The organism is Paenibacillus sp. J22R67, from assembly GCF_059692175.1.
In genome coordinates this window covers 692,058-748,136 of the sequence record NZ_JCAUAX010000002.1, presented here as the reverse complement: position 1 = coordinate 748,136, position 56,079 = coordinate 692,058, and the positions used below count along the sequence as shown (strand labels likewise).

Annotated in this window: 65 protein-coding genes and 2 pseudogenes (1 of these 67 cut by a window edge); 58 read left to right on the top strand and 9 right to left on the bottom strand. The window is 44.0% G+C overall.

Translation table 11 applies throughout. The features are described 5' to 3' along the window. Window positions 1–92: 92 nt before the first annotated feature. The 3 genes from AC58VC_RS09575 (at window position 93) to AC58VC_RS09565 (ending at window position 1,555) form a co-directional block, all read left to right on the top strand. The gene (locus tag AC58VC_RS09575; RefSeq protein WP_497368566.1) at window positions 93–356 is read left to right on the top strand and encodes a hypothetical protein; all 264 of its coding nucleotides are present in this window, start codon (window positions 93–95) and stop codon (window positions 354–356) included. A gap of 134 nt (window positions 357–490) precedes the next feature. Beyond that, window positions 491–1,210 (top strand): metallophosphoesterase family protein, encoded by a 720-nt coding sequence (locus AC58VC_RS09570; protein WP_497368565.1) that lies wholly within the window; start codon window positions 491–493, stop codon window positions 1,208–1,210. 63 nt (window positions 1,211–1,273) lie between these two features. Further along, window positions 1,274–1,555: a hypothetical protein gene (locus tag AC58VC_RS09565; RefSeq protein WP_497368564.1), complete on the top strand. Its 282-nt coding sequence runs from the start codon at window positions 1,274–1,276 to the stop codon at window positions 1,553–1,555. A gap of 515 nt (window positions 1,556–2,070) precedes the next feature. Here the strand turns inward: AC58VC_RS09565 and AC58VC_RS09560 are convergent. From AC58VC_RS09560 to AC58VC_RS09545, 4 genes and pseudogenes are all read right to left on the bottom strand, one after another. After that, entirely contained in the window at window positions 2,071–2,235 is a 165-nt protein-coding gene (locus AC58VC_RS09560; RefSeq protein WP_497368563.1) for a hypothetical protein, read from the bottom strand. A gap of 118 nt (window positions 2,236–2,353) precedes the next feature. Then, a complete protein-coding gene (locus tag AC58VC_RS09555; RefSeq protein ID WP_127450781.1) occupies window positions 2,354–2,563 on the bottom strand; it encodes an alpha/beta-type small acid-soluble spore protein in 210 nt (69 codons plus the stop codon). Window positions 2,564–2,762: 199 nt separating this feature from the next. Next, window positions 2,763–3,113: a hypothetical protein gene (locus tag AC58VC_RS09550; RefSeq protein WP_497368562.1), complete on the bottom strand. Its 351-nt coding sequence runs from the start codon at window positions 3,111–3,113 to the stop codon at window positions 2,763–2,765. Window positions 3,114–3,253: 140 nt separating this feature from the next. Further along, window positions 3,254–3,448, bottom strand: a pseudogene (locus AC58VC_RS09545) (site-specific integrase); the annotation flags it as partial. A 1,372-nt stretch (window positions 3,449–4,820) separates the two neighbouring features. Between AC58VC_RS09545 and AC58VC_RS09540 the strand changes: the two are divergent. From AC58VC_RS09540 to AC58VC_RS09510, 7 genes are all read left to right on the top strand, one after another. Further along, window positions 4,821–5,300 (top strand): hypothetical protein, encoded by a 480-nt coding sequence (locus tag AC58VC_RS09540; RefSeq protein WP_497368561.1) that lies wholly within the window; start codon window positions 4,821–4,823, stop codon window positions 5,298–5,300. A 513-nt stretch (window positions 5,301–5,813) separates the two neighbouring features. Further along, window positions 5,814–5,924, top strand: a complete 111-nt coding sequence (locus tag AC58VC_RS09535; RefSeq protein WP_127455728.1) for a YjcZ family sporulation protein — start codon at window positions 5,814–5,816, stop codon at window positions 5,922–5,924. A 305-nt stretch (window positions 5,925–6,229) separates the two neighbouring features. Further along, window positions 6,230–6,439 carry a hypothetical protein gene (locus AC58VC_RS09530; RefSeq protein WP_497368560.1) on the top strand — a complete coding sequence of 70 codons (210 nt, stop codon included), beginning with the start codon at window positions 6,230–6,232 and terminating at the stop codon, window positions 6,437–6,439. Window positions 6,440–6,849: 410 nt separating this feature from the next. Beyond that, the gene (locus tag AC58VC_RS09525) at window positions 6,850–8,088 is read left to right on the top strand and encodes a Ger(x)C family spore germination protein (protein WP_497368559.1); all 1,239 of its coding nucleotides are present in this window, start codon (window positions 6,850–6,852) and stop codon (window positions 8,086–8,088) included. A gap of 722 nt (window positions 8,089–8,810) precedes the next feature. Beyond that, window positions 8,811–9,194, top strand: coding sequence for a hypothetical protein (locus AC58VC_RS09520; RefSeq protein WP_497368558.1), 384 nt, complete (start codon window positions 8,811–8,813; stop codon window positions 9,192–9,194). A 903-nt stretch (window positions 9,195–10,097) separates the two neighbouring features. Beyond that, window positions 10,098–10,241 (top strand): hypothetical protein, encoded by a 144-nt coding sequence (locus AC58VC_RS09515; protein WP_497368557.1) that lies wholly within the window; start codon window positions 10,098–10,100, stop codon window positions 10,239–10,241. Continuing rightward, complete coding sequence (locus tag AC58VC_RS09510; protein ID WP_497368556.1) at window positions 10,238–11,386, top strand: DNA methyltransferase; 1,149 nt, start codon at window positions 10,238–10,240, stop codon at window positions 11,384–11,386. Before AC58VC_RS09515 ends, AC58VC_RS09510 begins: the two co-directional genes overlap by 4 nt. A 173-nt stretch (window positions 11,387–11,559) precedes the next feature. Here AC58VC_RS09510 and AC58VC_RS09505 read toward each other — a convergent pair whose 3' ends face one another. After that, window positions 11,560–12,027 (bottom strand): hypothetical protein, encoded by a 468-nt coding sequence (locus AC58VC_RS09505; RefSeq protein WP_497368555.1) that lies wholly within the window; start codon window positions 12,025–12,027, stop codon window positions 11,560–11,562. A gap of 62 nt (window positions 12,028–12,089) precedes the next feature. After that, the gene (locus AC58VC_RS09500; protein WP_497368554.1) at window positions 12,090–12,734 is read right to left on the bottom strand and encodes a hypothetical protein; all 645 of its coding nucleotides are present in this window, start codon (window positions 12,732–12,734) and stop codon (window positions 12,090–12,092) included. A 666-nt stretch (window positions 12,735–13,400) separates the two neighbouring features. Between AC58VC_RS09500 and AC58VC_RS09495 the strand changes: the two genes are divergently transcribed. Continuing rightward, window positions 13,401–13,625 carry a hypothetical protein gene (locus AC58VC_RS09495; RefSeq protein ID WP_497368553.1) on the top strand — a complete coding sequence of 75 codons (225 nt, stop codon included), beginning with the start codon at window positions 13,401–13,403 and terminating at the stop codon, window positions 13,623–13,625. A gap of 241 nt (window positions 13,626–13,866) precedes the next feature. Here the strand turns inward: AC58VC_RS09495 and AC58VC_RS09490 are convergent, their stop codons facing one another. Then, window positions 13,867–14,934, bottom strand: a complete 1,068-nt coding sequence (locus tag AC58VC_RS09490; RefSeq protein ID WP_497368552.1) for an alpha-helical endospore appendage domain-containing protein — start codon at window positions 14,932–14,934, stop codon at window positions 13,867–13,869. Window positions 14,935–15,093: 159 nt separating this feature from the next. Here AC58VC_RS09490 and AC58VC_RS09485 point away from each other — a divergent pair, with 159 nt between their 5' ends. From AC58VC_RS09485 to coaD, 16 genes and pseudogenes are all read left to right on the top strand, one after another. Further along, window positions 15,094–15,393, top strand: coding sequence for a phage terminase small subunit-related protein (locus tag AC58VC_RS09485; protein WP_497368551.1), 300 nt, complete (start codon window positions 15,094–15,096; stop codon window positions 15,391–15,393). Beyond that, on the top strand, window positions 15,362–15,922 hold the full coding sequence (locus tag AC58VC_RS09480) for a hypothetical protein (protein WP_497368550.1): 561 nt from the start codon (window positions 15,362–15,364) through the stop codon (window positions 15,920–15,922). The genes AC58VC_RS09485 and AC58VC_RS09480 overlap by 32 nt, the downstream gene beginning before the upstream one ends. Next, window positions 15,915–16,736: a PBSX family phage terminase large subunit gene (locus AC58VC_RS09475; protein ID WP_497368549.1), complete on the top strand. Its 822-nt coding sequence runs from the start codon at window positions 15,915–15,917 to the stop codon at window positions 16,734–16,736. The genes AC58VC_RS09480 and AC58VC_RS09475 overlap by 8 nt, the downstream gene beginning before the upstream one ends. Window positions 16,737–16,747: 11 nt before the next feature. Next, on the top strand, window positions 16,748–17,278 hold the full coding sequence (locus AC58VC_RS09470; protein ID WP_497368548.1) for a phage portal protein: 531 nt from the start codon (window positions 16,748–16,750) through the stop codon (window positions 17,276–17,278). Window positions 17,279–17,310: 32 nt separating this feature from the next. Then, window positions 17,311–17,523 carry a hypothetical protein gene (locus AC58VC_RS09465; RefSeq protein WP_497368547.1) on the top strand — a complete coding sequence of 71 codons (213 nt, stop codon included), beginning with the start codon at window positions 17,311–17,313 and terminating at the stop codon, window positions 17,521–17,523. A 10-nt stretch (window positions 17,524–17,533) separates the two neighbouring features. Further along, window positions 17,534–18,043, top strand: coding sequence for a phage portal protein (locus tag AC58VC_RS09460; protein ID WP_497369007.1), 510 nt, complete (start codon window positions 17,534–17,536; stop codon window positions 18,041–18,043). A gap of 94 nt (window positions 18,044–18,137) precedes the next feature. Continuing rightward, window positions 18,138–18,884: a phage holin family protein gene (locus AC58VC_RS09455; RefSeq protein ID WP_497368546.1), complete on the top strand. Its 747-nt coding sequence runs from the start codon at window positions 18,138–18,140 to the stop codon at window positions 18,882–18,884. Further along, window positions 18,784–19,220 (top strand): annotated as a pseudogene (locus AC58VC_RS09450) (glycoside hydrolase family 73 protein); the annotation flags it as partial. The gene AC58VC_RS09455 and the pseudogene AC58VC_RS09450, both read left to right, overlap by 101 nt. A 138-nt stretch (window positions 19,221–19,358) precedes the next feature. Further along, a complete protein-coding gene (locus AC58VC_RS09445; RefSeq protein ID WP_497369031.1) occupies window positions 19,359–19,547 on the top strand; it encodes a hypothetical protein in 189 nt (62 codons plus the stop codon). A gap of 338 nt (window positions 19,548–19,885) precedes the next feature. Next, window positions 19,886–20,239: a spore germination protein gene (locus tag AC58VC_RS09440; RefSeq protein WP_497368545.1), complete on the top strand. Its 354-nt coding sequence runs from the start codon at window positions 19,886–19,888 to the stop codon at window positions 20,237–20,239. 123 nt (window positions 20,240–20,362) lie between these two features. After that, the gene (locus AC58VC_RS09435) at window positions 20,363–21,175 is read left to right on the top strand and encodes a Ger(x)C family spore germination protein (RefSeq protein ID WP_497368544.1); all 813 of its coding nucleotides are present in this window, start codon (window positions 20,363–20,365) and stop codon (window positions 21,173–21,175) included. After that, the gene (locus AC58VC_RS09430) at window positions 21,100–21,462 is read left to right on the top strand and encodes a Ger(x)C family spore germination C-terminal domain-containing protein (protein WP_497369006.1); all 363 of its coding nucleotides are present in this window, start codon (window positions 21,100–21,102) and stop codon (window positions 21,460–21,462) included. Before AC58VC_RS09435 ends, AC58VC_RS09430 begins: the two co-directional genes overlap by 76 nt. A 309-nt stretch (window positions 21,463–21,771) precedes the next feature. Then, complete coding sequence (locus AC58VC_RS09425) at window positions 21,772–22,776, top strand: DUF3231 family protein (RefSeq protein ID WP_497368543.1); 1,005 nt, start codon at window positions 21,772–21,774, stop codon at window positions 22,774–22,776. Window positions 22,777–23,374: 598 nt separating this feature from the next. After that, window positions 23,375–23,635, top strand: coding sequence for a hypothetical protein (locus AC58VC_RS09420; protein WP_497368542.1), 261 nt, complete (start codon window positions 23,375–23,377; stop codon window positions 23,633–23,635). A 427-nt stretch (window positions 23,636–24,062) separates the two neighbouring features. After that, the gene (gene rsmD, locus AC58VC_RS09415; protein WP_497368541.1) at window positions 24,063–24,626 is read left to right on the top strand and encodes a 16S rRNA (guanine(966)-N(2))-methyltransferase RsmD; all 564 of its coding nucleotides are present in this window, start codon (window positions 24,063–24,065) and stop codon (window positions 24,624–24,626) included. A 22-nt stretch (window positions 24,627–24,648) separates the two neighbouring features. Next, complete coding sequence (coaD, locus tag AC58VC_RS09410; protein ID WP_497368540.1) at window positions 24,649–25,152, top strand: pantetheine-phosphate adenylyltransferase; 504 nt, start codon at window positions 24,649–24,651, stop codon at window positions 25,150–25,152. A gap of 8 nt (window positions 25,153–25,160) precedes the next feature. Here coaD and AC58VC_RS09405 read toward each other — a convergent pair whose 3' ends face one another. Then, entirely contained in the window at window positions 25,161–26,432 is a 1,272-nt protein-coding gene (locus AC58VC_RS09405) for a nucleoside recognition domain-containing protein (protein WP_497368539.1), read from the bottom strand. Window positions 26,433–26,558: 126 nt separating this feature from the next. Between AC58VC_RS09405 and AC58VC_RS09400 the strand changes: the two genes are divergently transcribed. The 26 genes from AC58VC_RS09400 to AC58VC_RS09275 all read left to right on the top strand — a co-directional run bounded on the left by AC58VC_RS09400 (window position 26,559) and on the right by AC58VC_RS09275 (window position 49,273). Then, the gene (locus AC58VC_RS09400) at window positions 26,559–27,683 is read left to right on the top strand and encodes a SepM family pheromone-processing serine protease (protein ID WP_497368538.1); all 1,125 of its coding nucleotides are present in this window, start codon (window positions 26,559–26,561) and stop codon (window positions 27,681–27,683) included. 90 nt (window positions 27,684–27,773) lie between these two features. Beyond that, complete coding sequence (locus tag AC58VC_RS09395) at window positions 27,774–28,283, top strand: YceD family protein (RefSeq protein ID WP_497368537.1); 510 nt, start codon at window positions 27,774–27,776, stop codon at window positions 28,281–28,283. Window positions 28,284–28,321: 38 nt separating this feature from the next. After that, the gene (gene rpmF, locus AC58VC_RS09390) at window positions 28,322–28,495 is read left to right on the top strand and encodes a 50S ribosomal protein L32 (protein WP_145656583.1); all 174 of its coding nucleotides are present in this window, start codon (window positions 28,322–28,324) and stop codon (window positions 28,493–28,495) included. Window positions 28,496–28,614: 119 nt separating this feature from the next. Continuing rightward, complete coding sequence (gene fapR, locus AC58VC_RS09385; RefSeq protein ID WP_186456240.1) at window positions 28,615–29,229, top strand: transcription factor FapR; 615 nt, start codon at window positions 28,615–28,617, stop codon at window positions 29,227–29,229. Next, entirely contained in the window at window positions 29,213–30,217 is a 1,005-nt protein-coding gene (gene plsX / locus AC58VC_RS09380; RefSeq protein ID WP_497368536.1) for a phosphate acyltransferase PlsX, read from the top strand. The genes fapR and plsX overlap by 17 nt, the downstream gene beginning before the upstream one ends. Then, the gene (locus AC58VC_RS09375; protein WP_497368535.1) at window positions 30,214–31,200 is read left to right on the top strand and encodes a beta-ketoacyl-ACP synthase III; all 987 of its coding nucleotides are present in this window, start codon (window positions 30,214–30,216) and stop codon (window positions 31,198–31,200) included. The genes plsX and AC58VC_RS09375 overlap by 4 nt, the downstream gene beginning before the upstream one ends. A 72-nt stretch (window positions 31,201–31,272) precedes the next feature. Continuing rightward, a complete protein-coding gene (fabD, locus tag AC58VC_RS09370) occupies window positions 31,273–32,223 on the top strand; it encodes an ACP S-malonyltransferase (RefSeq protein WP_497368534.1) in 951 nt (316 codons plus the stop codon). Continuing rightward, window positions 32,210–32,950, top strand: coding sequence for a 3-oxoacyl-[acyl-carrier-protein] reductase (gene fabG, locus AC58VC_RS09365; RefSeq protein ID WP_145656571.1), 741 nt, complete (start codon window positions 32,210–32,212; stop codon window positions 32,948–32,950). Before fabD ends, fabG begins: the two co-directional genes overlap by 14 nt. Window positions 32,951–33,034: 84 nt before the next feature. Continuing rightward, window positions 33,035–33,268, top strand: coding sequence for an acyl carrier protein (gene acpP, locus AC58VC_RS09360; protein ID WP_028558238.1), 234 nt, complete (start codon window positions 33,035–33,037; stop codon window positions 33,266–33,268). A 95-nt stretch (window positions 33,269–33,363) separates the two neighbouring features. Next, complete coding sequence (gene fabF, locus AC58VC_RS09355) at window positions 33,364–34,599, top strand: beta-ketoacyl-ACP synthase II (RefSeq protein ID WP_497368533.1); 1,236 nt, start codon at window positions 33,364–33,366, stop codon at window positions 34,597–34,599. Between the two features lie 60 nt (window positions 34,600–34,659). Next, the gene (gene rnc, locus AC58VC_RS09350) at window positions 34,660–35,361 is read left to right on the top strand and encodes a ribonuclease III (RefSeq protein ID WP_315951136.1); all 702 of its coding nucleotides are present in this window, start codon (window positions 34,660–34,662) and stop codon (window positions 35,359–35,361) included. Between the two features lie 95 nt (window positions 35,362–35,456). Continuing rightward, on the top strand, window positions 35,457–39,032 hold the full coding sequence (gene smc / locus AC58VC_RS09345; protein ID WP_497368532.1) for a chromosome segregation protein SMC: 3,576 nt from the start codon (window positions 35,457–35,459) through the stop codon (window positions 39,030–39,032). Window positions 39,033–39,060: 28 nt separating this feature from the next. After that, complete coding sequence (gene ftsY / locus AC58VC_RS09340; protein WP_145656565.1) at window positions 39,061–40,047, top strand: signal recognition particle-docking protein FtsY; 987 nt, start codon at window positions 39,061–39,063, stop codon at window positions 40,045–40,047. Between the two features lie 153 nt (window positions 40,048–40,200). Then, window positions 40,201–40,551, top strand: a complete 351-nt coding sequence (locus tag AC58VC_RS09335; RefSeq protein ID WP_497368531.1) for a putative DNA-binding protein — start codon at window positions 40,201–40,203, stop codon at window positions 40,549–40,551. Window positions 40,552–40,577: 26 nt separating this feature from the next. Continuing rightward, window positions 40,578–41,936 carry a signal recognition particle protein gene (gene ffh / locus AC58VC_RS09330; RefSeq protein WP_497368530.1) on the top strand — a complete coding sequence of 453 codons (1,359 nt, stop codon included), beginning with the start codon at window positions 40,578–40,580 and terminating at the stop codon, window positions 41,934–41,936. Window positions 41,937–41,972: 36 nt separating this feature from the next. Continuing rightward, window positions 41,973–42,245: a 30S ribosomal protein S16 gene (rpsP, locus tag AC58VC_RS09325; RefSeq protein WP_029195333.1), complete on the top strand. Its 273-nt coding sequence runs from the start codon at window positions 41,973–41,975 to the stop codon at window positions 42,243–42,245. A gap of 26 nt (window positions 42,246–42,271) precedes the next feature. Further along, the gene (locus tag AC58VC_RS09320) at window positions 42,272–42,502 is read left to right on the top strand and encodes a KH domain-containing protein (RefSeq protein ID WP_145656559.1); all 231 of its coding nucleotides are present in this window, start codon (window positions 42,272–42,274) and stop codon (window positions 42,500–42,502) included. Window positions 42,503–42,585: 83 nt separating this feature from the next. After that, window positions 42,586–43,101, top strand: a complete 516-nt coding sequence (gene rimM, locus AC58VC_RS09315; protein WP_497368529.1) for a ribosome maturation factor RimM — start codon at window positions 42,586–42,588, stop codon at window positions 43,099–43,101. Beyond that, the gene (gene trmD / locus AC58VC_RS09310) at window positions 43,098–43,850 is read left to right on the top strand and encodes a tRNA (guanosine(37)-N1)-methyltransferase TrmD (RefSeq protein WP_497368528.1); all 753 of its coding nucleotides are present in this window, start codon (window positions 43,098–43,100) and stop codon (window positions 43,848–43,850) included. Before rimM ends, trmD begins: the two co-directional genes overlap by 4 nt. Window positions 43,851–44,018: 168 nt before the next feature. Beyond that, window positions 44,019–44,360, top strand: coding sequence for a 50S ribosomal protein L19 (gene rplS, locus AC58VC_RS09305; protein WP_127458434.1), 342 nt, complete (start codon window positions 44,019–44,021; stop codon window positions 44,358–44,360). Between the two features lie 92 nt (window positions 44,361–44,452). Beyond that, window positions 44,453–45,079, top strand: a complete 627-nt coding sequence (gene lepB, locus AC58VC_RS09300) for a signal peptidase I (protein ID WP_497368527.1) — start codon at window positions 44,453–44,455, stop codon at window positions 45,077–45,079. A gap of 11 nt (window positions 45,080–45,090) precedes the next feature. Beyond that, window positions 45,091–45,954, top strand: coding sequence for a ribosome biogenesis GTPase YlqF (gene ylqF / locus AC58VC_RS09295; protein ID WP_497368526.1), 864 nt, complete (start codon window positions 45,091–45,093; stop codon window positions 45,952–45,954). Window positions 45,955–46,096: 142 nt separating this feature from the next. Next, window positions 46,097–46,744 carry a ribonuclease HII gene (rnhB, locus tag AC58VC_RS09290; RefSeq protein ID WP_497368525.1) on the top strand — a complete coding sequence of 216 codons (648 nt, stop codon included), beginning with the start codon at window positions 46,097–46,099 and terminating at the stop codon, window positions 46,742–46,744. Between the two features lie 47 nt (window positions 46,745–46,791). Continuing rightward, window positions 46,792–48,585: a TP0910 N-terminal domain-containing protein gene (locus tag AC58VC_RS09285; protein ID WP_497368524.1), complete on the top strand. Its 1,794-nt coding sequence runs from the start codon at window positions 46,792–46,794 to the stop codon at window positions 48,583–48,585. Continuing rightward, entirely contained in the window at window positions 48,582–48,896 is a 315-nt protein-coding gene (locus AC58VC_RS09280) for an EscU/YscU/HrcU family type III secretion system export apparatus switch protein (protein WP_497368523.1), read from the top strand. Before AC58VC_RS09285 ends, AC58VC_RS09280 begins: the two co-directional genes overlap by 4 nt. After that, the gene (locus AC58VC_RS09275) at window positions 48,896–49,273 is read left to right on the top strand and encodes a YraN family protein (protein WP_497368522.1); all 378 of its coding nucleotides are present in this window, start codon (window positions 48,896–48,898) and stop codon (window positions 49,271–49,273) included. The genes AC58VC_RS09280 and AC58VC_RS09275 overlap by 1 nt, the downstream gene beginning before the upstream one ends. A 45-nt stretch (window positions 49,274–49,318) precedes the next feature. Here the strand turns inward: AC58VC_RS09275 and AC58VC_RS09270 are convergent, their stop codons facing one another. Then, window positions 49,319–50,890, bottom strand: coding sequence for a YifB family Mg chelatase-like AAA ATPase (locus tag AC58VC_RS09270; protein WP_497368521.1), 1,572 nt, complete (start codon window positions 50,888–50,890; stop codon window positions 49,319–49,321). 192 nt (window positions 50,891–51,082) lie between these two features. On the opposite strand from AC58VC_RS09270, the gene AC58VC_RS09265 reads away from it, so the two are divergent. The 5 genes from AC58VC_RS09265 to topA all read left to right on the top strand — a co-directional run. Then, on the top strand, window positions 51,083–51,340 hold the full coding sequence (locus AC58VC_RS09265; RefSeq protein WP_497368520.1) for a hypothetical protein: 258 nt from the start codon (window positions 51,083–51,085) through the stop codon (window positions 51,338–51,340). Between the two features lie 325 nt (window positions 51,341–51,665). Further along, on the top strand, window positions 51,666–52,826 hold the full coding sequence (gene sucC, locus AC58VC_RS09260) for an ADP-forming succinate--CoA ligase subunit beta (RefSeq protein WP_145656506.1): 1,161 nt from the start codon (window positions 51,666–51,668) through the stop codon (window positions 52,824–52,826). Between the two features lie 48 nt (window positions 52,827–52,874). Continuing rightward, entirely contained in the window at window positions 52,875–53,807 is a 933-nt protein-coding gene (gene sucD, locus AC58VC_RS09255) for a succinate--CoA ligase subunit alpha (protein WP_497368519.1), read from the top strand. A 115-nt stretch (window positions 53,808–53,922) separates the two neighbouring features. Further along, window positions 53,923–55,014: a DNA-processing protein DprA gene (dprA, locus tag AC58VC_RS09250; RefSeq protein ID WP_497368518.1), complete on the top strand. Its 1,092-nt coding sequence runs from the start codon at window positions 53,923–53,925 to the stop codon at window positions 55,012–55,014. Window positions 55,015–55,083: 69 nt separating this feature from the next. After that, a protein-coding gene (topA, locus tag AC58VC_RS09245) for a type I DNA topoisomerase (protein WP_497368517.1) crosses the window boundary here: on the top strand, window positions 55,084–56,079 show its 5' end (the start). It continues 1,107 nt past the right edge of the window; 996 of the gene's 2,103 nt are visible here — the first part of the coding sequence; it begins with the start codon at window positions 55,084–55,086; the stop codon falls past the right edge of the window.

The window sequence follows — 56,079 nt, the reverse complement described above, 5'->3', positions numbered from 1 at the left end:
ATTTTTATTTGACTTTTTTAGGTAAGCGTTTAGTTCGAACCTCCGGTCTTCGCATTAAATGTAGAGTACCTAAAGATAAAGAGGTGAAGACAATGGCTCGAGCAAAAGCAGTTCGTAACACTGATTTCGTTTTGATGACTTGGGCAAGAAATCCGCTTCGTCCAGGTTCTGCGCGCAGAATTACCGCCTCTCGTGTGATCGGAAATGCGTCGCCTTGTACGTTTACGTTAGCTCCTGGTAGGCTGTTGAATAATGCGTTTGCCTGTTTGTTGGATGCGGATATCGGTTTTAGAGTGGTGTATCAGAATAATACGTCGAGAACTAGCGGAGTAGTGTTGCTGCGGCGTAATCGCTAGGTTCGTAGCTGATTTAAAAGATTAAAGCCACCGTGAGGTGGTTTTTTGCTGATCAAAAAACGACTCACTTTCGTGGACACGCAAAGTAAGGAATGGTAAAATTTAACCATTATTACTGTGGGGGTTAAAATCGGATGAAAATAGCTTTTATTTCAGATATACATGGAAATGCAGTGGCACTTGAAGCGGTTTTAAACGATATCAAGCAAAATAATATAGACAAAATTTATGTATTAGGCGATCTTTGTTACCGCGGACCCGAACCAAAACGCGCTTTAGAGTTAATTCGATCTTTGAATACCGAAGTGATTAAAGGCAATGCAGACGAGTGGGTGGTCCGCGGCGTTCGTGAAGGGGAAGTTCCGCAAAAAGTGATCGAATTGATGAACATCGAACGTGATTGGACCTTTTCGAAACTTGATCCATCTGATATTGCCTATTTAGAAACACTGCCAACATCAATTAATTGTGAGGTAAGTGGAATTCGAATAAATGCGTTCCATGCAACACCGGATAGTTTATTTGAAATCGTTCTTCCAAGCGTGGATGACATTGGATTACAGAACAGCCTGATGAGCTCACAAGAAGCGCAGATATATGTGTATGCACACATCCATAAAGCTTATATAAGGCACTTGAATGGTAAGGTTCTAATGAATGTTGGAAGCGTTGGGCTTCCGTTTGATGGAGTCACTAAAGCTTCTTATGGTCTGATTGAAATTGAAGAAGGTAAATTAAAGACATCGATACAACGTGTTGATTTTGATGCAGAGAGAGTAATCGAACTTTATAGGGATGTAGACTATCCTAATGCAAAAATGATGTCAGAGATTATTCGTAATGCTAGAGTTTAAGTCGTTTGTTTGGAGTTCGAGCGACGTTGAGATCGAGAGCGAAAACGATTTTGTAACAAGAAATTGGAAGTTGGAAGTGCTGATTTGATGAGTTTAATTGTAATTGGTGTCATCATGCTCATTCTTTTTAGCTTAACTGGTATGGTCAGCAAAGGCGGGCGTAGAAGAAGTAATTTTACCCAAACTCACAATGATAGCTCCAATTTCTATGCTAATAATTCTTCAGATGATCCTAACAAAAATCGTCATAACCACCACCATAATCATGACCACAATTATCACCACAATCACAATGATTCCTCCAGCGGAGGCGGAAGTGACAGTGGGGGTAGTAGCAACGATTAAAAGAGAGTCAAATTGACTCTCTTTTTTGTTTAATTTAGATCCGATACTCCGGGGGTTGGCGTTTTATAATACGAATGGGAAACAAAGCAGACATATAGCTACTAGTGAAAGAAGAGTGGTGAGAGCCCTTGATAATTTTTTGTTTTCTTCAGATTTAAACCACCCTCGAAATTGAAAAACATTTCTGTAGAAGATAAATAAGATCAACAAATTACCAAGCAGATAATATAAGAAGTAATTTTCCATTTTAATTCTAAAAGGAGAATATATAAGTTGTTCTATCCATCCTAATATTCCATAACCAATAGCCAGAAATATAACTATTCTAACTAATTCCAACAAAAACAAAATAGGTTTAGTCAAAGTTATCAACTCCAAGAATTATTTATAAACTACTATATAGTCTATTCTATTTATTCCACCAATATCCAATTTCAAACAACTGAATAAAGCCTCGTGGGGAAATCATAGCCCACAAAGCTTTTTGGTATAAATGATAGATTCCTCTTACCCAATTAATTTCCATCTAAACTTGCACGACATGTCTCGGGTGTTGTCTCTGCCTTGATTCGATCATTTATATCCTTAACTTCATCCATTGTATGTGAAATATCCGCTGTTGCATTCTGGTTAAGGTCATTTGTTACGCTTGTAGATTCATGCTTGGCCTTTTGTGTCATTATGTATCATCTCCAACCTTCTGTTATTCGGTATCCAAATAAAAAAGACTTCATTACACCTGGAGGAGGCTAGGTGACTAGAAGTCTTTTTTTGCAAGCTTGCTTTTAAATTAAAAGCTTAACGTTGAAAGCCTTGGAGTTGCTGTTCAGCCATTTGTACCAGTCGTTTCGTAATACTGCCACCAATAGAGCCTGCATCGCGAGTCGCGAGATTTCCATTGTAACCGTCTGGTGAAAGCGGAATTCCCAGTTGTTGAGCTACTTCATATTTCATTTGATTTAAAGCTGCTTTTGCTTGAGGAACCACTAATGTGCTGTTGTTTGCCATGGAAAAAATCACTCCTTTTGTTGGTGTAATCATATCATTTGGAGTGGAAGGTATTCTTATGCATGTAAAATTAAAAATTATATATTTTCGTTTAATAAGACACAAAGGATATACAATGGATGGAAATAGTAGAGAGAAAGTGCTTTTTCGTCCCCAACTTTTTATGTTTCAAAACTGTATTAGTCGTATGAGTAGGAGTCTAAACAGAGCTTGGTTTCAGCTTGTTTTTGGCTACCTTAGCCCCTAATACAGCCGCTGGGATATTCAAGATGAGAAGCAAAATGAGGTACCAGATCGGAAAGGCTGATTCTCCAACAAGTGGATTATAGATAAAGAACTCAAAAAACAAGGCAACTATCAGAGCATTTTTAGTTTTGGCAGTTTTCGCAATTTTGGCTGTAATAAACCCACCCAAATAACTACAGAGCAATGCGATTATGAGTGCAATCAAAAGATAAGAAATATTTGAATAAATCAAACCTGGAGCATCATGCACAGTAGTAGGAGTTGTTTTAACAAGAACAAAAACAAGAATGAATCGACCAATCACTGAACCAATCTCCTCAACAATAAAGCCTAATAATAATGGGCGAGTATACTTACTCCTTTAAAGATCCTCATCTATTTCCTCCTCAAAAATAACAACAAAACTAAATTTCTTTCATGTTGTGTATATTCTACATCTCACATTTATTCCCTTTGGCTCTGCTGAGTTTTAGCTTTTGTCCGGAAAGAATGAATCAAATTGCTCGCCGCGGCTTGATCTGCAGATTGAATAGCATGTCCATACACATTCATGCTTGTAGAAATATTGGAGTGACCTAGCCGGTTGGATATGATTTTGGCATGGACGCCTTGGTTAATGAGGAGAGTAGCAGATGTATACCACGATCATTTTTACTTTGATCATAAAAGCTTTTTAAGTTCTTGAATGACAAAACTCGGTACCGAAACCTGGGGATCAAGATACACAGGAGCCTGTTCCGGGTAAAGATGAGAAGGGCATTCAAATTGGCAAAGACGAGCTGGAGAACTTTATTTTAGGTGGATATGGCCCGGCGTTTGAATATTTGTCATATGACTTTAAAGAGTTTTTATAGGTTAAACGAAATGAATATGGTGTTGCACTACGTATAGAGGAAGAACGGCCGCCAGGTGTTTCGGCTGCTGAGATCGATAGCGATTCGGTAGAAGATGAACAGAAAATCAAGCCGTTAGATAGCATGGCTGCATTTGCTTCGCTCAATCGATACTTTGCACTTATTGAAAAGTGAAACATACAAACAGATAAAAAATAAAATTATGATGAAAGTATAGCTTATAAATTTTTTCCATTTAAAAGTTTAGAGCAGTAATTCCGACAGAGCTTTGAGGAGAGACATAAATTGAGCATCGAGTGAAGACCCGATGCTCAAAATTACTTGTTTTATCTACTTTAAGATTTTGGAACCTTCGGGTAAAACAGCGTCCTTATCGACTACAATTACTCCCACCCCTCCGGGAATATATGCTGCCACTGTGTTTTCATCAACATTTATATAGTTGCCAGGAACATATATGCCATGGACAAAAGTATGAATAATGCCATTCTTATACGTGTGAGCTGGTGTAGTTATAGTCTCGGTTGCGGCGTTAATGACGCTCGGAACCATTAAGCTAGAACTTGCAAGAAGTAAAAATACTTTTGTTTTGAGGGATCTCAAATTGCATCACTCTCCCAACGGTAAGTTTAAATGTAACTCTACAAATCATATGTCAGGAAGTGGGAAAATATTATGCCTGGCATCTGCTTTAAGGTCAGTTCACGGGAAAAATAAAAAAGATCCCCCGTCTCCTAGTAAGAATCACGCGGAATAGAACATACGTTCCCGCAACTTATATTAACACACTGCGTCGGTTTTTTGTAACGTTATTAAGAAGAGATTCTATGTGTGGAACGGGGCTGAGCCTGTTCTTTTAAATCGGGTTGAAGCTGTATAATTCAATTGAGATGGAGGACGGTAGCCAATGCAATACGTCCTGATATGACGGTGATTACACCTACAGACAATTCGAGAATGAGTTTTGTCATTAGAGGAATGACAGGCTTGCGACGATGCGCTTTCATAGCCATCGTTTTTTCGTTAGAAATATGCACGTGTTGATTAAACGCATTCGAATAATAAATAAATTATGTCCTAAGCGCATAGTCCGAACTTGTCTGTTCAACATATGATGGCAAGAATAACTATGATGATTAGAAGGAAGAGTGACCAGTATGAAAACTTTACATCGGTCCAAAAGTAAACACAAACGCGTGAATAAAGGACAAAAAGCTTTAGTTGGTGCGTCGGCCACTATTTCAGCACAAGCACAAGCTAACTTAGGAACACCGGTATACGTAGTTCTTAAAGATGGGTCTTTCTATTATGGCATTCTGAAGGAAATTGCAGCCGAACAAGTTATTCTTCAAGGATTCAAAGGAAATCAAAAGATTTTTAAGAAAAAAGGGAAATCTAACGCGCATATATCTGGTTTAGGTGGCTTGGGTAGCATGCTTGGGCTGTTAGGTGGCGGAGGGCTTGGAGGATTGCTTGGAGGAGGTTCATCTGGTGGATTGTTTGGTGGGCTTGGTCAAGGTGCAGCTCCTAACACTGCTGGGGTAGGCGGTTTATTTAGCAACATGGGCAGCTTCATGAAGCTTGGAATGGGTGCCATTTCGTTTATCATGCCATTAATGAAAAATTTCTCAATTTAAGTTCTTAGCTGCTACCATTTGTGTGTTCCTCAGCGCTTACCTTCGATGGGCCGCAAAGTAAATACGGGCATTATAAAAAAAGTCACCCTTAATCTCAGGGTGACTTTTTTATGATAATTGAAGGTGACATGACATGAGTAAGCTGCTGGGGGCTTAATATATAAGATTCAAGTTTAAAAATAATGCGTGGGCACATAGCGGGAATTTGCGGTTATTATTTCTGGGTGTTATAAAAAGGTATTTAACCCGGTACTGAATGAGGCGAACAAGATAATACTAATTCTCAGTTTCTGTTCAATTTAATTGCTCGGCATTTTGAAACATGCAGATCGGGCATCCAGTGGTACAAATTCACAAGCACCAACATAGCTGCCGTCACCGACATTCCGGATTCTTTATTATGAATGCGGGCCATTCAAACACTCAACTTGGTACATTCGTCCAATCACTCACTAGTTAAAGAACATAATCTATACCGTAATGAAAAATCACGACCGAGGGGAATGAGTACACATGGGAGCAGTAGGTTATGGTGGTAGTTGTGCAGGTTATGGTAACAACGCAGCAGCTATTTTGGTTCTTTTTATTCTTTTAGTTATCATCACATCAGCTTTTGTATGGTAATTTCTTAATCTAACTGAGAACAACAAAAACGGTCCTATCGCGAAACAGATGCGAACACAGGCCGTTTTTTCTCGTTGATAATCCTTAATCTTAACGGGATGCTGAGAAACTGGGGTAACTTCCTTGTTTGTTTCGCTAACGCAGAACGTTAGTTAAATAACAAATATAAAACCACCTCTTGATTTGGCGGTCTTTTCGATGCCCTAATATCAATCTAGATCATAAATGAGCTAAAAAAAGAAGGACGATCTAACATCCTCATAGGGCATTGGAACACTCCAGGTGAGATCATGTTTGCCGTGGCCATGGTTATACGAACGAATGATCTCATATCTATTCTAACGAAGGAGTGCATTTGGTTAAAGAACGCTGCTTCTTTTGGTTGGTCTCAGTATCGATATAAACATGAGCCTGTGTTCTACGCTCATTTGAGAGGTAAGTCTCCAGCTTGGTACGGAGACCGAAAGCAGACGACCATTTGGGGCTGGACTGCCTCACGAGCTGCCAGAGCCTGAGACAATTTGGGAAGTATCGCGGGGTGATGTAACAAAGTATGCTCATCCGACACAGAAAACCGCTGGAGCTCTTACAGATTCCGATCGGGAATAGCAGCCAGCGTGGTGTGTTAAGAAGCGGTACTTTGAGTGGACAGGGATTGAGCTTGTTCTATTGAATCGGGCTGAAGTCGAAAAACAAATAATTGGATAAAGAAATAAATAATAAAATGATATGCTCCTAAGATTCGAAATGAACTACAGGAGCTATTTTATTGAATCACCTTTCAAAAGCACAACTTACGCATAGAATCCTAAATTTGGATAAAAATACTTCAAAGGGAATGAATTGAAAATTAAATCATTTGAAAATAAACCACTCATCATCCCGAGGCCAAATTGGTTGTGGAGATGATTCGAAAAAAGTCGGGGTGATCAACTTGTGGCAAAATCTGATTAATCAGATTCTTGTATTCCTGTTGATTGTTCCTTTTCTTTCGGGATGCTGGGATCGCCTAGAAATTGAAGATCGTGCTGTCGTTTTAGCAATTGGCATCGATGAAGCAAAGCCTGGTGATGAGAAGGAAACCAATAATGCAACACATATTCTAAATCAGCATCCTATAGCAAATAAGAGTTTACTGCGGATCACGGTCCAGATTGCCGTTCCAGGAAGGATTCCTCTCGGTACGGGCAGCGAAAATAGCAGTCCACGCGGAGAAAACCCAGTTTGGGTATTATCCAGTGTTGGATATACTATTGAGGATTGTTTAATGAATTTACAGCAGCAGCTCGCAGATCGGTTGTTCTATGGTCATTTGCGGGTCATTGTGCTCTCGGAAGCTGTCGCCAAAAAAGGGATTCAGAACGAAAATGATTTCTTTCGCCGTCAGCCACAAGTTCGAAGAACGGTCTGGATGGTTGTCTCAAAAGGGGAAGCAGCGGATATCATGAATGCCATGCCTCAATTGGAAAGGGTACCTACACTATACTTGCTCGCCACGTTGGATCATGCCAGAGAAATGGGCAAGCTTCCTAACAATTTCTTAGGAGTGTTTTTCAGTCAATCTTCGGCTAAAGGACAGGAAGGTTCGGTTCCTTATGTGCAATTAAAGAAAGAGTCCAATATCGAAATCTCTGGATTGGCTTATTTTCGAGACGATAAAATGGTGGGCACTTCAAATGCCCTGCAGATCGGCCATTATATGTCGATTAAAGAGATTAACCCTGGTGGGTATAGTGTTATGCATGAATTACCCAGTGGCACAACGGTTATATTTAAAGCGGTACATCGGACATCGAGAATAACCACAACCATCCAAAATGGAAAAGTACACGTCAAAATAAACTGTCAGATGGAAGGGGATATAGAGGAAAAATCAGACGAGAATTTCAGCATTACTAATGAAAGTCTTGAAAAATTAGAGGTCAAAATTCAAAGAAATGCCAAACAAGGGTTTGAAAAATTCATTCAGCAAACCCAGATGGATGGTAGCGACATTCTCGGTTTCGGTGAATATGTGCGTGCTACACAACCTGGTTATTGGAACAAGCAGGTCAAGACCAAAGAAGCGTGGCAGCGTCAATATGAAAACATTAACCTCGATGTTAAAGTGGTAGTCAAGATCAGACGTATCGGAACGAAGAACCAATCAAGCATTGTCGAGTGACAAGAACATGATCTCAGTAATTGCCGCGGGAATTGCGTTTTTTTGTTTTATTGGCTTAAGCATAATACTCAATAACAAATATGAAGACCACCTCTTGATTTGGCGGTCTTTTTCATTTTTAATCAAGACAAAAAAAGAAGGTATCCTGGAATCCAATAATGAGAACCTGCTCCTAAGGACAGCATTCTAATTTATGGTTAATTTAATTGTAATTAGATCTAATTCTTTTTATTTGGTACCTTATCGGTACCCTTATATGTTTTTTATGCCTGTACCACTCAATATTTATTGGTCTGTTATATATGTAAAACCTTGATGTATCAAGGTAATTTTAGAACTGTCCTATTAAATTAATACGACGGCCCTTTTACAGGCCGTCTCATGGGAGAAGAGAGAAAAGCATTTTTATTGATTCTGTTACAGTCTGGAAAACCCTTGATTTTACTGGTTTATTTCATCACTTAACGGAATGAAAGTGAGCTGACCAGATGAATTTTGAATCAGTTGGTTACCAACTGGTCACCAAGTGGTGACCAAGAAAAACTGTACGTAGTGGAAGCTGGATACTTCTTAAAAAAGGTAATTACAAAAAGAGTCATTCTTCAAGTTTAGAAAGAGATGAATACATTAGGCATCTTAGTAAAAATCTTTATGATGTACTCAAGCTGAAAAATAATATAAAAGATAAAACACTTAATAGGTACCATCTGAGTGCAAAAGGTGTGGGTGAAGATTTATATTATTTAACCGAGAGCTATTATAGACAAAAAAATGTGTTTAATGGTAAGCACAGCATTTCTGATTTTATCACTGAAAAAGCAAAGTATTTGATTGAATCGGGTGTGAGTGTTAGAAATAAACTTAAATTTGAACATATGGTGCCCAAAAATTTATATATTTCAAAATTTGCTGAAGCCTTAGAAAAAGGTAATTTAAATGAAGAATTTATTTTTGAAAATCTAAAGAAACATTACTATGTATGCACTGTGACTAAACAAGAAGATGATGAATTGCCAACAATGAAGCTGGATGACACTTGGGATGAAGAGAACCCATTCTATAGATATGAACAGGCCAATATTGTATTCTTTCCAAATCTAAGATAAATGCGTAACCTATTCCTTGTGGGATAGGTTATTACTATTGTCGAATCATCAATTTAATAATTTTGAGGAGATAATAAAATGATTAAAGAAATATTTCGATTGCTAGAAACTCATATAGAAAATAATATTAGTTCAATTTCATGTCATGATTACGCTAATATTTACTTTGAATTTCTAAAAGAACATAAACTTATTTGTGGGACATCAGAGAATTTAACCGGATTATCAGAATTTTTCACTCATAGGATGATACATTATCATTTTGTTAAAAAAAACCGTGAATTTAGTATATAGACAACCAGTAGATTTAAAGGGAAGAATGGAAGGAGCAGGTCCCGGATATTTTATTGATAAAGAACAACAGTATTGAGTTGTTGATATCTGTAAAAGCATATAAAAATGTACCTACAAAGATACTTAGAGAAGATATACAACGTATAGATAATATAAGGAACAAGGGTTTTAAATCTGTAACGATAAATTTCTTTTTAAACTCAGCAAAAAAGAAAAATGTTATTAGTGAATTAACAAGTGAATAGCCATACCATAATATTATTATTATGGAGAACAACTATAATAAGTTAAGCGATGTGCTAAGTAATTTAATTAATTGAGATGAAAGTATCATATACTCAAAAATAGGGTGGAATCGAAAATGCCAAATACAAATTGGTTAAAACCTTAATCATCTACAACTTGGAAAATATGCAGAATGCTTTGCTGAAATGGAGTTTGCTTCGTATGGTCTTGAGGTCTTTTCGTCAGAAGTAGATGATAGAGGTATTGATTTTATTGTAAAGAATGGGCAAGGGATTTATTCAGAGATACAGGTTAAATCATTAAGAAGTAAAAATTATGTATTTGTACCTAAAAGCAAGTTTAATATTGAAAACCCAAAGTGTTTTGAGAATCGAAACCATTCCAATTGAAAAACTGAATCCAAATGGCTGGAACCCAAATGAAATGGACGATTATATCTATCGATCGTTGGTGGAAAGCATCCGGAAGCATGGCGTGCTGCAGCCGTCCTGGTCCGAAGTGATATGACGATCGTTAAGGGTGAGAAGCGCTGGAGAGCGGCTAAGGAGGCTGGACTTACCGAGCTTACTTGTGTCATCGTAGAGTCCTCTGATGAGGAGTCAAAGCTCTTAACGATTAGCCTGAGCCATTTGCGTGGTCGGACTAATGACGAGTTGCTTGCATCGTTGCTGGAGGAGCTATCTGCACATTATTCACTCGAAGAGTTGTCAATACAGACTGGCTTTCAAATGGACGAGCTAAATCAACTGCTACCAGGATTGAACTCAGACACTGAACTGATCACTCCGGTCCAGGAAGATGAATTCGATGTTCAGCGCGCTTTGGATGAGATAAAGGAACCTGAGACACGATATGGCGATGTGTGGCAGCTCGGCAGGCATCTTTTGGTGTGTGGCGATGCAACCAAGCTTGAAGATGTGCAGAAACTCATGGAGGGCACCAAGGCGTCGCTAGTTGTGACGGACCCACCTTATAATGTAGCAGTAGAGAGCGATTCGGCCAGGCTGGCCGCAGATGGTCGAGGAACAATTATGAATGACGATATGCCCGCAGAGGAGTTTGCGGGCTTTTTGAATTCTGTTTTTTCTTGTTACGCTTCGGTTATGGACCCAAAGGCAGCTATCTATGTATTTCATCCTTCTTCTTACCAACGGCAGTTTGAGGACGCTATGAACTCGGCCGGCATTGTTGTAAGGTCGCAGTGCATTTGGTCAAAGAATGCTACTTCCTTTGGTTGGTCTCAGTATCGTTACAAACATGAGCCAGTGTTCTATGCACATTTGAAAGGTAAGTCGCCGGCTTGGTACGGGGACCGGAAGCAGACGACTATTTGGAAGGCTGGTTTGCCTCAGGAGCAGCCGGTGCCCGAGACGATTTGGGAAGTCTCCCGGGGAGATGTCACAAAGTATGTTCATCCGACACAGAAGCCGCTGGAGCTCCTGCAGATACCGATCGGAAACAGCAGCCAATGTGGTGATGTTGTTTTGGATTTCTTTGGCGGCAGCGGTTCAACGCTTATTACATGTGAACAGATGGAGCGGACTTTTAGGACGTTAGAGCTGGATCCAGTCTTCTGTGACGTAATCAAGAAGAGGTTTTATGAGTGGACGGGGATTGAGCCTGTTCTATTAATTCGGGCAGAAGCTGCATAAATGTCTATTTCTATGGTATTTAATTCGAAGTAACCATGGAGTAACACTGGCTAGGATGTGCCAGTGCTACTCCATCGGTTAACAGAGAGAGGAGCAGTAATATATGCTTAAAAGCGTGAAATGTCTTCTGATAACCTACCCATGAAACAAATAGCTAATTAAAATATAGAGACTTAAGAAGGAGTGTAAGATAGACTGGCGCTAAACGATAGTTGGGTGACATCCGCTGCTGAGGGATCTGTCGACGCAAGTGTCCTTACACGAATACCAATACGATCCCCTGCAGAAACTCCTAATGAGCCAAGATTAATATTCGTTGCCGAGCGGAAAGTGCCGGCTGTAATTACATTATTTGGAAAACCAAATCTAACCGAACTAGTTAACGCAGTTGTCAAGTAAGGTGAAGAAAGATGATCAATCCCACTATTAGGAGCTGACGGTGCGCGGAATACTGTAAAAACATATACAAGACCGAGAGTATTGATAGAAACCACAGATGCAACCAATAAATCTGCACTTATTTGTAAATTTTGAACGGTACCATTAAAGGGGATTGGGAAGGCAAAACCACCTGATTCGGGTGGACTTGTTGATTGTCCACCAGCGTTAATAACTTGAACTGTATGGTTACCAAATCCCATTAAAATCGGAGCAGCTGATACTACTGTAGCGCCACTGAGGATGATGCCCGTTGAAAATGGAATTAATCCCCCACCTCCTGGTCCCGGAGCTCCAGTTGCTCCTGCAGGTCCTTGTGCTCCAGTTGCTCCTGCAGGTCCTTGTGCTCCAGTTGCTCCTGCAGGTCCCTGTGCTCCAGTTGCTCCTGCAGGTCCTTGAGTTCCTGTTGCTCCTGTTGCTCCTCCTGCAGGTCCTTGTGCTCCAGTTGCTCCTGCAGGTCCTTGTGCTCCAGTTGCTCCTGCAGGTCCCTGTGCTCCAGTTGCTCCTGCAGGTCCTTGAGCTCCTGTTGCTCCTGTTGCTCCTCCTGCAGGTCCTTGTGCTCCAGTTGCTCCTGCAGGTCCTTGAGCTCCTGTTGCTCCTTGAGCTCCTGGCGTACCTGCAGGTCCTTGTCCTCCAGTTGCTCCTGCAGGTCCTTGAGCTCCTGTTGCTCCTTGAGCTCCTGGCGTACCTGCAGGTCCTTGGGGTCCTTCGTCACCCTGGGGTCCTTCGTCTCCAGCTTCTCCTCGTGGTCCTTGCGCCCCTGCAGGTCCTCTTGGTCCCGCTGGACCTTCAAATCCTCTTGGTCCGGCTGGTCCCGCAGGTCCTCTTGGTCCAGGTTCTCCTCCAGCCGGTCCTCTTGGTCCCGCAGGTCCTTCTGAGCCAGCTGGACCCTGTGGTCCCATTGGGCCAACCAGTCCAGGAACCCCTTGTGCCCCCAATGCTCCAGCCGGTCCAGGTATTCCTTGCGGCCCTTGTGGTCCTATTGGTCCCTGGGGGCCGCCAGCAGGACCGGCAGGTCCTCGTGGTCCTTGAGGTCCGGGAGGTCCACCTGGTGTACCGGCAGGGCCTTGAGGTCCGGGAGGTCCTATCTGTCCTTGAGGTCCCGGAGGTCCACCGGCAGGACCAACAGGACCTTGAGGTCCCTGAGGGCCAACAACCGTCGGAGTTGTCACATTCACTTTAGGTGGGGGACATGATACCTGTACAATTTTTTTAATAACTCGAAGCCGACGCTTCTTTCTTTTTCCTTTCGGAGGGCAAACAATTACTGTTTTCTTTTTACACTGTTTCTTATCATCAAAGCAACTCAATAATGACACCTCCCTATAGAGATGGTTTATTGTACGTAAATATTTTAATTTCGGGATGGACTACTAGCCATATTTAGCTAGACTAAGGACCATTTATGGAAAAAATAGGCATACAAGAAGTGGAATCTATCGTAAAAAAAAGAAGGACGCGTTAACGCCCTTCTCAAGCACCGGAACACTCCCGGTGAGATCATGTTTGCCGTGGCCACGGTCATACGAACGCATGATCTCTTTTTCATTTTAACGAATGTTGGGAGTGTTCGCAATTGAAAGATGGAAATACGAACAGGGAAAATGAAGAATTATTGCTCAAGCATGAACTCGCACTGATCGAAGGCATCCTAGAATCCAAGTCAAAGTACCGTAAAATCATACAAGCCGGCATTGCTCGCTGGGTAAAGGATTTCCAGGATGGCCGCATCGAGATCAAGTCGGTTGAGGATCTGAAGAAGCTGATTGAGATTGATTTGGAGCTTCAGAAGGAGGAGTAGATTTTTTAGATCTTGAGTACCGAGTACAGTTAATTTAATGGCGAACACAAATTTACTAATTAAGTCTACAAGAGCTTGTAGAAATGAGTTCTCATACGACAATGGATCCATTATCGCAGACTTGAATGAATAATAGCCGGTTTCCCTGGATGGAAACCGGCTTTTCATGATGTTATGCCCAAGTACTTGGTCGATCGCAAGTCAGCCATGTCATTTGAACGACTTTACGTAGTATTAATCACTAAGCCAATTGCGTAATAACGAGATGTGCTGAAACAGGCCTTGTTCCTCCAGCGACAGGAGTGATGGTTAGTGCCGCGGGATTGCCAGCGGGGTTTCGTACAGTGAGTATTGAATTGATAACTGTTGTTTGTACAAGAGCCATTCCTATTATCTGAGAAGTACCCGTTGCTCGCCCGGCCACCGTATAGGCTAGGTCAACGCCATTGAGAGTTAAAATCAGTTGGCCTGCTTCGGTCACACTCACCTGAAACAAGACCTGATATGTGCCAATTGCTGTTAAGTTAAATGAACTGGGACCCGTGCGAGTAATTGTAGTCCCGCTCGTAGGACCATTTTGGGGAAAGCTTATGTCGGTGCCGGGAGCAACTGTTGCAGCATTATCAAGAGGCATCAGCGCAAAAAAATCAGCAAAATTTGATACTGCCGCGGTTCCCGTTGCTCCCGTTGCACCTGCAGTTCCCGTTGCACCCGTTGCTCCAGCGGTTCCTGTTGCACCCGTTGCACCTGCAGTTCCCGTTGCTCCCGTTGCTCCCGTTGCTCCCGTTGCACCTGCAGTTCCCGTTGCTCCAGCGGTTCCTGTTGCACCTGTTGCTCCTGCAGTTCCCGTTGCACCTGTTGGACCTGCGGTTCCTGTTGCACCCGTTGCACCTGCGGTTCCCGTTGCTCCCGTTGCTCCTGCAGTTCCCTGCGCTCCCGTTGGACCTGTCGGACCAACAGCAGGTCCGCCAGTAGGACCAGTAGGACCCGCAGGGCCTGTGGCTCCTACAGAGATTGGGGTCTCAAGAATGCTTTCCAACTTGGATTGCAGAAGGAATTCTTTCCTAGATACCGCATTAATCGTACTTTTTACACTGTCATTTATTAATAATATATCACTGATTGTCGCCGGCGGTCCCGTCAATCCTGGCAATGTTCCGAGTACATATTGGAGTTTTTCACCTTCCGCATTGAGTATATGGCTTAATCCAAGCTCTTCCATGGCTATCGATGAAAGCAATAAATTGATCGCTTCATCACGCGTTACGGAAATATTAGGTGAAATATTAGGTATATTTGCTTGTGACACAATACATTAACCTCCTTTGTATGTAGTTCTGTTATAATTTATTCTTTTAATCTTTTTTGGTGAGCCATTTATAACCAACTGTAGAATTTTTAGGTTATATCGACGAGTATGTTAATTTTTATCATCTCAATAAACAATTCCGGAGGTGGGTGATATGTAATGCCAAGAGAACGCAGTCCCAACAGGGAGAAAGCCAAACAAATTTGGCTTGGTAGCGGCGAAAAGATGAAGCTCAAGGACCTTGCTGCAGAGCTCGGACTTGGAGAAACTCAGATCCGTAAATGGAAGAGCCAGGACAAATGGGATGCTTCATTAAAAGGTAACGTTACTAATGAAAAGAAAGGTAACGTTACTAAACGAATTGGCGCTCTTTTAGGTAATAAAAATGCAGTCGGTAATAAGGGCGGAGCTCCGAAAGGAAGTAAAAATGCTCTTGGTAACTGGTGGCCCATTTGGTAATAAGAAGGCAGTCACTACCGGAGAGTTCGAATCCATCTGGATGGATACGCTTGAAGAAGATGAACAAGAGCTGGCTCCCCAGGTGGAGACTGATCCGATTAGACAAGCGGATGAAGCAATCACACTTCTTTCTATAAGGGAACGTCGAGTGCTGCAGCGGATTCAGAACCTTAGGAACGCATTATCAGAAAAACAGCGTAAGGTCCTGCAGGAGAGAATCACTGTAAAGGATGTTCAAACCGTTCATGATGAAAAGAGTGGTTTAACCAAGAGTGTTGTAGTTCCGATAGATAAGCTGGTTACGACGAAGATTGAGGAATCAGATATTAGAGTGATTGATGATCTGCTTTGTCTGGAGGAAGCATTGACCAGGGTTCAGGATAAGAAGTTAAAGGCCATTGAATTAAAGAACCGCTTTGTAGATGCTGAGCGTGATCTTAGAATTCAGAAGCTCCAAGCCGAAGTTAACACATTGAACAACAATAATATTGTGGATCCAGTCGTGTTTAAGGATGACTTGCATGAGTGAAGTAAGCCTGCAGCAGACCATTGGTAAGGGGTATGTGAATTTCTGGCGTTTCCGCGGCCGTTATCGTGTAATTAAAGGTGGACGTGGATCTAAGAAAAGTGTTACAGCTGCTTTATGGCATATCTATCACATGATGAAACTGCCGCTTGCGAATGTACTTGTAATTCGGAAAACTTTCAATGCACACAAAGATTCGACCTTCGCGCAGCTTAAATGGGCAACACGTCGATTAGGCGTTGCGCATTTATGGCAGTTCAAGAAAAGCCCACTCGAGGCTACATATAAGCCCACCGGCCAGAAGATCCTATTCCGCGGCCTTGATGACCCGATGTCCATCACCTCGATTACAGTGGATACGGGCTATTTGTGCTGGGCTTGGTTTGAAGAAGCTTACCAGATATTAAATGAGGATGACTTCGATAAGATCGATATGTCCATCCGTGGTGAGCTGCCGGAAGGATATTTCGAACAATTGACGCTGACTTTTAACCCTTGGAATGAACGACATTGGTTGAAGCGGCGTTTTTTTGATGTGCCAAATCCTAATACATTAGCCCTAACGACTACATTTCAATGCAACGAGTTCCTGGGAGACGACGACCGGGAGTTATTCGAATGGATGCGGAAGCATAAGCCCAAACGCTACCGCGTTGAAGGCGAGGGTGACTGGGGGATTGCGGAAGGGCCATCTTTGAGAACTGGTGTGAAGAAGAGTTCGAATGGCGAGACATCGCAAAGCTGCCAGGCTACAAAGCCATTTTCGGTTTGGACTTTGGTTACACCAATGACCCGAGTGCTTTTGTGGCTGCCCTAGTTAATAAGGAATTGAAGAAGATCTACATCTTTGATGAACACTACGAGGGGGAAATTAGCGATTGGCAGAAAGATCCACTACGTAAGCTGATGTTAATCGGACAACAGTATTATGGATTAGATAATGATGTCTTAAAATATAAGCGGATGACAATTGGTGAGGGCGGTGCCTTAATCGAAGCAGTCAATCTGGCAAACAACAAGCTACCGCATGGTTTTGTTCGGAAGTTGGTTGATCAGAAGGTCGGCTATTTACTTAGTAAACCATTGAGCATTCAAACAGAAAATACAGCTTATGAAGACTTGTTAAAGGAATTCTTTAATAAGTCTTTTTTGCGCTTATTACAATCGGTTGGCCGTGAAGCAATTAATAAGGGGAAAGCTTGGGTCCATATTTATTACAGTCCTGCAGGCGTTTTATCACTTAAAAGAATCCCCGCTGAGGAGTGTATTCCTTTATGGCGGGATGCTGCCCACACCGAGCTGGATGCACTTATTCGCGTTTACGAGGTTGAGTTTTTGAAGGTAAAACGAAGAAAGTAATCAAGAAAATCGAGTTCTGGGATACAACCGGTGTGAAGAGATACGTTCTTGATGGTGTTGGTATGACACCAGACTTTGATTCGGTGGATAACGGGACCCACTTCACATTAGTTGAAGGAGTCGACAATGAAATTCCGTTGAATTGGGCGCGAGTTCCTTTTGTCTGCTTTAAATACCATGAAGACGAGCTGCCCTTGGTTAAATTCATTCAAGCTTTGGTGGATGATTACGTAAGAAAGCGATAACTCGAATAATCTGGATGATTTACCGAACAGCATCTATGTTATAAAAAATTACGATGGACAAGATCTCGGCGAATTCCGACGCAATCTCTCAGTGTTTCGTGCGGTAAAGGTTATGGATGATGGAGCAGTTGACACGCTCTCCTTAGACATCAATACCGAAGCTTACAAAACACATCAAGATATGAATCGAAAAGATATTTATGAATTCGGACGCGGCGTGGATACGCAGTCAGATAAGTTTGGAAACAGCCCGAGTGGCATTGCATTAAAGTTTTTATATCAAGACTTGGACCTGGACGCCAATGATATAGAAACAGAATTTCAGGCAAGCCTCGAGCAGCTTCGATGGTTCATTGATACACACCTTGCAAACAGCGGAAATGGAGACTACTCAGGGGAAACCGTCGATTTCATCTTGAACCGAGATATCCTAATCAATGAGATGGATACCATCACAAATGCTAAGAACAGCGTGGGTGTAATTTCAGAAGAGCGATTGTCGCCAATCATCCATGGGTGACCAATGCGCAGGATGAAATGAAGAGACTGGAAGCTGATAGGAAGAAAGCGATTGATGATCTTGCTTATGAGACAAAAATTGCTGATAAACCATTATGAGGTCAGCTGATTATTGGGCTCAGCTTATGGAGCTTCTCAACGAAGCGCAGCTGGCGAAAGGTGAGGCATACGTCCAGAACATGAAGCGCGAATACGGCAAAGCAATGTCTTCTATTCAAAAAGATATTGATGTGTTCTATCAGCGCTTTGCCAAAAATAACAGCGTAGATTTAGTTACCGCTCGTCAAATGCTTAAAGCTGGTGAATTAAAAGAACTCAAATGGTCTTTAGAAGATTACATCAAAGCTGGACGAGAAAATGCCATCGACCAACGATGGATGAAGGAACTAGAAAATGCGAGTATTCGCGTCAGTATGAGTCGGTTAGAAGCATTGCAGATACAAATGAGGCAACAAGTCGAATTGCTCACCGCAAAGCGCCAAACTGGAGCTACGAGTTTATTGGGTGACATATACAAGGATAGTTATTATCGGAACATTTTCGGATTACAGAAGGGAATAGGGTATATTGCGATTCAACTTCTCGTTTATTTGATGATTGCTGATTATGTGACCGGAGTTCTCGGAGCCATTAAAGGAAGAACTGTGGACAGTGAAATCATGTTTTGGGGTGGGGTTCGTAAAGGGATAGTTCTGCTTGTAGTTTTTCTAGCTGTGAAAATCGACCAGTTCATCGGTGGAGATGCACCAATTTTCAGGACTTTGGCAATCTATTTTTATGCCGGCCGCGAAGGATTATCTCTTATTGAAAATCTCAGAAATGACCAAACAAAGTTTTATTGAGCAAATTGCCCCTGCAGCAGTCAATGATATGATTAATACGGGTGTGCTTGCAAGTATTACAATTGCTCAGGCAGCTCTTGAAAGTGCGTGGGGGCAGTCGGCTCCCGGTAACAATCTCTTCGGTATCAAAGGCAATGGAACGACCCAGGCAACAAAAGAATTTATCAATGGTCAGTGGGTGACTATCAATGCAGGTTTTAGATCATATCAGGATTGGCTTGGTAGCATTACGGATCATTCGAAGTTTTACTAGAGAATCCGAGATACGGAAATGCAGGATTCTTTGATCGATGTTCTGTAAGGGACTATTCAGGGGCAGCAAATGCCTTACAAGATGCAGGATACGCGACCGATCCTCAATATGCCGCAAAAGTACTCGGTATCATTGAGAGTAATTGGTTACAACTATTTGATCAGGAGGCTGATAATATACTGAGAGAAATTGAGGAATTAAAAGGACAAATTCAAACACTATTGAACACAGCAGAGGCGCATAATGAGAAGATAAATGTGTTAGAAAAGAAAGCAAGTATGCCAGTTCCTGAGTGGGCACAAAATGCTGTTTCAGAAGCTGTGTGTTCTGGGCTGATCGACACACCGGATGGAAGAAGCCATGATTTCTACAGTTTGATCACTATCATTCATCGTAAAGGACTCATTTAGATGATTAAAGCTCTTTTTCCTTAAAATAAAAGGAGTGAGGGCTTTTTTTATTTGAATGTTGTATACTTCGACTTCCATTATTTAAAGCAATGAACAACCAAAACCTGTAAATACCAAGGGTAATAATCGGTATCAACAACCATGATCCAATTCCCAAACAAACCAATTGCTGCCCTATTAAATTGAAGTCTTCTCCCATCCGCAACGGTATGCATAAAGTCAATGATTAGCAACCTCTCTTCGGGAGATTATGGTTACATCATCACTTTTCCTAATAGCAATTACATATTTTTGGAATTCTGGGTTAAAGTAAACTGTGATGAAGGGAGGGGAAATGTGTGAAGTCAGGTCCATCGATTGAAGCGACTGAGCAATATTTCAAACAGCTTTTCTCTGAACAAAGCGACTTTCAGTCGAAAATGCTGTTTATTGGAGGAACAGAATATAGACTGTTTTATTTCGACACGTTGATTGATTCCTCCCTCGTTCAAGATTTTATTTTGAAGCCGCTGCTTCTCCGTCCGCAGGACGCGGTCCGTGACGTCGTGTCGATTCTCGACTATGCTGAAACTGAGCAATTGGAGGAAGCAGTTCAGGCAATCATGTACGGTAAAGCCGTGCTGCATCGCGGCAGTGAAAATAGGCTATATCTGCTTGGGGTGGATTTAAAGAAAGAACGCTCCATCAAATGACGAAGCGTAGCGCCATTATGCAGTTTTCCACGATTCAGGACAAACTGTCCATCATTTTAATCGTCTTTCTGCCAGTCTTCCTACTAATGATCTCTCGTTAAGAGGCACCAGAAGGAGCAAGATATGAAGAGATTGATTCCATCGTTAATCATTTGCTTGCTGCTGTCAGGCTGCTGGGATCAGGTTCAATTGAAGAAGATGCTTTTTGTCGACGTTATCGGGATTGATTATGAGGGTGACAGTAAGCAACTCAAGATAAGCCTTCTGATTTCTTCGCTTCAAAATGCAAGTCAGGGAGGAGGCAATCCGAACAACTTATACATTGGGTCAACTGGTGAAAATCTCTATGATGCGGTGGCAAACACATACAAGGAAATACCAGGCGTCCTTTCTGTACTGGAGACCAGATTATTTCTAATAAGTTCAGAATTCGCTAAAGATAAGCCGCTGGACTATCTGAATATTGCCGGCCAATTTATTGCCAATCCATTATACGGCTATCTAGCTGTGTTTGACGGGGATATTTCGAAGCTGCTGGCTACGAAGAAAATAAATGATCAGACTGTATCGGAATTTCTGGTAGGCTTATTGGATGAGGAAAAGAAGAGAGGAACAATCCCTTCAAACAAATTAATCCACTATATACTCGGTGGAGCCGAATTCATTAACGACTTCGCCCTCAACCGGTTCGAACCATATGGCAACGGGGCTCGTCTAGCAGGTACATCCTTGTTTAGTGAAGGGAAGTATACAGGCGTCAATCTGAATAATGAGGAAACACAGCTAGCCTATCTGATGGATGGTGCATTGGGCAATAATCAGCTGATCGTTGGTAATACAGACAAAAAAAAAATACCGTCCTGGTACAGAATGCCAAACGAGATTTCCATATTAGCACGAATGACAACATCATCAACGAAATTGAGATCACTTTAAAACTGGATCTTAAATTAGTTGAGGATGGAAATCATGAATATAAGAAACACACGAACAAAGTTCTCAAGGAACTGGAAAAGGAAATCGCGGATGATATATCTACTAAAGCATCTAACGTGATTACAACCTTACAGAAGGCCAACTGCGATTACTTACAGCTTGGACATGAAGTTGCAGCCTATCATCCGAAGGTGTTTGAAGCTATGAATTGGCGCGAACAATATCCAAAGATCAGCATCAAGCCATCAGTTAAAATTAGTATTCTTAACACTGGGGTTTTGGAATAAAGAAAGCAAGCTTGCGGCTTCTTAAAGGCCGGTAATATTTAACAATAGCTGACCGCTAATGGGTTTTCTTATTTATTAAGAAGCGACATCATTTTACGCAAGGGAAAAATTTAAAAGTTATCTTTATCGTTGAACGTGAAGACCCAATGGGGATGTTATAGAAAATGTTATCTGGCCCCACATGTCTTTAGGAATAGTATGAGTTCAAATATTGGACGTGCACCCGATCCGAAAGTAATAAATTACGATCAGTTGAAGTCTGATATTCTTATCACTATTTGGATAAATTATTTTAGAGGTGACGGAGATATGAACAAAACTCAATTAAAACTAACATCGACGGAAATCGGAGCTTTGTGGGGGCAATACGTAAATGGCACGATGGTGAATTGTGTAAATAAATATATGCTTTCCATTATAGAAGATACATCAATAAGAGGAGTTTTTGACGATGCAATCAAAATAACTGAGAATCAAATGCAGCAGGTTTCTACTTTTATTCTTAATGATGGATTTCCATTACCCATAGGGTTTACAGATATAGATACCAATCCCAACATAAAAAGATTATTTTCGGATATTTTTTGCTTGGATTATTTATATCTTATGTCAATACATGGTTTAAACGGTCACGTATTTTCGCTTACTACATCAGTTAGAAAAGATTTAAGAGATTTTTTTGATTCCTGTTTGACAGATGGGAAAAATATGTACCAGCGTACCGTTGATTTATTACTTGAAAAGGGGCATTTTCAAAGAGATCCATATTTTTTCCCCCGTTCAACCCCAGAGTTTATTGATAGTAAAAAATATCTTGATGGTTTTTGGGGAGATAAACGTCCTCTTTCAGCCATAGAAATCGGTAATATTTCTCTCAACCTCAAGAAAAGTATTATGGCAAAGACTCTAGGAATTGCATTTAGTCAAATTGCTGGATCCAAAGACATAAGGGAATTTTTAACAGATGCAGTTCAAACGTCAAATGACCACATTCAAACACTAAGTAAGAAACTAAAAGATGATAATTTACCTGTTCCAATGTCTTGGGAAACTGAAATAACCGATTCTACAGATTCACCGTTTTCAGATAAACTTATCATGTATCACACTGGTTTTTTGTTTCTAACATCTCAAGGATATCATGGACTAGGACTTGCTGGTTCTATGAGGACTGATCTAATTCTTGATTATGAGAGAATAATTCTTAAAGACCTAACACTATCAAAAAAATGGTTTGATCTCATGATAAAGCATAAGTGGCTAGAACAGCCTCCTATTGCTCCGAACAGAAAAGAAATTGCTAAAGACAAATAATTATCGAGCTTATTGTTAGGGGAAAGTCCTCTTGTAAACGATCAAAGATGGCTTATATGTATCAGAATCGACCACTAAGTGTAAGAATTTTTTCTTGTACTAATCTGTACGATAGCTGAGAAAGCTGCCGTTCTATTCTGTCGGCAGCCTTCTCCTGATGTCTATTGACTATATTTCCTTGTTAGCAACATTGTAAATTAACGTAGCTTTATTTATAACACGATGGCATATCCGAACATATATCTCGCCACTCACAACCGCATTACATGTACCTTTACATGAAGTTATTTTAACGTTATGTAATCAGCCTGACTCAACTGGTTCAGTTTCTCAATCTCATCTTTAATGAAGAAACAAAACAAAAACCCAAGTGGAAATTCCTAGTGGCGAAATGATACCGGTAGATCACGATGATATTAGATGGGTAACAATAGACGAAATGAGCAATTATAATTTTGCTCTTGCTGATGTTCCATTCGTGAATAAACTAAGGAATAGGCAAAATTAACACATATTTTTTGATTAGCTTAGGGAATTTCCTTAGGCTTTTATTGTTGTTCGTATTTTGTTCGCATATAATATTTACGAGGTGATCATTTTGCTTCGAGATATCGAACGAAAGATTTTACGCATTCTTTGGAACTATTCCAACAAACATCGCGGATATATGCCATCTTTCAATGAACTGAGTACAAAAACCGGGAAATATGAAAAAGAGATTAAATTTGTTCTTGGTAAACTGGCAGAACAGAACTTTATCATTTGGGATGGATGGAATACTGATACCATTAAAATTATTCGAGGATGGGAAGATGTGCCGCTGAGTATACCAAATCAGAGCTTTATCGGCCAAGGTTAAATAATTATATTTGCAAATTTCAATTGTGGTTTATCGGGTCTTATATGAGGTTATTTATTCTATATAATTAAATTTGGTCACCAATTGGTCACCAAGGGTCAAAAATACTCTCTGTACATATGAATTATTCATCCTGTTATACACAAAGAAACCCTTATTTCATAAGGGTTACAGAAAACTGTCATATTAAATTAATACGACGGCCCTTTTACAGGCCGTCTCATGGGAGAGGAGAAACCGGACGAAGAGCTTATGGGGAAACGTAAGTCTTCTCCGCGGTTGTCTACGACATTCTCTGATGTCGATAGTTCAAGGATGACCGTTTTACAGGAAATTTATACATGGCAGGCACAAAATTTTTGTGTCAGAATAGGGCTTGTGGTACGATAGCAAAAGAATGAACCAGTCAGAAGGGGAAAAGCGCAAGATGAGAGTGATTTCAGGCACTGCCAAAGGCAGGTCGTTAAAGTCGGTACCCGGTATCAGCACACGACCAACAACGGATAAAGTGAAAGAAGCGATCTTCAGTATGATCGGTCCTTATTTTGATGGAGGACAGGTTCTCGATTTGTTCGCAGGTACGGGCGGGCTAGGCATTGAGGCGCTGAGCCGCGGGATGGATAAGGCGATCTTCATTGATATCGAGAAGAAGAGTATCGATACGATCCAGCATAATCTGCAAATGGCCGGTCTCAAGGATCAAGCCGAGATTTACCGAACAGATGCGACTCGGGCACTGAAGGCGTTAGCTAAGAGGGAGCAGCAGTTCCAATTGGTTTTTCTAGACCCGCCATATAAAATGAAAGTAATCGTGGATCTGATCAACGCGATGGAAGTACAAGCTATCGTTGAGGCGAATACCACGATTGTCGTAGAGCATGACGCGAAGGATGTTCTAGACGACGTCATAGGCGGATTCAAGCAACAAAGAAGAGCGGACTATGGAGATACCGCTGTTACGATTTACAAGCAATCTGTAGGGGATGAATAGGCTTTTGAGAGGAGATGACAGCATGATGAAACAAGAACACGGCATTACAGTAGCTGTATACCCGGGAAGTTTTGACCCTGTGACATATGGCCACCTTGATATTATACATAGAGCAGCGAAGGTGTTTGATAAGCTCATTGTTGCCGTACTGAATAACACATCCAAAAACCCTCTGTTCACTTTAGAAGAAAGAATGGAGCTTATCCGCAGAGTGACGAAGGATCTGCCGAATGTAGAGGTGGATGGGTTTAGAGACTTGATGGTGAATTACATGAAGCACCGCAATGTGCGCCTGATTGTGCGCGGTCTTCGGGCTGTTTCTGATTTTGAATACGAGCTTCAAATGGCGTCAACGAATCACAAGCTTAACTCGGATGTGGAGACTTTCTTTATGACCTCGAAGCCCCAATATTCCTATTTGAGCTCGAGCATTGTCAAAGAAATTGCCCGGTTTCATGGGCCTGTTGTAGATTTAGTTCCACCCGAAGTGGAAGAAGCGCTTCAAAATAAATTCCCTAGAGTTTAAAATGCTATCTACTGGGCTCGTTTTCGAAAAGTGCTTATACAGGTAGATATGATTAGCATGGCGATGATCAAAAGAAGGAATTGAAAAAGTGTAATTCCCCATAAAGCCCATATCGAGCCGCCATTCAGCTGAGACGCGAATAGTGTGTTCGTGTTTGATGTTTGATCCAACCAGAGAAAGCTTGGTTCTGTATCTATTAGAAGGAACTGTACAGGTTTCCAGAGTAGGATGGTACCTACAAAGGCTAGCACGGCGTGCAAGATACGGGACTGGAAGAAAAAGCGGTACCGTGCTTCTGTTTTTTGGTGAAACCCAGCAACTTGCGCATGAGCTGACAAGCCTCCCCAGCCAAGAAATGCGCTGATAAGCGCCATTTGTGGAAGTAAGGAGACACCTTGGACTTGGCTCCAGGAATAGGCTCCGAGATGAATCTCCATCAATCCCATAATCCATTGTGGGGAGGTATCTGTGTGGACATTCAAAAAGCGTAATAAGAAGGATATAAGCGGTTTAATCGCCTCTGTAAGATGGGTAATCGTAACGACATTAATCAATACGGAAAAGATCATCATATATCCACCGATCAGCATTAACGTTTGAACAGAGGAAAGCACTGCATCGCCTAGGAGCTTGCCGAAAGCGCGGCCGTCGTGCAGGTAGGCTTGTCGCATGGTTGAGAGGGCTAACTTCCAAATAGAGCCTGACGACTTATGTTCAGAAACCGATTGAACATCAGAAGGTTGTTGAGGTACTTTAGACAATCGCATCAAGAAACCTGTGAGGATGGCAGTCGCGTAATGGACGATGGCAAGTACAAGACCAAGCTTCGCACTGTGCAGAAAGCCGATCCCCACAACCATGATTAAGAATAAAGGGCTGCATAGGTGAGATAACGCTGTTATACGTTCAGTCTCATCTCGCGAGATGAGTTTTTTTTCGCTGAGGGTGGCAGTAATTTTGGCTCCGCTAGGAAATCCTACAATGAGGCCTGATGCCAAAGCCCAACCGCTCACGCCGGGTAACCGGAATATCACTCTCATTAGTGGGTCTAGCAGAACGCCTGTCCCTTGAATGACGCCAAAACCAATCAACAGCTCGACCATAATGAGAAAAGGCAGCAGTGCCGGAAAGACAAGTTTCCACCAGATCGTAAGTCCCTCGAGCGAAGATTGAAACGCTTTGTCAGGGAAAAGTATGATAGACACAACTACAAGGGCAGCCAGAGAACCCAGTACCAGCGTCGTCAACTTGGGAGTATAGCTTACTTTTGAAGGCTGCATGGTTTCACCTCATCCTTTAACATGCTTCATTTGTACGCGAAAAGACAGAGGTTTAGACCAAGCTTTCACTCTTGTCCCATTGAAGAGAGTCATTACTTGTAGTAGGCATCAGGAAGGGGAACCTGCATGGAAAACGAAGAAGAGAATCGAATTCAAACGTGGTCTAATGATTCCTATCGATACCCGAGAAGATCGTCGACGAGACGTTATTTAGTTTCAGCGCTTGTCGGAATTGTGATTATTTACTTGTTATTTTTTGTGCGTTTACCATTCTTTATTTTCATGCCGGGAACGGCCGAAGAAATTAAACCGATGGTGACAATACCCAAAGGCTCTGATTCGGAAAAGGGAACGTTGATGCTCACGACAGTACGTGTAGCAGATGCCAATATGGTTAATTATTTAATTGGTCTTGTACATCCGTATGAAGAAATTCAGCCCAAAACGAGCGTTTTGCGCAAAGGTGAGTCCGAGCAAGAATATACACAGCGTCAAGAATATGTCATGTTAACCTCCCAAGCGAGTGCCATTCAAGCAGCGTACACGCACGCGAAGGTTCCTTTTCACATCAATCACGAGGGTGTTATGGTGCTGCAGACGTTGCCAGGCTTATCAGGAGAAAAGGTGCTCAAACCCGGCGATGTGCTACTGAAAGCTGGGGAGAAAGAAGTGAAAGTGGCTCAGGATTTACTTGATGCGCTAAAAGGGAAGAAAGCCGGAGAATCCATCACCGTTACATATGCTAGGAATAAGGTGGAACAGCAGGCGTCACTGGCGCTAGGAGCGCTTCCTCTCCAAGAAGGGGAAACAGGTGAACCTCGTGCTGGGATTGGCGTCGTTCCGGCTGATATGCAGGCAGTCAAAGCAGACCAAGAAGATCAGCAGGTCTCCATTAAAGCTGGAGAAATCGGAGGGCCTTCGGCTGGTTTGATGTTTTCGTTAGAGATTTATAATCAACTAGTTCCAGAGGATATCACAAAAGGTTATCGCATTGCAGGAACAGGGACCATTGAAACAGATGGCACTGTTGGTCCAATCGGAGGCATTCAACATAAGATCATTGCCGCGGATAAAGAGAAGGCGGACTTTTTCTTTGCTCCCAAAGATGTGACGTACAAAGATGGGACCAAAGTTACGAATTATTCAGATGCCGTACAAAGAGCAAATCAAATTAAGACGAAGATGAAAATTGTTGAGATTGGTACGATGGATGATGCCCTTAAATATCTAGCAGCACTGCCTCCCAAGTAAGCTCTCAGGAATGAATGCAAATAGATTTATAATTGACAAGAGGCAATAAAACTGGATATAATAATCTTTGTTTGTTTGGGGTGAAAAAAGATGCAGATTCGTTTTAGAGAGCTTTCTCTTAAAGGACAACCGGTCCATATGACAGAAGTGATGAATTTGACGACTCCTTTTGAAGGGCGTCAAGATGTTCTTGGTCATGGTCCAGTACGTGTCGATCTTCTTGCATCGCATGAAGATGGAGTAGTAAAAGTTAACGGAACGTTAACGCTAGACTTGGAGTTAAGCTGTTCACGATGCTTAACGCACACTAATCAAACAATCGAACTTCCTTTTGAGGAAGTCTTCATGCAAAAGCCAGAGGAAGAAGACCCTGATCTTGACGAGGATATTCATTTGGTAGTTGGAGATAAAGTCGATTTAGAGCCGTACGTTGTAGAAAATGTAGTGGTCGGTATACCGTACATACCACTTTGTGACGAAGCGTGCAAAGGTCTCTGTCCCGTGTGTGGAGAAAATCGCAATCTGACAGATTGCGGCTGTAAGCAGGAGAAAATTGATCCTAGGCTTGCAGGTCTCGCGGACTTTTTTAACAAAGAATAAGGCAACGCCCGAAATTCGATGAAGGAGGTGTTTTGAATATGGCAGTACCTCAAAGGAGAACGTCCAAAACTCGTCGCGACAAGCGCCGTACTCACTTTAAATTGGAAGTTCCAGGCATGGTGAAATGTGAACAATGTGGAGAACTGAAGCTGGCACATCATGTGTGCAAGTCTTGCGGAACTTACAAAGGTAGAGATATCGTAAAAGCATAAGAATAAGCATAGTACTTCATCCTAGTGTGAGGTGCTATTTTTTTTGCTTTCTTTTTGGTTCTAAATTTAATATACTACAGTTTAGTATCTGGTAATAAGATGAGATCTCACGAGATAAGGTGGTGCTAGCCATCGAACGCCTTCCTAAACGACAAAGGCAGCAGCAATTGCTTCAAGCAATTGAAGCGAATCCTTTTATGACTGACGAGGAACTGATGCGAACGTTTCAGGTTAGCATCCAAACCGTCCGGTTAGACCGATTGGAACTAGGTATTCCTGAGCTGCGGGAACGCATGAAGCACATGGCTGTCAAAACGTACGATCAAGTGCGTTCACTGTCCATTGATGAAGTCATTGGTGAAGTGATCGATCTACAGCTGGATAAAAGCGGTATATCGATTTTTGAAATTAAAGAAGATCATGTTTTCTCAAGAACCAAGATTGCAAGAGGACATCATATATTCTCACAAGCAAACTCCCTCGCCGTTGCCGTTATCGACGATCCGATCGCCTTGACAGCCTCAGCAGATATCCGGTTTATACGTTCTGTAAAGCTAGGAGAGAAATGTATCGCCAAAGCCTATGTGCGTTCCGTTTCCAAAGGGAAAGCAAGAGTTGAGGTGTCTTCCTACGTTGGCGATGAGGCTGTGTTCCGAGGTAATTTCGTGATCTTTCATTCGAAGAAAGAGCAACATCTAGAGAGGGAGGATAAGCTGCATGCGGATCGCGATTGATGCCATGGGCGGCGATAATGCCCCGAAGATTGTAGTGGAGGGTGCGCTAGCAGCGGCCAAAGAGTGGAAGGATGTACATATCATTTTGGTCGGCAATAGCGCCGCAATTGAAGCCCACCTCACAGAGAGGCCGGCAAATATAAGTATCCGTCACACGGAGGAAGTTATTGAAGCGGAAGATGAGCCTGTGAAAGCCGTGCGACGCAAAAAAGACGCGTCCATGGTTGTGGCAGGTAAACTAGTACGCGAGAAAGAAGCAGAAGCTATGATCTCCGCTGGGAACACAGGCGCGTTGATGACGACAGGCTTGCTCGTGGTTGGGAGAATCCCAGGCATTGAGCGTCCCGCTCTAGCGCCAATGATCCCGACAATGGATGGTAATGGTGTGCTTGCCCTGGACTTGGGTGCGAATATGGATGCTACACCGGAACAATTGCTGCAGTATGCAATCATGGGCAGTATTTACCGTTTCAAAGTGCATGGCATTGCTAAGCCGCGCGTAGGCCTTCTCAACGTAGGAACCGAGGCTGCCAAAGGGAATGAATTAACCAAAACAGCATATCCTTTAATGGAACAAGGGCCTATTCATTTTGTGGGAAATGTCGAATCTTCTCAAGTCCTGCGCGCCAAATGCGATGTTATCGTATGCGACGGGTTTGCTGGGAATATTATGCTGAAATCGATCGAGGGTGCTGCGTCTACCATTTTTTCGGCACTGAAACAGGAATTTACGAAATCGATATTTACGAAGCTGGCAGCAGCAGTTCTCAAGCCGGGTCTTACCCAATTCCGCAAAAAGTTGGACTATAACGAGCATGGGGCGGCACCGTTCTTGGGCATAGATGGATTGGTCCTGAAGAGCCATGGTTCCTCTGATGCAAATGCCATTAAAAATGCAGTTCGCCAAGCTAGAATAGCTTTGCAAAATGATTTGGTTGGCACGATATCTGCCGAAATAAGCCATGGGAAGAGAGATACAACAACATGAACCTAATACCAGTTGGGGTACTTGGTACAGGTAAATATGTACCTGATCGTATATTAACGAATCAAGAATTGGAAACGATGGTTGAGACGAACGATGAATGGATCGTAACAAGAACAGGCATCCGAGAAAGAAGGATCGCAGCTGAAGGACAAGCAACGTCCGACCTTTGTTATGAAGCTTCTTTGATCGCACTGGCCAACGCTGGCATCACTGCGGACCAACTTGATTTAATTATCGTTTCCACCATCACGCCGGATATGTCATTTCCATCAACGGCTTGCATACTTCAAGAGAAGCTAGGTGCCAAAAAGGCGGCAGCATTTGATTTATCTGCAGCTTGCTCAGGCTTCGTATATGGTTTAGCTAATGCTTCCAATTTCATTGCAACCGGAACTTATAAATACGCCCTAGTGATTGGCGCAGATTGTTTATCCAAGATAACAGATTATACAGACCGCAATACGTGCATTCTGTTCGGTGACGGTGCAGGAGCTGTTGTGATAGGCGAAGTGCCTGAAGAGAGAGGCTTCAAGTCTTTTGAACTTGGTGCTGATGGTACAGGTGGACCACTCCTGAAAATTGAAGGCGGGGGATCACGCAATCCTGCTTCACAAACATCGATCGACCAACGTATGCATTACATCTACATGGCTGGGGCTGAAGTGTTCAAATTCGCTGTGCGGATTATGGGGAACGCAGCCGATGAAGTTCTGCAAAAAGCAGGTTGGGACAAATCGGATATCGATTTACTAGTCCCGCATCAAGCAAACATGAGAATTATTCAGGCTTCCTTAAACCGACTAGAAATGACTGCAGATAAATGTATGATTAATCTTGATAAATACGGAAATATGTCAGCAGCCTCCATCCCTGTAGCGCTTGCAGAAGCAGCAGAACAAGGCAGATTAACGGAAGGCGACCGTCTAGTGCTTGTTGGTTTTGGCGGAGGTCTAACTTGGGGTGCAACCGCGCTCGTTTGGTAGTCCAGTCCATTAAATACTTCTCATTTATCTATATTATTTAAAATCTATTGCCAAAGGGGATTCTATTCTCGTATGGGTAAAATTGCTTTTGTTTTTCCTGGCCAAGGCTCACAATCAGTAGGGATGGGTCATGATTTATACACGAATCATCCGGCTGCCAAAGCTTATTTTGACCGCGCGGATGAAGCGCTGGACTTTTCTTTGTCTGATCTGATCTTCCAAGGTCCAGAGGACCAACTGAAGATCACATACCACACGCAGCCTGCCTTGCTGACAACAAGCATCGCTTGTTTGGAAGCATTCAAGGCTGCGGGCATTACGCCAGACTATGTCGCTGGACATAGTCTCGGTGAATACAGCGCGCTCGTCGCAGCTGGCGTGCTCGCTTTTGAAGACGCGGTCCGTACGGTGCGGGCTCGCGGCGAGTTCATGGAACAGGCCGTCCCTGGCGGCCTGGGTGCAATGGCGGCCGTGCTCGGAGCCGAGCGCGAAGCGCTTGCGGAGCTGTGCAAGGCCATCACAAGCGGCGGCTCCGTCGTGGAGCTCGCCAATGTGAACTGCCCGGGACAGATTGTCGTCTCGGGCAGTAAAGAAGGTGTGCAAGCGGTAGTCGAGCGCTGCAAGGAAGCTGGCGCGAAGCGGGCCATACCGCTCGAAGTGAGCGGACCTTTCCACTCTTCGCTCATGAAGCCGGCTTCGGAGCGTCTCGCTGAGGTGCTCGCAGCCGTCGAGATGAGCGAGGCAGCCGTTCCTGTTGTTGCCAACGTTACGGCACGTCCTGTTACGTCTCCAGCCGATATTCGCGGTTTACTTGTCGAGCAGGTATACTCCCCTGTATTATGGGAGGACACGATTGCTTACTTGATCAGCGAAGGTGTAGATACGTTTATTGAGTTGGGATCAGGGACGGTGCTTGCCGGTCTGATCAAAAAGGTCGATAAAACGGTCAAAACCGTTTCAATTGGCGGCCAAGAGGCCTTGGAGAAGTATGTGCAGGAGGTGCAAGATCATGTTAACAGGTAAAGTAGCACTGGTAACCGGGGCATCCCGAGGAATCGGCCGAGCGATTGCCTTGCATTTGGCTGAGCATGGCGCAGATGTTGCTGTGAATTATGCAGGAAGTGAAGCCGCTGCTGGAGAAGTAGTAGCAGCGATTGAGGCAATGGGGCGCAAAGCCATAAAACTCCGTGCAGACGTAAGTAGCTATCAGGAGTCTGAAGAATTAGTTAAGCAAACCATTGAAAAGTTTGGTAAGATTGATATTCTTGTGAATAATGCAGGTATCACAAGAGACAATCTAATCATGCGAATGAAGGAAGAAGAATTTGATCAAGTCATTGCTACGAATCTAAAGGGTGTATTTAACTGTGTTAAAGCTGTTACACGTCCTATGATGAAGCAACGATTCGGTCGAATAATTAATATATCTTCTGTAGTTGGCGTGCTCGGGAATCCGGGTCAGGCCAATTATGTAGCAGCCAAAGCCGGCGTTATTGGGTTAACCAAGGCTACGGCGAGGGAGCTTTCCACTCGGGGAATTACCGTGAACGCGGTGGCGCCAGGTTTCATCGAAACCGATATGACCGACAAGTTGTCGGCCGAGATGCGCGAGCAAATGTTAAAGCAAATTCCGTTGGAACGCCTTGGTCAACCGGAGGAAATCGCGAAGGTTGTTCGTTTCCTGGCATCCGATGATGCATCCTACATGACAGGCCAAACACTTCATGTGGATGGCGGCATGTACATGTAAGATTCGCCAAAAAGAGAATCTCCAAATTGCCTACTGGCAATCTGTCAAAGATTCTCGTATAATACCAAAGAGGAGGTGAACCGGATGTCCGACGTATTGGATCGTGTTAAACGAATTGTAGTCGATCGTCTAGGGGTTGATGAAGCTGAAGTCACCCTCGAAGCATCTTTCAAAGAAGATCTTGGTGCTGATTCTCTCGATGTAGTTGAATTAGTAATGGAATTAGAAGATGAGTTCGATTTAGAAATTTCAGATGAAGATGCTGAGAAGATTACGACAGTAGGAGAAGTTACGAATTACATAAAATCTCATACGTAATAGTCTACAGAGTCCCGTTTCTAATCAAGACGGGACTTCTCTCCATTCTCACCCAATAAAAAAACGAAGATTCACTACTATAGAAGGTGGTACAGATGAAAAGAGTTGTAATTACAGGTATGGGCGTAGTTACTGCCCTTGGTCAAGATTTGGATACGTTTTGGGGCAATTTGACGTCCGGTAAGTCCGGTGTCAGCTTGATCGAGAATTTTGATGTAAGCGAATACCCAACACGCATTGCAGCAGAAGTGAAAGATTTTAAAATTGAGGATTATGTGGATCGTAAAGAATCCCGCCGGATGGACCGTTTCGTACAGTTCGCCGTAGCAGGCGCGCTAAACGCTCTGAAGGACGCGAACTTGAATTTGAAGGAAGATACGGATCCTGAACGCGTTGGGGTTTCCGTTGGCTCTGGAATCGGCGGTTTGAACACTTGGGAAGAGCAGCATAGAATACTTTTGGAAAAAGGTCCAAAACGTGTTTCTCCATTCTTTATCCCAATGATGATCGCGAATATGGCCTCTGGTCACATCTCGATGGTTACAGGGGCTAAAGGTCCGAACTCCACAGCGGTTACAGCTTGTGCGACAGGAACACATTCCATCGGTGATTCCTTTAAAATGATTCAACGCGGCGACGCGGACGTAATGATCTGCGGAGGAGCAGAGGCGACGATTACGCCGATTGGTGTGGCTGGTTTCTGTGCGCTGCGCGCGATGTCTACTCGTAATGATGAGCCGCATTTGGCAAGCCGTCCGTTTGATACGGATCGTGACGGTTTCGTTATGGGCGAAGGATCAGGCGTTCTGATTCTGGAATCCCTTGAGCATGCTGAGCAGCGCGGGGCGCGCATCTATGCGGAAGTAATCGGCTATGGGATGAGCGGTGACGCCTATCACATGACAGACCCGGATCCGGATGGAGCAGCACGTTGTATGGTGAAAGCGATCAAGGATGCTGGCATTGCGCCAGACGAGATCAATTACATTAATGCACACGGAACATCAACACCAGTTGGTGATAAGTCAGAAACAACAGCGATCAAAAAAGCGTTCGGGGATCATGCCTACAAAGTAGCGGTTAGTTCAACGAAATCGATGACAGGACATCTACTTGGGGCTGCGGGAGGCGTTGAAGCCGTAATCTGTGGTCTGACAATCGCTAACAGTTTGATTGCGCCTACGATTAATCTGGTAAACCAGGATCCGGAATGTGATCTGGATTATGTACCGAACCATGCACGACAAGCAAAGGTTGATATTGCGATGTCCAATTCATTTGGTTTTGGCGGTCACAATGCAACGATTATTATGAAAAGGTTCCAAGCATAATTTGCCTGCCTGGGAAGAAAGATAACGAAATAGCATTCTCTCTGGGTGGTGAATTAAGCAATGAACCGCAATGTTAAGGAATTGCAGCAGCGGATTGGCATCACATTTCGCAAATCAGAGCTGCTGAAGCAAGCTTTTACCCATTCTTCTTATGTGAATGAGCATCGTATTGCTGGACATAAAGATAACGAGCGTCTGGAATTTTTAGGAGATGCCGTATTAGAATTAACCGTTTCGGAATTTTTATATGATTCTTATCCTGGGCGTTCGGAAGGTGAGTTGACGAAACTGCGAGCATCAATTGTATGTGAGCCGTCACTCGTTACGTTTGCTGAAGATCTGGATTTTGGTGCTTTTGTGTTACTGGGTAAAGGGGAAGAATTGACTGGCGGACGTAACCGTCCAGCTCTTCTTGCTGATGTTTTTGAATCCTTCATTGGTGCTTTATATTTGGATCAAGGTATAGATGTTGTAAAAAGTTTCTTGAAGAAATATGTATTTGCGAATATCTCCAGTGAAGGTAAGTTGCTCGTTATTGATTACAAGACTCAGCTGCAAGAGCATACTCAGCATCACGGAATGGGTTCCCTGGAATACCGGATCGTGAATGAGCGAGGACCTGCTCATGAGCGTGAGTTTGTAGCTGAAGTACACATGGATGCCGACCTTCTAGGAACCGGAGCGGGACGTTCCAAGAAAGAAGCTGAGCAGCAGGCTGCTGCGCAAGCTTTGTTGAAATTGAATGTGACCGTTCAGCGGTAAGTCATATAGCATAAAGAGGCAGCTGCGGCTGCCTTTTTTGTTTTTCTCTCTTATTTTTAGAAGGGATATGTTACAATAATTTCTGAGGTGAGACCATGTTTTTAAAACGGATTGAATTATCCGGGTTTAAGTCTTTCGCAGACCGGACGGAGCTGGAATTTGTTCGCGGTATAACCGCGGTTGTAGGTCCGAATGGGAGCGGGAAAAGTAATATTTCCGATGGTATCAGATGGGTACTAGGGGAACAAAGTGCGAAGTCTTTGCGTGGCGGTAAAATGGAGGATGTTATTTTTGCGGGCAGTGATGCGCGCCGGGCTGTCAATTATGGGGAAGTATCGTTGACACTGGATAACACTTCACAATCGCTTCCGCTTGATTTCAATGAAGTAACGGTTACTCGCCGAGTACATAGGAGTGGGGAAAGCGAATATTTAATCAATAAGCAGCCCTGCCGCCTGAAAGATATAACGGAATTGTTCATGGATACGGGAATCGGGAAAGAAGCGTATTCCATTATCGGACAAGGACGTATTGAAGAAATTTTAAGTACGAAATCAGAGGATCGTCGAGGTATTTTTGAAGAGGCTTCGGGGATTGTTAAATATAAATCGCGTAAAAAGGAAGCAGAGAAGAAATTAAGTGATACAGAGCAAAATCTGCTCAGGATTCATGATTTGGTTTCAGAGCTAGAGGACCAGATCGAACCTCTACGGGAGCAGTCAGAGAAAGCGATTCGCTACAAAGAGCTGCGTGAAACGCTCAAAAGCAGTGAAATTGCCATGTATGTTCATCAGATTGATCAGATATATCTCTCCTGGAATGAAGCTTCGCAGAAGCTGGAGAAGCTGGTCAAGGAGCAAACAGAGCTTTCAACCATTGTGAATCAGCATGATGCGCATTTGGAGAAGCACCGGTGGGAAACCCGCAGGCTGGAAGAGGAGCTAGAAAAGCTGCAGGAGAGCTTGCTGGTCCTAAGCGAGGAATTCGAGAAGTGCGAAGGACATGGTGAGGTACTCAAAGAGCGTAAGCGAAATTACGTCGCTAATCAGCAGCAGCTTAGCAGCACGATTGCCTTGCAGGAACAACGCAAAATAGACAAGGAAGCGGAACTTAGCGAACAGCGTGAGAAAATCATTCAAATTGGCGCTCAACTCTTTGAGTTTCAAGCTAAGCTGACGGCTGAAGAACAACGCCTGCTTGGGGTTAACGGTGGAATCAGCTCTTCACCAGAAGATCAACTAAAGAGTGAACTCTTAGAGACGTTAAATCGGATGGCGCAAGCACGGAACGAAATTCGTTATGCTGAGCAGCAAACGGAAAGTATTGGACGCAGGCTGGAAAGGCTTGATGATGAGCGCCAGAAATGGGCTGATCAGCGCGAGAAAATCACCGTACGCAAGCACGAATTAACGGCAAAGCTTGAAACAACAGTTAAAGAAATAGAAGACATCAGACAGCAGTATGTCCAGTTGACGCAAAGCTTGAAGAATAAGCAAGGGTTGCTCGATGATGCCTTAGGTATGGTCCGCAAATGGGAGCAGAAGTTAGATGCATTGACATCACGCCGCGACACCATGAAAGAAATGGCCAACGATTACGACGGCTTTATGCAAGGTGTTAAAGAGGTGCTTAAGGCGAAAAGCCGCAAGGATTTGCGGGGGATTCGCGGCGCTATTGCCGAACTCGTAAAAGTGCCGGCTGATGTGGAGATTGCGATTGAAACCGCTTTAGGCGGGGCTTTACAAAATATCGTGGTCGAAACAGAAGCCGATGGACGTGAAGCGATTTCTTTCTTGAAGCGTCGTCAAATGGGACGGGCAACGTTTTTGCCGATGAATGTTATCCGAGGGCGCTCGATTTCGGACAACGAGATCAGCTCTCTAAGATCGGCAAAAGGTTTTATAGGCATCGCAGTAGATCTGGTATCGTTCGACTCTACGTATCAGAACATTTTCTCGAGTCTCCTTGGTAATGTGGTTGTTGCCCAAACGTTAGAAGATGCGAATCATATTGCTGCAAAAGCGCAATATCGCTATCGGGTTGTGACGTTAGAAGGCGATGTAGTTAATCCCGGAGGATCTATGACGGGGGGGAGTTTGCAGAAGAAGTCGACAAATCTGCTAGGCCGTCAACGCCAAATTGAAGAGCTGGATAATGAAATCAAACATTCTGAGCAGCAGCTTAGTGGCTTGCGTAGTCAATCCAGCGTCATGAAGCGTGAAATTACGGATGAGATGATGGCCGTCGAGCAGCTTCGCCAGCAAGGTGAGCAAAAGCGTATTGAGGAGCAGCAAGTACGTGCGGAGTTAAATCCGCTTGAAGCAGAGAGTCGCACGGTGGATGAGCAACTTTCCTTGGATAGCCAAGACAGGGGGGCTTTGCTTGAAGAGCAAGCTGATCTTGCACGCAGGAGGACGGAGTCCGAAGCAGCGCTTGCGGAGCTGCAGCAAGAGGAAGCTTCCCTGCAGCAAGCGATTCGAGATGCTGAGCACTCGCGGAAAGCCAGCGAATCGGAGAAAGAAGAGCTGCAAGGCCAACTGACGGATCTCAAAGTGAAGGTGGCTTCAATTTCCCAAGAGAAACAGTCGCTTCAGGATCAGCAGCGGCGGTTGCAGCAGGATCTTAGCGAGTCGGATCGAGAGATGGAGATGAACCGCGGTCTTCTGCAACAGCTGGAACAGGACATGAGTGCTACTGAACAGGAAACTGTTCTGCAAGTAGAATTACTTAATGATCTCAAACTGAGGAAGCAGCAGTGTACAGAGAGCATTGATTTCAAACGTGCGGAGCGAACCGAGTGGTTACATAAGCTTGAGCAGGGTGAGAACGAAACGCGGGCACAACGCGTACAGCTAAAGCAAGTTGAAGAGAGCTTGCATCAAACCGAAGTGCGTGTAACTCGTCTGGATGTTGAGCTCGAAAACTTGCTGAAAAAGCTTGGCGAAGAATACGAGCTTAGCTACGAGCTAGCCAAAGAGCGCTATCCGGTTCCAGAGGATATTCAAGGCACGCAGACTAAGGTGCGTGAGATCAAACGCGAAATTGCTTCGCTCGGCGATGTCAATCTCGGTGCGATCGAGGAATATGCGAGGATCTCAGAGCGTTATGAGTTTTTGAACACACAGAAAAATGATTTGATCGAAGCCAAAACTACGCTTTATCAGGTAATCCGCGAGATGGATCAAGAGATGTCCAAGCGCTTCAAGACAACCTTTGATGCGATTCGATCGCATTTTGGCGTTGTTTTCTCCAAATTGTTCGGCGGGGGACGTGCAGATTTGATCCTGTCCGAACCGGAAAATATGTTGGATACGGGGATTGAGATCGTCGCCCAACCACCAGGCAAAAAGCTGCAAAATCTTCAGCTCTTGTCCGGGGGAGAACGCGCGCTTACGGCGATTGCGTTGTTGTTCTCGATTATTCGGGTCAAGCCGGTTCCATTCTGCGTATTGGATGAAGTAGAAGCTGCCTTGGATGAAGCGAACGTATCCCGTTTTGCGGAATATTTGCGCGAGTTCTCCGAAATGACGCAATTTATCGTCGTTACTCACCGTAAAGGGACGATGGAAGAGGCCGATGTACTCTACGGTGTAACCATGCAAGAGGGCGGCGTCTCCAAGCTCGTTTCTGTTCGATTGGAAGATGAGGAAGCGGAAATGTCCGCATCTTAATAAGTTTAAGTTATCCTTGGGAGGAACTATGAGTTTTTTTAAACGATTAAAAGAGAGCATTTCTAGCAAGGCCGAAGCGGTAACAAATAAGTTCAAAGAGGGACTAACGAAAACGAGAGATGTGTTCGTTGAGCGTGTGGACGACTTATTTAGCCGCCGCAAGAAGATTGATGAAGATTTCTATGAGGAGCTGGAAGAAATTCTGATTGGCGCAGACGTAGGCGTTAATACAGTTCTTAAGCTTATTGATCAGCTTCGCGCAGAAGTGAAGAAACGCAAAATCGAAGATCCCGCAGAACTTCAGCCTATCCTTTCCGAAAAATTGATTGAGCTGTTGAAGGGCGACGCCGATGCAGGCTTGAATTTAAACCCTAATGGTCTATCGGTTATCTTGTTTGTAGGTGTCAATGGGGTTGGGAAGACGACAACGATCGGCAAGATGGCGCACATGTTCAAATCTCAAGGGAAGAAAGTGCTTATGGCTGCTGGTGACACATTCCGTGCCGGAGCGATTGAGCAGTTGGAAACTTGGGGCCAGCGTGTCGGAGTTGACGTGATTAAGCAGCAATCCGGAGCTGATCCTGCTGCAGTTATGTTTGATGCTGTGCAAGCTGCCAAAACCCGTGGCGTGGATATTTTGCTCTGTGATACGGCAGGTCGCTTGCAAAATAAAGTTAATTTGATGGAAGAGCTGAACAAAATTTACCGTGTTATCCAGCGTGAAGTGCCAGATGCTCCTCATGAGGTTATTCTTGTGCTTGACGCGACGACGGGGCAAAATGCGCTCAGCCAGGCTAAGCTATTCGGAGACAAAACTGGTCTAACCGGATTAGTGCTCTCGAAACTTGATGGGACGGCCAAAGGCGGTATTGTTGTGGCGATCCGTCAGGAACTATCGTTGCCAGTGAAGTTTGTCGGTCTGGGTGAAAAAATGGATGATCTTCAGCCCTTCGACTCTGAACAGTTCGTTCACGCCTTATTTGGCAAATGGATCGGCGAGCAAAAAGAAGAATAATAAGCGAAATTCTCCTCTGCCGCTAGTCGGTTAGTGGGGGATTTTTTAGTTTGAGAAGTGACAAGGTAAAACGCTTGACATTCATCTTGGAATTCAGTATGATAGGTTCTGTTGTGCTGGTGTCAAGGGTGCAACCTTTACGGAGGTGAGTTCATGACTATCGATCAAATGCTTGCGAAAACAAATCGCATAAATCTGCTATTTGATTTCTATGAAGCACTTTTAACCGAGAAGCAGAGAACGTTCCTTCAATTGTATTTTCATGATGATTACTCACTCGGAGAGATTGCCGAGAATTTCGAAATAAGCCGCCAAGCGGTATATGAACATATAAAACGGGCAGAGTTAACTTTACAGGAGTATGAAGCTAAACTGCATCTGTTACATAAGCATGAACAACGTATGAAGCTGCGCATAGAGCTGGATTATAAGCTAGATAGCTGCGAACCAGAGCTAAAGAGGAAAATGGCAGAGCTTTTTGATACAATAATAGGGATCGATTAAAAAAGTCTAAGCAGGAGGTGAAGCGCATGGCATTTGAAGGATTAGCAAACCGATTACAGAACGTATTCGGCAAGCTGAGAAGCAAAGGTAAGCTGACGGAAGAAGATGTAGGCGAAGCGCTTCGCGAGGTAAGGCTCGCTCTGCTTGAAGCGGACGTTAACTTTAAAGTGGTGAAAGACTTTATTGCTAAGGTGAAGGAACAAGCTATCGGACAAGAAGTGCTGAAGTCCTTTACACCAGGCATGGTCGTTATCGATATTGTTAACAAAGAGCTCACGGCATTAATGGGTGGTACACAGAGCAAGCTTGCTCGCTCCAATCGCCCGCCAACTGTCATTATGATGGCAGGCTTACAAGGGGCAGGTAAAACAACGACGTCTGGTAAACTGGCGAAGTTGCTGCTTAAGCAAAATCATAGACCGCTGTTGGTTGCGTGTGACATTTATCGTCCTGCGGCAATCAAACAGTTAGAAGTACTCGGTGAACAGCTCAAAGTTCCTGTTTTTTCACTAGGAGATCAAGTAAATCCTGTTGAAATTGCAAAAGCAGGACTTCAACACGCGAAAGATAACGGCAATGACTATGTGATCATTGATACAGCGGGTCGCCTGCACATTGATGAGAACTTGATGGATGAGCTGAAGAATATTCGTTCCGTCGTTGAACCTGATGAAATCCTGCTTGTTGTTGATTCTATGACTGGACAGGATGCTGTCAACGTGGCTGAGAGTTTCCATCAGCAGTTGGAACTCACTGGTGTCGTACTAACCAAGTTGGATGGCGATACCCGCGGTGGCGCGGCGTTATCTGTCAAGGCCGTTACGGGTTGCCCGATTAAGTTCGTAGCAAGTGGCGAGAAGATGGACGCGTTAGAACCATTCTTCCCGGATCGTATGGCGTCAAGAATTCTTGGCATGGGCGATATGTTAACTTTGATTGAGAAAGCGCAAGCTGGTATCGATATGGACAAGGCGAAAGAAATGGAACGCAAAATGCGCAACGCCGAATTCACTTTCGAGGATTTCCTTGATCAGATGGAGCAAGTGAAGAAGATGGGTCCGCTTGATCAGATTCTGGAGATGCTGCCAGGCGCGAACAAGATCAAAGGCATGAAAGATATGAAAGTCGACGACAAACAGATGGCACGTGTTGAAGCGATTGTGAAGTCGATGACGAAGGAAGAGAAACGCAAGCCTGAGCTTTTAAATGCAAACCGTCGCAAACGGATTGCACTAGGCAGTGGTAACTCGGTTCAAGAGGTCAACCGTTTCATTAAACAGTTCGATGATATGCGCAAAATGATGAAGCAGTTTTCGGGTATGATGGGGCCGAAAGGCGCCAAAGGCATGAAGAAGTTAGGCAAGGGATTTAAATTTCCCTTTTAAATAATGTTTTTTATTCTAAGTAGGAGGTGATTTTTCATGGCAGTACGTATTCGTCTTAAACGTGTAGGCGCTCATAAAGCTCCTTTCTACCGTGTGGTGGTTTCGGATTCCCGTTCCCCGCGTGATGGTCGTTTTATCGAAGAAATCGGAACTTATAACCCGATCGCAGAACCAGCAGCTGTAACCCTTGATGAGGAAAAAGCGCTGAAATGGCTTCAAACTGGCGCTCAACCGTCCGATACAGTTCGCAGCCTGTTCTCCAAAGCAGGTTTGATGACTAAGTTTCACGAGCTGAAATTGCAGAAGTAATCTGTTATCTTTCGGAGGGTGGGTTCATGAAGGATCTTATCACCGTTATTGCTAAGGCTCTTGTTGATCATCCGGAAGAAGTACGTGTCGTTGTCGTGGAGAAGGATGACAAAATTGAGTACAGGCTGTCTGTTCACCCCGACGATGTCGGTAAAGTGATCGGGAAGCAGGGCAAGATTGCGAAATCGCTCCGCACAGTCGTCACGTCAGCAGCAGTGAAAGAAACGAAGCGGGTAGCCGTTGAAATCGTTTCATAAGAAACTAGGTTAGGATTCAGTTCCTAGCCTTTTTCTTATATGGTCTTGGAAGGTAAATTATAGTGGAGGTTGGGCAAGCGCAAATGACCGAGAAACTAATAACTGTTGGTTTAATCGCAAATACCCACGGGATTCGTGGGGAATTGAAAATAGTTCCAGAAACTGATTTCCCAGAACGTTTTGATAAAGGAAATACATTAATCATTGTTGATCCTCAAAATAAGCAAACGCCGGTGACGGTTCAAACCTCCCGCTTACATAAAAATGTATTTATCGTCCAATTTGCGCAGTTCAGCAACATTAATGAGGTTGAGAAATACAAAGGTTCACTGCTAAAAATCGAAGCTAAGAATCAACAACCCTTGGAAGAGGGAGAATACTATTACCATGAGATTATTGGCTGTAAAGTCGTAACGGAGGAAGGCCAGGAACTAGGGCTTGTTTCTGAAGTTTTGACACCTGGCGCCAATGACGTTTGGGTTGTGGACCTGCCTAAGGGCAAACAGCTGCTGCTTCCTGTGATTGATGATGTGGTCCTGGATGTGGATATTGCTTCCAAAACAATCCGGATTCATTTGATGGAAGGACTAATGGAATGAGAATCGACGTATTAACCTTGTTTCCAGAAATGTTTGACGGCGTATTTTCGTCGAGCATTTTGGGGAAAGCTCGTGACAAGGGAATTGTTAGTCTAAACACCGTGAATTTTCGTGAGTACTCCAATAACAAACATAATACCGTCGATGATTATCCCTACGGCGGTGGCGGTGGAATGGTTCTGAAGCCAGAGCCGATTTTTGCCGCAGTGGAGGATTTACCTAAGCATCAAGAGGCAGGACAGGAACCAGCAAAGCCGCGTGTCATTCTCATGTGTCCACAGGGGACGCCGTATTCGCAGAAAATTGCCGAAGAACTTTCGAGCGAAGAGCATCTTGTGTTCATTTGTGGTCACTATGAGGGCTACGATGAACGCATTAGGCAGTATCTAGTGACCGATGAGCTATCCATAGGTGATTATGTATTAACTGGTGGAGAATTGCCTGCTATGGTGGTCATAGACAGCGTAGTGAGGCTGCTGCCTGGTGTGCTGGGCAATGAGATGTCAGCGGTGACGGATTCGTTCTCCACAGGCCTACTGGAGTACCCTCACTATACAAGGCCTGCTAAGTTCAGAGACTGGGAAGTGCCTGAGATGCTTTTATCAGGTCATCATGAGAACGTAAAGCGCTGGCGCCGGAAGGAATCCATCCTTCGTACCCTTGAGCGTCGTCCTGATTTGCTTGAAAGTAGAGAGTTGTCCAAAGAAGAAAAGATTTGGATCATGGAATGGCAAGAGAAAAACAAATGAAGTAGCCCCCAAAAACTTCTCTATTGAATTTCTCTTCTGTCTATGATAATATATATTCTGTTGTGAATTTTTCAACAGTTCGAGTCTGGTGGTCCTCTACGCATAACAGCTAAGACATACTATGTAGATAAGCGGAATGAACACCTGTGTGGAAGGAGGGAGTCAACTATGAATCTTATTCAAGAGATTACGAAAGAGCAACTCCGTACGGATATTCCTAATTTCCGTCCAGGAGACACACTTAAAGTACACGTAAAAGTTATCGAGGGTACACGTGAGCGTATTCAGCTGTTCGAAGGTGTTGTTATTAAACGCCACGGCGGTGGAATCAGCGAAACGTTTACAGTTCGTAAAATTTCTTACGGTGTGGGTGTGGAAAGAACTTTCCCATTCCATTCTCCGAAGATTGAGAAGATTGAAGTGGCTCGCCGTGGTAAAGTTCGTCGTGCGAAACTTTATTATCTGCGTGGTCTTCGTGGTAAAGCAGCAAGAATCAAAGAAATTCGATAAGAAAACGGGGGGCTTGTTCAGGCAAGTCTCCTTTTCATTTTTGTAGGGCAATCTAATACATATAACCAAAACTGGAAAAGAGGCAATCAGTGATGGAACAGAATGAGCAAGATCAGCCTAGAATAAGCTCAGTTACGACCGCGGAAACTACACCTGCAGCACCTGCTAAAACAGCAAAAAGCGAAACTTGGGAATGGATCAAAGCGTTAGTAATCGCGGGAGTGCTCGTTATTATCATTCGCTGGTTCCTGTTCTCACCTTTCATAGTCGACGGTGACTCCATGCGCCCGAATTTTTTAACCGGCGAACGACTCATTGTTAATAAAATTGTTTATGACATTCGCTCACCGAAGCGGGGAGAAGTTATCGTTTTCCACGCACCGGAGGGGAAAGATTACATTAAACGTGTGATCGCACTCCCAGGTGAAACCGTTAAGGTAACAGGTGATAAAGTATTTATTAATGGTCAAGAGATTGATCAGCCATTCATCAAGGAAGCTATCGAGCAAGCGAATAAAGAAGGACATGCTTATAATACATTGTCAGACTTTCCGGAAACGAAAGTACCAGATGGAGAGCTTTTTGCAATGGGGGATAATCGTCCTAACTCGAAAGATAGCCGAGCTAAAAGTGTAGGTTTCGTTCCATTCGAAAAAGTTGTTGGCCGTGCGGAAGTTATTTTCTGGCCGCTGAACAAAATTAGTTTTATACATTTTTGAGGTGAAATAGAATGACCATTCAATGGTTTCCCGGTCACATGACCAAAGCTCGAAGGCAGATTGAAGACAAGCTTAAGCTAATTGATGTCGTCATTGAGCTCTTGGATGCCCGCGTACCGCTTTCCAGCCGGAACCCAATGGTAGATGAAATTTTGAAGGGCAAACCTCGGTTAGTCCTTTTGAATAAAAACGATCTGGCGGATCCTCAAGTGACAGCGCAGTGGGTTAAGTATTTTGCAGATCAAGGACTGCCTGCTTTGCCTATTGATGCAGCCACTGGAACTGCGACCAAAGAAATCTTACCCCGCGTAAAACAGCTGTGGGCACATAAAATTGAACGTCAAATCAGCAGAGGAATTAATCCTCGTGCTGTAAGGGCACTCATCGTAGGCATTCCAAACGTTGGGAAATCAACGCTCATCAATCAGTTGGCGGGTAAGAAAATCGCAGCAACGGGCGATAAGCCAGGTGTTACCAAAGGTCAACAGTGGATTAAAGTCGGAACTGAGATGGATTTGCTGGATACGCCAGGTATTTTGTGGCCGAAATTCGAGGATCAATTGGTTGGTCAACGTCTTGCAGCGACCGGTGCGATTAAAGAAGAATTGTTGCATTTGGATGATATTGCGCTTTTTGTTGTCCGTTACATGGTTGAACATTATGGTGCAGCTCTTCAAGAGCGATTCGGAGTAACCAACCTTCCAGAGGATATGGAGAACATACAGGAAGTGGTTAAAGTAATGGAAGCAATCGGTCGGAAACGCGGAGCCATCGTAAGTGGTGGTAAAGTGGATCTAGATAAAGCTTCCTTAATTATCATACGTGATCTTCGAGCAGGTAAAATGGGGCGTATTTCCTTGGAAAAGCCTCAGTGATACAAAGAAAATAGCCACTTTCGGACCTAGCTGGTAAGGCGGGACCGTAAGTGGTTTTTTGCTTTTTAGGCAGAAAAAAATGGGTATAGCTTGACGAAGCGGCAATCCCTTATAATGATGAGATGGAAAGGGGCGAAATTCATTGCTGGAGCACGAAAAAGAAGTATGGGAGCAAGGATTCAGCCTTGTTGCCGGGATCGATGAGGTAGGAAGAGGTTGTTTGTTCGGTGATGTCGTTGCGGCAGCTGTGATTCTTCCTCAAGGCTATGTATTAGAAGGAGTTAATGATTCCAAGAAACTCTCTGAGAAAAAACGGGATGCCCTCTACGAGCAGATTATGGAAGAAGCTCTAGCTGTAGGGGTTGGCATCGTTGATGTTGATAAGATTGAAGCCATTAATATTAAACAATCCGCTAGATTGGCTATGAAGATGGCTGTCGAGAAGTTAAGCCAAGTACCGGATTATTTGCTTGTGGATGCTGAAATCGTAGATTTGGATATTCCACAAACCGCTATTATACATGGAGATGCGTTAAGTCAATCCATTGCAGCAGCATCAATTATCGCCAAAGTGACGAGGGATCGGATGTGTGTTGATTGGGATGAGCAATATCCCGAGTATGGACTTGCCGTACATAAAGGTTATGCCACAAAGCACCATAGAGAGATGCTTTTGCGCTATGGTCCGACGGCTCTTCATCGAAAATTGTTCATACGTAAAGTAATGGCTCAGCTGGAAGAGAAAGAAACACAGCCGCAGTCTGAACAGTTGGAACTGGATTTCATCTAACCGCATCTTATTAAGAAATCGCGAGAAGCAGCCGATAATATACATAAGTGTTAGAGAGACTTGAGGTGAACGGGATGAACATAAGTGGATTAATTCGCAGCCTGGTGGGTGATTTAACCGCTTCGGATAGCAAAGTGCTAGAACTAAAAGTTGGACAAATTGTGAAAGGCGTCGTTCTCCAACTGCTTAGTGATCAAGAGGCTCTGCTTAATATAGGCGGTGTACAGGTCAGAGCCAAACTAGAAACTCCTCTTAAGCAAGGAGATGTGACTTACCTGCAGGTTCAACCGGAATCAAGCGGCGGACAAATTATGTTAAAGCCGTTGACGGCATCGGGCGTACAAATTACAGAAGATTCTCTTGGTGATCTTCTTAAGGCCTTCTCAGTTAAGGATACGGCAGGCAATCGTCAAATGGTTCAGCATATGCAGCAGGAAGGCGTTCCGGTTTCAAAAGAAACTGTAAAAGCTTTTGAAACATTAATGAGTAGCATGCCTGAAGGTGTGAATAAGGAAGAGTGGGCACAGGCTGCTGTTCTGGCCTATAAAAAGGGATTACCCCTTACACAGGAAACGGTAGGGGCTTTGAGGCAGGTTACTTCCGGTCCTCCCGTAGGGAAAGTGCTAGATCAGCTGGAGCAGCAGGCAGCGAGCTTGCTCGAGCAGGAGCCGCAGCATCCCGCTGCCGACACCGCGAAGCAGGTGGTCGCGCTGCTGAAAGAGCTGCGGGCTTCCGCCGCAGCTGTCTGGCCCGCGCGGCCGCCGGAGGCGTCGGCCGCGGCTCCGCCAGCTGCTTCGCAGGCTGGCGGCAGTGGGACGGCGGCTCCCGCAGGGCCGCCGCCAGCAACAACTCCGCCCGCTGCAGCGCCAGCGGACGTGGAGCTTGCCGCCGCCCCGGCGCAGCCGGCGGCGCAACCGCAGGCCGCCCGCGCAAGGGCGGCGGCCGTGCTGGAGGCTCAGGCGCGCAGCGCTGAGCCATTGAGAGAAGGCGAACCGCCGGTGGCGGGTTCGCCCGTGCAGCAGCCGCCTGCGAAGCAGAAGGCGGCAGAGCCTTTAGAGGCGCGTAGCAGCGCGCCTCTAAAGGCCGAGGCTGATCCAGAGCCTAACTGGATCAGCAGGATGCTCAAAGCCGTTGGCGTTGAGCATGAGGCTCATCTGGCAGCGAAGCTGGATGAGCGCGGAGACGGCATGCAACGCGGCCGGCTCCTTAAGGACGATCAGCTGCCTAATCTGATTGCTATGACTTCTCAGCAGGACGACACGGCTAAGCCTGCTGCTGAGACACTGAAGAGCCTGCTTTTACAACTTACAGCTTCTAGTGATACACCCGCGCCACTGAGAGAGGCGGCGCAGCAAGCGGTCGGGCAAATCACGGGTCAACAGTTGATGTTGACGGGTGACAAATCCGCCATGTTTGCTCATATGACCTTATTTGTTCCTTTTATGGATGGAACAGGTCAGCAATCTGCAGCGATTCATATCCAATCCCGCAAAGGCAAACGCGGTGAGGTAGATGCAAACAACTGTCGTTTATTATTTGATCTACAGATGAAAATCATGGGAAATACTTTAGTTGATGTACACGTCGTAAATAAGATCGTCTCATTAACGATTCATAATGATCATCCAGCATTAGCTCCTATGATGGAGGAGTCCAAGGAAGAAATAACATTGGCAATGAACAAGGCTGGGTATCAGTTTATTTCCTTGAAATGCTCACCCTATCCACAGCCTGTACGAAACGACGATGAGGGAAAAGTGAAGGCAGTCACAGATGGTCGAGCAGATCTTCGCTCGCTATACCTCCCAAAAACGTACAAGGGGGTAGACTTTCGGGCATGACCAAGCAAAGACATACAGCCGGAGCCCCTGAACCCACGCCGATCAAAAAGGCAGTGGCACTTCGCTATTCACCTGAAGCGCAGAAAGCTCCAACCCTAATTGCCAAAGGCAAAGGGCATGTGGCTGAAGCTATATTGCAAAAAGCTAAGGATAATGGAATTCCTGTTCAAGAAGATTCTTCTTTAGTTGAGGTGTTATCCAAGCTGGACCTGGATCAGGAAATCCCTCCTGAGCTGTATCAGTTGGTGGCTGAAGTGCTAAGCTTTATCTATCGATCAGATAACCGGATGCGATCCCAGAGGGACGGCTAATGAAGGGACAAGGTAAAGATAACAGAAAGCTGCTAGGTAAGCTTGGCGAAGATGCGGCGGAAGCATTTTTGAGCAACAGGGACTATCGGATTTTGGAACGAAACTGGAGCTGTCGTACGGGAGAACTTGATATCATAGCTGAGCAAGCAGGTACGCTCATATTTATTGAGGCCAGAACAAGACGTACGACTGGCCGTTTTGGGCTTGCCAAAGAATCCGTTGATATCCGCAAGCAACTTAAAGTGAAAGAAACGGCACAATTTTACTTGCATCGCTTTCAAAAATATGAGAATTCCGTTCGTTTTGATGTCATTGCCGTCGAGATATCCTTAGACGGAGTTACGCATCAAATTGAACATATTGAAGGAGCCTTTTGAGCTCGATCGTTGAAAAGACGAGCGGGGCGAAGGCTCTTATTTGCGTCATCCATCTTGCTCTTTTTGCTGCTTATCGAGATTCCGGTATTGGATGGCCTCAGCTAGGTGATGGGACAGAATATGATCGCTCTCCTCTAAATCTGCAATCGTTAAGGCTAAGCGGAGAATCCGGTCATGTGCTCTAGCACTAAGTCCAAGCGCCTCAAAGGATGCACTCAGCAACTGCTCTCCTTCAATAGTTAAATGGCAAATTTGCCTCATCCGGTTACCACTTAATTCATTATTATGCTGAATGCCAGTACCCACATAGCGCTCCTGCTGTCGCTGATGAGCAATTAAAACTTTCTCCAGCATTTCCGTGGATGATAAAGGATTACTTAGAGTGTATTCCTTCAGCTGAGCATAACTAGGTTTAGGTACCTCGACATGGAGATCAATGCGATCGAGCAGAGGGCCGGATATTTTGGAGCGGTATTGAAGAATTTTCGCATGCGAGCAGATGCAGGCATTTGCTTCATTTTCAGCTCCATAATAACCACAAGGACAAGGATTCATAGCAGCAGCTAAAATAAATTGCGAAGGAAATGTGTACACGGCTCGTGCCCTAGCGATTGTAACAGAGCGCTCCTCAAGTGGCTGTCTAAGGACCTCCAGTGCATTTCGTGTAAACTCAGGCAGCTCGTCCAGAAATAAAATTCCTCGGTGAGCTAAGCTGACTTCACCTGGTTTTGGTATGGTTCCACCTCCGACGAGCCCTGCAGCCGATATGGTGTGGTGAGGAGCTCGAAATGATCGAGTGCGCATCAGTGAAGAGCGATCTATGAGCTTACCTGAGGCACTGTATATTTTGGTAACCTCAAGCGCTTCATGATCTGACATGGGTGGTAAAATGGAAGGCATACGCTTTACCAACATGGTTTTACCGGTTCCAGGCGGGCCAATTAAAAGGATATTATGCATGCCTGCAGCAGCTATCATCATCGCTCGTTTGACTTGGTGCTGCCCGTTTACATCAGCATAATCGTCGACATCATGGGGAGTTGTCGAGAAATTTGTCGAATGCTCATTGAGAATACTTTTATTAACATTAAATAGATACTCGTGAGGAGATTGTCGGTTCCAATTTCTAAAATCTGAGAGATTGGTTATTCCGCAAACTTCCACACCGTCAATTAATGCAGCTTCAGAGGCATTGGGGAGAGGGACGCACACTCGGTTGATGCCTAACTTCTTCGCTGCATGCGTCATAGATAACACGCCTGGGATGGGTCTGAGTGATCCATCCAATGCTAATTCTCCCAAAAATAAGGTCATCTGTAAGGATTCACTGCTCACTTGACCGGTAGTTAGTAAAATAGCAACAGCAATAGCCAAATCGAAAGAGGAGCCCTCTTTGCGCAAGTCTGCTGGTGCTAGATTCACAGTGATTCGATCCATCGGGAAAGTAAACCCGCTATTTTTGATAGAAGTGCGAACTCTCTCCACTGATTCCCGAATAGCGGAATCTGGCAGCCCGACCAAATTCATCTGAGGTAAACCATTTGAGATGTCTACCTCTACTTCAATTGTTCTTCCTTCAATTCCCTGCAAGCAGGCGCTCCAAACTTTGCCGTACATACAATAAAACACCTTCCTCTCCTTAATAGAGCAGCAGCTAAACTACTGTTCATGAGGATAAAAGGTGCTTCCTTATTGATCCTTTTAATTTCCTCTATTGTATAGAATATGGAAAATTTACGCAATCCATAAATAGCCTTAGAACGTTTTAAATAAAGTCAATATGCACATACTGGAAGATGAGGTGATGATATGCAGGAGAAGCCGTATTTTTGTCCAAACTGCCGTTCTAATCGTATCAAATTTAGTGTGATTACCAGCTATGCGCAGTCGTTTCTGAAGGATGCTTTGTCCGGCAATATAACGGAATTCAACGATCCTAACGCAGTTCCTGAGGAAGAGCCGATGATTCAATGTCTTGTTTGCAGCTTTACAGGGAATGAATTGAGATTTATCAAACAAGCAGAGCGCGAACCGCGAGTGAACACGCCGACAACGCCACATTATTGACAAATAATAAGTTGGACGTATTTTTCAAGTTTTGAGAAATACGTCTTTTTTATGAGGGTTTTTGTCATTTAAACACATATGAGGGCGTTTAATGGCTATAAGTGATAGCTAAAGTTTTTCAGAGTGAAAGGAAAATTTGAATGAATTAACGAAAAAAATAAGGAAACTGTCGAAAATTAGTGATACAATGGTTAGGGCTTGTGAAGAAGTGTGATACTAATTCCGGCAGCAAGATTTATTTCGTGCACAACACACATAGGAAATTACACTTTTTCCCCTGTATAGCACGTATAGAAAGTCCATACTGATAGGAGGATTTTAGGAAATGAATATCCATGAGTACCAAGGCAAAGAAGTCCTGAGACAGTACGGAGTCAGCGTTCCTAACGGGAAAGTTGCTTTCACCGTAGATGAAGCTGTTGCAGCTGCAAAAGAACTCGGAACATCCGTCGTCGTAGTTAAGGCGCAAATTCATGCCGGAGGTCGCGGTAAAGCAGGCGGCGTTAAGGTAGCTAAAAACCTCGACGAAGTTCGTACATATGCTAGCGAAATTCTTGGCAAAGTGCTTGTCACTCACCAAACAGGTCCTGAAGGTAAAGAAGTTAAACGCCTTTTGATCGAAGAAGGTTGTGACATTAAAAAAGAATATTATGTTGGTGTTGTTGTTGACCGTGCTACAGGTAGCGTCGTTTTGATGGCTTCTGAAGAGGGCGGTACGGAAATTGAGGAGGTTGCTGAGCACTCTCCTGAGAAAATTTTCAAAGAAGTAGTAGATCCTGCGATCGGTCTTCAATCTTTCCAAGCTCGCAGACTTGCCTACTCCATCAACATTCCTAACGAACTGGTTAACAAAGCAGTTAAATTCATGCTTGCGCTTTACAAAGCGTTTGTAGAAAAAGATTGCTCCATCGCTGAGATCAACCCATTGGTTGTTACTGGTTCCGGCGACGTTATGGCTCTTGATGCTAAATTGAACTTCGATTCTAACGCTCTATTCCGTCATAAAGACATCGTTGAACTTCGCGATCTTGAAGAGGAAGATGCGAAAGAAATCCAAGCTTCCAAATATGATTTGAGCTACATTGCTCTTGACGGTAATATCGGTTGTATGGTTAACGGCGCAGGACTTGCGATGGCTACTATGGACATCATCAAGCACTACGGCGGAGACCCTGCCAACTTCCTTGACGTAGGGGGCGGTGCTACGAAAGAGAAAGTTACAGAAGCATTCAAAATCATCTTGTCCGATGAGCAAGTTAAAGGGATTTTCGTTAACATCTTCGGCGGAATCATGCGTTGTGACGTAATCGCTGATGGCGTTGTTGCTGCAGCTAGAGAACTTGGTCTTTCCCGTCCGCTTGTTGTTCGTCTTGAAGGAACAAACGTGGAACTTGGTAAAAAGATTCTTAACGAATCCGGCTTGAACATTGTTGCTGCTGACTCCATGGCAGACGGTGCTCAAAAAATCGTTGCACTTGTGAAATAATTAAACCCGTGCGGTTTTAAATAATATAGGGGATGTGAACAAAAGATCATGAGTATTTTGGTCAATAAACATACAAAAGTCATTACTCAAGGGATTACCGGCGCTACGGGTTTGTTTCATACCAAAGGCGGTCTTGAATACGGCACACAAATGGTTGGTGGCGTAACCCCAGGTAAAGGCGGAACAAAAGTAGACATCACACTGGAAAACGGTGAACTCGTTCAACTTCCAGTTTTCAACACAGTCATCGAAGCTAAAAATGCAACTGGTGCAACAGCATCTGTTATTTATGTACCACCTGCTTTTGCAGCTGAATCCATTATCGAAGCAGTTGACGCTGATCTTGATCTCGTTATCTGTATCACTGAAGGTATTCCTGTGCTTGACATGGTTAACGTGAAGCGTTACATGGAAGGCAAAAGAACGGTTCTTATCGGACCTAACTGCCCAGGCGTTATCACACCAGGCGAGTGCAAAATCGGCATCATGCCAGGTTACATCCATACACCAGGTCACGTAGGTGTTGTTTCCCGTTCCGGGACGCTAACATACGAAGCCGTTCACCAATTAACAACTCGCGGTATTGGACAATCTTCCGCTGTTGGTATCGGTGGAGACCCTGTAAAAGGTTCTGAGTTTATCGACATCCTCAAACGTTTCAATGACGATCCGGACACTTATGCTGTAATCATGATCGGTGAGATCGGTGGAACAGCAGAAGAAGAAGCGGCTGAGTGGGTTGCTGCAAACATGACGAAGCCAGTTGTTGGTTTCATCGGCGGTAAAACTGCACCTCCAGGAAAACGTATGGGCCATGCCGGTGCGATTATTTCCGGTGGTAAAGGTACAGCTGCTGAGAAAGTTGCAACAATGGAAAGATGCGGAATCCGCGTAGCGGCTACTCCATCTGAAATGGGTTCAACACTTGTAAGCGTCCTTGAAGAAAAAGGTATGCTTGACAAAGTTATCACAAAAAAATAGTCTCATCTTTTCGAAGGTAAGCAACCTTCCATCTCCCTTAAACAGGGATTTGGGAGGTTTTTTGTTTTTCTAGCTTTGCAAAGATTTGTCATTCGAGTAAGGAGTGTATATACTAATGGATAATCGAATCATTTTATTTGGCCTTCATGAACTTGAAGGGGTCGGCTGGAAAACCATGCTTCAGCTCGTTAATCGGTTTCCAGACCTACAAGTTTTATTTGAACTCTCCGCAGAGGAAATTGCTGCTCGAGGTATTCGTGCTTCTGTAGCTGAGGGAATTGCCTCGCAATTTACTCATGCCTTCATTGAGGAAAAGCTTCAATTATATATGAAGCAATCCATTCAAATTCTTACGATTTTGGATGAGGAATACCCTCAAATATTGAAAGAAATTGCGCAGCCTCCTTGGGTTTTATATGTGAAAGGCAAACCTGCCCTACTGAATGGACGACTATTAGGAATGGTCGGTACCCGTACGCCAACGCTTTATGGGAAAAAGATTGCAGAGGAGTGGGCAGCTGCACTTTCGCGAGCTGGATTCGGTATTGTCAGCGGGCTGGCTAGAGGAATTGACAGCAAAGCTCATATCGGTGCATTGCAAGGAAAGTCGAAGACGGTAGCTGTTCTTGGTTGCGCTATCAATCAGATCTACCCACGTGAGAATGCTTTATTATTTCGAAACATTGAGCAAGAAGGAGTTATCATTTCTGAATACCCTATTGGTACAGGGATGAAGCCTGGTATGTTTCCGCAGCGAAACCGCATTATAGCGGGATTGTCATTAGGCGTCACGGTTGTTGAGGCAGCTGAGGACAGCGGATCGCTGATAACGGTAGAGTTTGCTCTCGAGGAATCACGGGATGTATTCGCTATTCCAGGGCCTATTAATTCCCGCGTAAGCAGTGGCGTTCATAGGCTTTTAAAGGATGGTGCTAAATTAGTTACCCGTGTGGAAGAGATTGTAGACGACTACAACTATATGATTAGTTCAGATGAAAAGCGTGCTTTAAACAAGCCGTTGACATTATTTTCACTTTCGGACGAGGAAGGCGAAATTTTCCGTAAGTTGTCGAATGAACCCATTTCGATTGATGCTCTAATGGAGGACGGACAATTTACGTTTGGACATTTGCATGCAGTTCTGTTATCTTTACTATTGAAAAAGGCGATTAAACAGCTTCCAGGTTCTACCTACATCCAAGCATAGGCTATTCAAGGAGTTTTTCTTCTCGCCAATAGACTTAACCTTGAAATTAAGAGGGGAGGAAGGACGATCATGGCAGATTCATTAGTGATTGTTGAGTCACCAGCTAAAGCCAAAACCATCGGCAAATATTTAGGCAGCAAATTTATCGTAAAAGCCTCGATGGGTCATATTCGCGACCTTCCGAAAAGCCAAATTGGCGTTGAAGTAGATCGTAACTTTGAGCCTAAATACATAACTATCCGTGGTAAAGGTTCTATATTAAAAGAGTTAAAAGATGCTAGTAAAAAAGTAAAAAAAATATATCTCGCAGCTGACCCGGATCGTGAAGGTGAAGCGATTGCCTGGCATTTAGCGCATTATTTGGATGTTGGTGCAGATGAACTGTGCCGTGTTGTGTTTAATGAAATTACGAAGGATGCTGTGAAGGATGCTTTTAAAACACCTCGCCGCATTAATCAGGATCTTGTTAACGCACAGCAGGCTAGACGGATATTGGATCGACTTGTAGGTTATAAAATAAGCCCTTTACTTTGGAAAAAAGTAAAGAAAGGTTTATCAGCAGGTCGTGTACAGTCCGTCGCAGTTAGACTGATTCAAGATCGAGAGAATGAAATTAAAGCTTTTGAGCCTGAAGAATACTGGTCCATTACAGCTCTGTTGGATGCGGGAAAGACAGGATTTGAAGCGAAGTACCACAGCATTAACGGCGAGAAGAAGGAACTGCATTCGCAAGATGATGTTAACGAGATTTTAGCTGCAATGGGCAACGGTAAGTTTACCGTCAAAGAAGTGAAGGAGAAAGAGCGTGGGCGTAACCCGTCTCCTCCATTCATTACGAGCTCCATGCAGCAAGAAGCGGCACGTAAATTGAACTTCCGGGCGTCTAAGACGATGTCAGTGGCGCAGCAGTTATATGAAGGAATAGACTTGGGGAAAGAAGGTACGGTTGGTTTAATTACGTACATGCGTACGGATTCAACACGGATTTCACCTGTCGCCCAAGAAGAAGCTAGAGAGTTTATTCAGATGAAATACGGTGCAGCCTTTTATCCAGAAACACCCCGT

Excerpts from the sequence above, each read along its gene's own strand:
- AC58VC_RS09435 (WP_497368544.1), top strand. The coding sequence starts at position 20,363 with ATGAAGAGATTGATTCCATCGTTAATCATTTGCTTGCTGCTGTCAGGC.
- ylqF (WP_497368526.1), top strand. The coding sequence starts at position 45,091 with ATGACCATTCAATGGTTTCCCGGTCACATGACCAAAGCTCGAAGGCAG.
- rpmF (WP_145656583.1), top strand. The coding sequence starts at position 28,322 with ATGGCAGTACCTCAAAGGAGAACGTCCAAAACTCGTCGCGACAAGCGC.
- coaD (WP_497368540.1), top strand. The coding sequence starts at position 24,649 with ATGATGAAACAAGAACACGGCATTACAGTAGCTGTATACCCGGGAAGT.
- AC58VC_RS09375 (WP_497368535.1), top strand. The coding sequence starts at position 30,214 with ATGAACCTAATACCAGTTGGGGTACTTGGTACAGGTAAATATGTACCT.
- AC58VC_RS09560 (WP_497368563.1), bottom strand. The coding sequence starts at position 2,235 with ATGACACAAAAGGCCAAGCATGAATCTACAAGCGTAACAAATGACCTT.
- AC58VC_RS09480 (WP_497368550.1), top strand. The coding sequence starts at position 15,362 with ATGCTCTTGGTAACTGGTGGCCCATTTGGTAATAAGAAGGCAGTCACT.
- dprA (WP_497368518.1), top strand. The coding sequence starts at position 53,923 with ATGGATAATCGAATCATTTTATTTGGCCTTCATGAACTTGAAGGGGTC.
- acpP (WP_028558238.1), top strand. The coding sequence starts at position 33,035 with ATGTCCGACGTATTGGATCGTGTTAAACGAATTGTAGTCGATCGTCTA.
- trmD (WP_497368528.1), top strand. The coding sequence starts at position 43,098 with ATGAGAATCGACGTATTAACCTTGTTTCCAGAAATGTTTGACGGCGTA.
- rpsP (WP_029195333.1), top strand. The coding sequence starts at position 41,973 with ATGGCAGTACGTATTCGTCTTAAACGTGTAGGCGCTCATAAAGCTCCT.
- fabD (WP_497368534.1), top strand. The coding sequence starts at position 31,273 with ATGGGTAAAATTGCTTTTGTTTTTCCTGGCCAAGGCTCACAATCAGTA.
- AC58VC_RS09510 (WP_497368556.1), top strand. The coding sequence starts at position 10,238 with ATGACGATCGTTAAGGGTGAGAAGCGCTGGAGAGCGGCTAAGGAGGCT.
- AC58VC_RS09400 (WP_497368538.1), top strand. The coding sequence starts at position 26,559 with ATGGAAAACGAAGAAGAGAATCGAATTCAAACGTGGTCTAATGATTCC.
- sucC (WP_145656506.1), top strand. The coding sequence starts at position 51,666 with ATGAATATCCATGAGTACCAAGGCAAAGAAGTCCTGAGACAGTACGGA.
- ftsY (WP_145656565.1), top strand. The coding sequence starts at position 39,061 with ATGAGTTTTTTTAAACGATTAAAAGAGAGCATTTCTAGCAAGGCCGAA.
- AC58VC_RS09575 (WP_497368566.1), top strand. The coding sequence starts at position 93 with ATGGCTCGAGCAAAAGCAGTTCGTAACACTGATTTCGTTTTGATGACT.
- sucD (WP_497368519.1), top strand. The coding sequence starts at position 52,875 with ATGAGTATTTTGGTCAATAAACATACAAAAGTCATTACTCAAGGGATT.
- AC58VC_RS09475 (WP_497368549.1), top strand. The coding sequence starts at position 15,915 with ATGAGTGAAGTAAGCCTGCAGCAGACCATTGGTAAGGGGTATGTGAAT.
- ffh (WP_497368530.1), top strand. The coding sequence starts at position 40,578 with ATGGCATTTGAAGGATTAGCAAACCGATTACAGAACGTATTCGGCAAG.
- plsX (WP_497368536.1), top strand. The coding sequence starts at position 29,213 with ATGCGGATCGCGATTGATGCCATGGGCGGCGATAATGCCCCGAAGATT.
- fabG (WP_145656571.1), top strand. The coding sequence starts at position 32,210 with ATGTTAACAGGTAAAGTAGCACTGGTAACCGGGGCATCCCGAGGAATC.
- AC58VC_RS09530 (WP_497368560.1), top strand. The coding sequence starts at position 6,230 with ATGGTTATACGAACGAATGATCTCATATCTATTCTAACGAAGGAGTGC.
- AC58VC_RS09275 (WP_497368522.1), top strand. The coding sequence starts at position 48,896 with ATGAAGGGACAAGGTAAAGATAACAGAAAGCTGCTAGGTAAGCTTGGC.
- AC58VC_RS09540 (WP_497368561.1), top strand. The coding sequence starts at position 4,821 with ATGAAAACTTTACATCGGTCCAAAAGTAAACACAAACGCGTGAATAAA.
- AC58VC_RS09485 (WP_497368551.1), top strand. The coding sequence starts at position 15,094 with ATGCCAAGAGAACGCAGTCCCAACAGGGAGAAAGCCAAACAAATTTGG.
- AC58VC_RS09335 (WP_497368531.1), top strand. The coding sequence starts at position 40,201 with ATGACTATCGATCAAATGCTTGCGAAAACAAATCGCATAAATCTGCTA.
- AC58VC_RS09405 (WP_497368539.1), bottom strand. The coding sequence starts at position 26,432 with ATGCAGCCTTCAAAAGTAAGCTATACTCCCAAGTTGACGACGCTGGTA.
- rsmD (WP_497368541.1), top strand. The coding sequence starts at position 24,063 with ATGAGAGTGATTTCAGGCACTGCCAAAGGCAGGTCGTTAAAGTCGGTA.
- AC58VC_RS09555 (WP_127450781.1), bottom strand. The coding sequence starts at position 2,563 with ATGGCAAACAACAGCACATTAGTGGTTCCTCAAGCAAAAGCAGCTTTA.
- rplS (WP_127458434.1), top strand. The coding sequence starts at position 44,019 with ATGAATCTTATTCAAGAGATTACGAAAGAGCAACTCCGTACGGATATT.
- AC58VC_RS09570 (WP_497368565.1), top strand. The coding sequence starts at position 491 with ATGAAAATAGCTTTTATTTCAGATATACATGGAAATGCAGTGGCACTT.
- AC58VC_RS09455 (WP_497368546.1), top strand. The coding sequence starts at position 18,138 with ATGAGGTCAGCTGATTATTGGGCTCAGCTTATGGAGCTTCTCAACGAA.
- fabF (WP_497368533.1), top strand. The coding sequence starts at position 33,364 with ATGAAAAGAGTTGTAATTACAGGTATGGGCGTAGTTACTGCCCTTGGT.
- AC58VC_RS09535 (WP_127455728.1), top strand. The coding sequence starts at position 5,814 with ATGGGAGCAGTAGGTTATGGTGGTAGTTGTGCAGGTTATGGTAACAAC.
- rnc (WP_315951136.1), top strand. The coding sequence starts at position 34,660 with ATGAACCGCAATGTTAAGGAATTGCAGCAGCGGATTGGCATCACATTT.
- AC58VC_RS09505 (WP_497368555.1), bottom strand. The coding sequence starts at position 12,027 with ATGGGATTTGGTAACCATACAGTTCAAGTTATTAACGCTGGTGGACAA.
- smc (WP_497368532.1), top strand. The coding sequence starts at position 35,457 with ATGTTTTTAAAACGGATTGAATTATCCGGGTTTAAGTCTTTCGCAGAC.
- AC58VC_RS09320 (WP_145656559.1), top strand. The coding sequence starts at position 42,272 with ATGAAGGATCTTATCACCGTTATTGCTAAGGCTCTTGTTGATCATCCG.
- AC58VC_RS09395 (WP_497368537.1), top strand. The coding sequence starts at position 27,774 with ATGCAGATTCGTTTTAGAGAGCTTTCTCTTAAAGGACAACCGGTCCAT.
- AC58VC_RS09425 (WP_497368543.1), top strand. The coding sequence starts at position 21,772 with ATGAACAAAACTCAATTAAAACTAACATCGACGGAAATCGGAGCTTTG.
- AC58VC_RS09270 (WP_497368521.1), bottom strand. The coding sequence starts at position 50,890 with ATGTACGGCAAAGTTTGGAGCGCCTGCTTGCAGGGAATTGAAGGAAGA.
- lepB (WP_497368527.1), top strand. The coding sequence starts at position 44,453 with ATGGAACAGAATGAGCAAGATCAGCCTAGAATAAGCTCAGTTACGACC.
- AC58VC_RS09280 (WP_497368523.1), top strand. The coding sequence starts at position 48,582 with ATGACCAAGCAAAGACATACAGCCGGAGCCCCTGAACCCACGCCGATC.
- AC58VC_RS09265 (WP_497368520.1), top strand. The coding sequence starts at position 51,083 with ATGCAGGAGAAGCCGTATTTTTGTCCAAACTGCCGTTCTAATCGTATC.
- rimM (WP_497368529.1), top strand. The coding sequence starts at position 42,586 with ATGACCGAGAAACTAATAACTGTTGGTTTAATCGCAAATACCCACGGG.